Below are 53,162 nucleotides of genomic sequence, written 5' to 3' on the forward strand. Positions count from 1 at the left end.
CCGCAATGCCCCCCTCGCAGCGGCTGCCGAACGTGGCGGTGGACCGGCCAGACCCGTCATCTCAGTCAAAGGAAAACTGGTTGAAGGCGTTGCCGATACCGGTCCTGCTGCCTGACTTTTCTAAAGGAGAGAAGCATGTCTGAAGAAACCAAGAAAACGCAGCTCAGTCGAAGACAACTGCTCGGTACGTCGGCCTTTGTGGCTGCCGCCGGTGCAAGCGGTCTTGGTGGGGCGCTGTTTGCAGGCTCAACCGAGCCGGCATTGGCTGCTGCTGGCGGCACTGGTCACAGTGCGGAAGTGAAGCCTGGAGAACTGGACGAATATTACGTCTTCTTTTCCAGTGGGCAAACCGGTGAGGTCCGTATTGTCGGCCTGCCATCGATGCGCGAATTGATGCGCATTCCAGTGTTCAATCGCGATAGCGCGACCGGCTGGGGCCAGACAAATGAGAGCCTGAAGGTGCTGACTGAGGGCCTTTTGCCGCAAGATCAGGAGTTCCTCAAGGATCGTGGCGGCATATTCCTGAATGGTGACTTGCACCACCCGCATCTGTCGTTCACCGACGGAACTTATGACGGGCGTTATCTTTATGCCAATGACAAGGCCAACACGCGTGTCTGCCGCATCCGTCTTGATGTGATGAAATGCGACAAGATCATTCAGCTTCCGAACCAGCATACCGTGCATGGCTTGCGCGTGCAGAAATATCCGAAAACCGGCTATGTCTTCTGTAATGGTGAAGACCGCGTGCCGATCCCGAACGATGGCAGCAATCTGACCGACACCAAGCAATATCACGCGATCTTCACGGCCGTTGACGGCGAGACCATGAAGGTTGCCTGGCAGATCATGGTTGACGGCAATCTCGACAATGTCGACTGCGATTATCAGGGCAAGTACGCTTTTGCCACCTGCTACAATTCGGAGGAAGGTACGACGCTTGCCGAAATGATGTCGAGCGAGCAGGACTGGATCGTAATCTTCAATCTGAAGCGTATCGAAGAGGCGGTTGCCAAGGGCGATTTCAAGGAAATCAACGGCGTACCGGTCATCGATGGGCGTCACGGTTCCAAATATACCCGTTACATTCCCGTGCCGAACAGCCCGCATGGTATCAACACCGCGCCAGACGGTATCCATGTGGTTGCCAACGGCAAGTTGTCGCCGACCGTTACCGTGTTCGACGTTCGCAAGTTCGACGAACTTTTCGACGACAAAATCCAGCCCCGCGATGCAGTAGTTGCGGAACCGGAACTCGGACTTGGGCCATTGCATACCGCTTATGATGGCAAGGGCAACGCCTATACGACGCTCTTCATCGACAGCCAGATCTGCAAATGGAACATTGAGGACGCCAAGCGTGCCTTCAAGGGCGAGAAAGTCGATCCGATCCGGCAGAAGCTCGATGTGCATTATCAGCCGGGTCACAACCACACTTCCATGGGGCAAACCAAGGAAGCTGATGGTCAGTGGCTGATCTCACTCAACAAGTTCTCCAAGGATCGCTATCTCAATGTCGGGCCGCTCAAGCCCGAAAATGACCAGCTCATCGACATTTCCGGTGAGAAGATGGTGATTGTCCATGACGGACCAAGTTTTGCCGAGCCGCATGATGCGACCATTGTTCATCGCTCGAAGATCAATCCCGTCAACTTCTGGAGCCGTGAGGACCCATTCTTCGCCGATGCCGTCACTCAGGCGAAGGCTGATAATATCGACCTGATGGAAGACAATGAAGTGATCCGGGATGGCAATAAGGTACGCGTTTATATGACGTCTGCCGCGCCAGCCTTCGGTCTAACCGAGTTCACCGTCCAGCAGGGCGATGAGGTGACGGTTTATGTCACTAACATCGATGAAATCGAAGACCTCACCCACGGCTTTGCCATCATCAACTATGGTGTCAACATGGAGGTGGGTCCGCAGGCAACCGCGTCAGTTACCTTTACGGCCAACAAGCCGGGTGTGTGGTGGTATTATTGCTCGTGGTTCTGCCATGCCATGCACATGGAAATGAAGGGCCGGATGCTCGTGGAACCGAAGAAGGCCTGATTGCCATGAAGTTCCCCCGCCGGTTTCAGTCCTTCAGTGCCGCAATACTGCTGACCGCCGTTCTTTGCGACGGTTTGCAGGCACGGCAGATCGATGTCGTAGCAGGCGAAGGCGTACAGGCGGCTATCGACAAAGCGGAGCCGGGCGATGTCGTCCGGCTTCTGAAAGGCAAGCACAATGGCGCGGTTACGATCGACCGCGCCATTGAACTGACTGGCGAGCCAGGTGCCATTGTGGACGGACTTGGCTCGGGCAATGCCATAACGGTCAACGCACCGGACGCTATCGTGCGCGGGCTGGAAGTGCGCGGTTCGGGCGATAACATGCCCGACCTCAACTCCGGAATTCTCGTGGCCAAAACCGCCACGGGCGTACGCGTCGAGAACAATCGACTAATCGATAACCTCTACGGGATTTATTTGCATGGCGCCGCAAATTCCATCGCGAGCGGCAATGAGATCGTTGGCCGTCGAGGCGTGCGCATGGCCCAAACCGGTAGCGGCGTTTCCATCTGGAATGCGCCCGGCGCACAGGTTATCGGCAACGTCATTCGCTACGGGCGCGACGGCATCTATACCAATGCCAGCCGCAAGAATATCTTTCGCGACAATGTGATGGAGGATGTCAGGTTCGCCGTCCATTACATGTACACAGATGACAGCCAAGTCATCGGTAATGTTTCGCGCAACAATTCGGTCGGTTTCGCGATCATGTACACCAACCGTCTCAAGGTGCTGGACAACCTGTCCGACGGTGACCGGGATCATGGCTTGTTGCTCAATTATGCAAATAGCTCGGTCATTTCCGGCAATCGCGTGATCGGGCGCATGCAACCGATAGATCGCTGGCTCGATGCCGGTGTTCAGAAGGCTGAACACGGCCTTCCTGCGGACGACCAGACGGAAACCCAGACGGGCGAAACCTTGCGGCTCGGTCCGGAAAAATGCGTTTTCATTTACAACGCCAACAAGAACAAGTTCACCGAAAACAGTTTCGAGAACTGCAGCATAGGCATTCACTTTACTGCCGGTTCCGAGGGCAATGCCATGAGCGGCAACGCCTTCATCAACAACCGCAATCAGGTGAAATATGTCGGCACGCGCAACCTCGACTGGTCGGTCAATGGACGCGGCAATTACTGGAGCGATAATCCGGCCTTCGATCTCAATGGTGACGGTGTCGCAGATAGTCCTTACCGGCCCAATGATCTGATCGACAAGGTTTTGTGGACTGCGCCACAGGCAAAAATTCTCATCAATAGTCCGGCAATCGAGACAATCCGCTGGGCACAGACCCAGTTCCCGGCGCTTTTGCCGGGCGGTGTTGTCGATAGCTATCCCCTTATGAAGCCGCCGCATCCGGCCGATCCGGCGAAAGGAAAACCAAATGACTGAGACTGTCATTCTTGATCAGGTCACAAAGTCCTATGGCGGGTTCAATGCTATCAGCGATGCGAGTTTCCGCCTCCACGCTGGAGAAAGCATTGCGCTGGTCGGCCATAATGGTGCTGGAAAAACGACGATGATAAAGCTCATGCTCGGTCTGATCCGCCCGACCAAGGGCGCGGTTCGCGTGTTGGGCGAAGATCCGGCGACCGGTGCCTTTGCCGCCAGATTGCGGCTTGGCTATCTGCCTGAGCACGTCTCTTTCAATCTGGCGCTGACTGGAGCGGAAACGCTCGGCTTCTATGCGCGGCTCAAGAGAATGCCGGTTGCCCAAAATGTAGAACTGTTGGAGCGCGTCGGCCTTGCCCATGCCGCAAACAGGCGGGTCGGCACCTATTCGAAGGGGATGCGCCAGCGACTGGGGCTTGCTCAGGCATTGCTCGGGCAACCATCCGTTCTGTTGCTTGACGAGCCGACGACCGGTCTCGACCCCGCCTTGCGGCAGAGCTTCTATGAAGTTCTTGAAGAATTGCGGAGCAAAGGCGCGACAATCCTGATGTCATCCCATGCCTTGACCGAACTGGAAACCAAAGTCGGGCGCGTCATCATCGCGAACAAGGGCAAGATCATTGCCGATGGCTCCATCGATGCGTTGCGCCGGATTTCACAATTACCGCTTCGCATACGGGTGCAGACGCCAGACGTCTCCCGGTTGCCTTCGACAACCGCCAATGCTGCATTGCGCTGGCATCGTCTCGGCTCGGATATCTTCGAAACGGAAGCTCCGACGGAAGGCAAGATGGCTCTTGTCCGTGAAATCGTGGCCATGAACGACAATCTCACGGAACTCGATCTCGTTCCGCCGACGCTGGACGAACTTTACGCCCACTTCCTCAATGCCGGGGAAGCGGCCCTCGCGGAGGCAGCGGAATGAACAATATTCTCATAATCGCTTCCAAGGAAATTCAGGAAGGGTTGCGCAATCGCTGGGTTCTGGCGACAACGCTATTGCTTGCGGCATTAGCCTTGAGCATGACTTTTCTCGGCAGCGCACCCACTGGCAGTTCTGTTGCAGCAAGCAGGTTGGACGTTGTGATAGTCAGTCTCTCCAGCCTGACAATCTTCCTCATCCCTCTTATTGCCCTTCTCATTTCGCATGATGCAATCGTCGGTGAAATGGAACGCGGCACGATGCTGTTGCTTCTGAGCTATCCGATAAGCCGATTTCAGCTGGTTCTTGGAAAATTCGTTGGTCAGCTTGCTATTCTGTCCTTTGCGACATTGTTCGGGTACGGCGCGGCGGCTGTGGCGCTGATCGTGACCGGGTCCGGCGTGGATGCTGGAAGCTGGCTGTCGCTGTTCAAACTTATTATCTCGTCGGTCCTGCTGGGAGCCGTGTTCATCGCCATCGGTTTTCTTGCAAGCACCTTGGTGCGGGAGCGAAGCACGGCAGCAGGTATCGCCATCGGCGTCTGGCTGTTCTTCGTGCTGATCTATGACGCAGCACTTCTTGCTCTGCTGGTTTTCGATCAGGGCCGCATTGTTGGCGGTGGCATACTCAACGGTCTGCTTCTTCTCAATCCAGCCGACTCCTACCGGCTTCTCAACTTCGGTCTCGGACAGGCCGGATCTTTAACTGGCATGGGCGGAATAGCCGGTAACGCTACACTCTCGGCTCCAGCTCTGACGCTAGCGCTCGGCCTCTGGGTCATGCTGCCACTGTCCCTTTCCATGCTGGTTTTTTCGAGGAAAGAATTATGAAACGCGCTCTGTTTCTTGCCCCCCTGTTTCTGGTTCTGCTTGCAGGATGTTCTCCGGACGAAAAGAATGATGCCGTGATGGCTCCTTTCGCGCTGACGGAAAGCGCAATGGGCCGATATTGCGGAATGAATGTTCTGGAGCACCCCGGCCCCAAGGGGCAAATCATTCTCGAGCCGACAAACGAGGCAGTATGGTTCTCTTCCGCCCGCGACACACTCGCCTTTACGATGCTGCCTGAGGAGCCAAAAGGGATCGCGGCGATCTATGTTTCAGATATGGCGAAAGCGCCAAGCTGGGAAGAGCCGGGAGCGGAAAACTGGGTCGATGCGCGCAAAGCCTTTTTCGTGATTGAAAGCGCTGCTGTAGGTGGAATGGGGGCACAGGAGGCCGTGCCGTTTTCGACACGAGAAGCAGCAGAGAAGTTCGTTGCGGCAAAGGGCGGCCGTATTAGCACGTTCACCGAAATACCGGAGGATTACGTTCTCGGCGGTCAGTCGGTGCGGCCCTCCGATCTTGGAGCCGAAAGCCATGCGCATTGAAGGTGGACAGCGTGTCAGTCGTCGGCTTGTACTTGCGGGTGGTGCGGCTGGAGTAGTGTTCTGGGCCACTCCAAAACACGCAGTTTCACTCGACCTTCCTGAGCCCATCATCTGGCGTGGCCAGGCGATGGGGGCACCTGCCAAGATCATACTCTATCATCCGGATCGTTCGATTGCCGAAAGGTTGCTGCGCGAAGTTGTTCAAGAAGCGGAAAGGCTGGAGAACATCTTCAGCCTCTATCGTGAAGATTCAGAACTTGCCGAACTTAATCGCAATGGGGCGCTGGCATCGCCTTCGCCTGATCTGGTCGAGGTATTGCGTATCTGCCATGAATGCTGGCAGGCCAGCGACGGCCTTTTCGATCCGACGGTACAGCCCCTTTGGAACTGTCTGAAAAAGCATTTCTCGCAAGAACATCCTTCTCCCGACGGACCATCGCGACAGCTTTGGGATGAAGCGCTGGCGAAGGTAGGGTTCAGTCACGTTCTATTCGATGATAACCGTATTGCCTTCTCAAAACGGTCGATGTCTCTGACGCTAAACGGCATTGCGCAGGGCTATGTCACTGACCGGGTGACGGCATTGTTGCAAAGGGAAGGGGTCGAACATGCGTTGGTCGATATGGGAGAGTATCGCGCGCTTGGTTCGAGACCGGACGGTACGGCATGGCGCATCGGCATTGCCGATCTCGAAGCCGGAGCTAGAACCGAAGAACATGTTGATATCCGCGATCAGGCGCTCGCGACATCCAGCTTCACGGGCTTTCAGTTCGATGAGTCCGGACGGTTTAACCATTTGCTCAACCCAAAAACCGGATTTTCAGCAGCACTTTATGGTCGCGTGACGGTGACCGCCGCAAGCGCCGCAATGGCCGATGCTCTTGCCACGGCCTTCAATCTCATGGACTCAAAACAGATAGAGGATACGCTACAAAAACTGCGGGGAGTTTCCGCGCATGTCGTTACCCGCAACGGTACAAACCTTCGCTTTCCTGCTTGATTGATCCAATTCGGTTTGAGGTGATCAGTTTGTACTGCAAACACAGAAAGCGGCACCAAGGGATCAATGGAACATCTCGGTTCCAATAAAGTTAACAAACGGGAAATATGCATGAATATGTCAATCGCAATATGCCAAAGGAGAAATGAAATGAATTACCGTAAATACATTATTGGTTTCCTTCTAGCGACGACTATGAGTGGTTCGGCCTTCGCAGCGGATCATGAGGTCGATATGCTTAATAAGGGTGCAGATGGTCCCATGGTATTTGAACCGATGTTGAGTAAGATTGCGATCGGTGACACGATTACTTTTGTCCCAAAGGACAAGGGGCACAACGCAGAGACTATAAAAAAACTCATGCCAGAGGGGGCTGAGCCCTTCAAGAGCAAAATGAACGAGACGAAAACCTACGCATTCGAGAAACCCGGTGTCTATCTTATTAGATGTACCCCGCACTACAGCATGGGTATGGTTGCCCTCGTTATAGTCGGAGACGACACTTCGAACCTCCAATCCATCAAGGACGCCAAACTTCCAAAACCAGCCCGCGAGCGCGTCGATAAAGCACTGTCACAACTATAGGTAGACGGGCAGCTTTCTAAAGATGATCGGACATGTGGAATCGTCATGCCGATGAATGATAGGATATCTCCCCCTCCCCCGCGCGGATATTACGAACTGCGCGGGTTGCTTTTGATGCATAGATGTAACTGTCTTTCACAGATTGTGGAAGGGTTGTCTCAGTTGTCTCGCATATTGAGAGCCGACTCGAAAATTAAGTTGAGCGATTTCAGGAATTTATGATTCTCTGTGGTTTACTAACCTGGTTAATTCATAGCGGAATGGATATGGCGCGCATCGTGCAAATTACCGTGTGCCGAAGTAAGCGTTTTTCACAGGGGGACATTCGCCGGTTTTAAACGGTCGTTGTGTTATCTGGGTTTGGAAGTTGCGACGAACGGGTTGAGGTTTCGGGGCGTTTATGCCCTTTTTTTAAGTTGCCAGCTTTGAAATGCGTTCGAGCACGAGGCGCAGGATATTCTGGCCTGGGCAAGAGGTCGGCAGATGGAGACGGATCTGGGTCTTCATTTCGATCAGTCGCGCTGCGATCTTGATCAGGCGCAGCCGCAATGTGTCGAACTGAGCGACGGCGAAGCGTGAGCGTTTCGGCATCGCAGCGCGCAGGCCCCACATCACTCAATAGGCTGAGGTGCCCCGGCAAATGCGGGTATCTGCCTGGGCAGTGCACTGCGCTTGGGTTGGAGGGCAACTGATAAGCAGCGCACTTTTTGACAGTGACATGATTCTATAAAACGGAAAAGCCCCGGTAAGGGAAGGCCCACGGCAGGGAACTCAGGTTAATGAGATTTCGGGCTGTATTTGCATTGACGTGACGGTGTGATTCCTTAGGTGCTCTGATTCGGTTGGGAGCACTGCGATGGATGACTTGGTTGTTCGGTTTGTTGGCGAGGACGCCCCTCGTGCGCGGCTGGCGCTGTTGCTGGAGCATTTTTCCGATCTTTCGGACGATCGCGAACCGCAACGGATCATGTATCCGCTCAACGAAATGCTGCTGCTGGTGACCTGCGCCACCATCTGCTCGTGCGACGATTTCGACGATATCGTCGCCTGGGGCCAACATCATCTGACCTTTCTGCGCCGCTTCTCGGAGTTCCCTTTCGGCATTCCTGCGAGCGTTGGCTGCGTATCCTGGTCAACCGCATCGATCCGATCCTGTTCGGGCGCTGTTTCGAAAGCTGGATTGTGGCACTGTGGCCCGATCGCCACGACCTCATCGCCATCGACGGCAAGACGGCGCGACGCACCCTCGACAAACGCAAGGGGCTGAAGGCACTCCATACACTCTCGGCCTACGCCACCAAAGCGCGCCTGACCCTGGCGCAGCTCTCGGTCCCCGAAAAGACCAACGAGATCACCGCCATCCCAGATCTGCTCGATCAGCTTGCCGAGGCCAGGCAACTGGAAGGGGCGCTCGTCACCATCGACGCCATGGGCTGTCAGGTCGAGATCGCCGACAAGATCGTCGGCCATGGCGCCGACTATCTGCTGGCCCTCAAGGGCAATCACCCGACCCTGGAGGCCGACGTCGCTGCCTATTTCAGCGATGCGCCGACCGTCGAGCTGGTCACCAGAACCACGCTCGAAAAGGCTCATGGGCGCATTGAGACCCGCACCTATACAGCTTCCGACAATGTCTCCTGGATCTCCTCGCAGCGCAGCTATCCTGGGCAGCCGCGCTTTCGCAACATCAAGACCATCCTCAAGGTTCACACCCGCCTCGAATATGCCGACCGAAGCAGCAGTTCTCAGACACGCTATTTCATCTGCTCCGCTGTGCTCGATATCGAGCGCCTCGCCGCTGGCGTGCGCGGACATTGGGGCGTCGAGAGCATGCACTGGTTGCTCGACGTCGCCTTCAAGGACGACCTGTCCCGTTATCGCGCTGAACACGGTGCCAAGAACATGGCCGTAGTGCGCCGCTTCGCGCTCGGCCTCGTGCGCGCCAACAAAGCAAAGGGGAGCGTCAAGACAAAGCGCAAAACCGCCAGCTGGGATCCAAATTACTTGCTCGAAATCCTCCAGCAAAATTGACCGTTAACCTCGATTCCGTGCCGTGAGGGAAGGCCCAGGGCTATCGCATTTGGCCGATGATGGATCGAGCGAAGTCATTGGAGCATCCGGCCCGTTTTCTCTTGGCTCGGATCGAGACATCGGTTCTTGATTTTCTTAGGAAGTTGAGGGCGAGTTTTCGCAAGATTGCAAGGTTTTCCGGTGCGTTGTCCTTGCGGCTGCGGTCTTCTGGTCCTCGTCGAAGACCATGTCGAGGCCCCAATGGAGTACGTACTCGATCGACCAGCGCGAGCGGGCTGCGGCAAGATAGGTTTCAGGGAGAAGAGCGCGGGTTCGGTACTGGCGGTTTTGGTTCCGCAGACCCAACTGAGATCCTGACTGAAAAGGCGCGCCGCACTTCGAGGCGGCCATGATCTGCACCGCTCGTTTCGGCGCTCGGTAAAGTCTGGAGCACCTCGTCCACTGCAAAATAATCGGCAACCATCTTGTGCAAGGCGGGTCTGTTCACTTTCAATCGCAGCAAATAATCTCCGCCCTGATCGAGGATCAGTTGCGCGGTTTCTTCCTGGCAGTGAATGGCATCGGCCGTGACTAATACCAGCGCCTTATGACGCTGACTCATTTGTGACTTCCGTCAGGCCTGATTTCGTGATTCACCAATCAAAACGGGAGGATTTGAATGGGACGAGCAGTAGCATTGCGATCTGACTTCTGTGGCGATGATCTGCGGAGGCTTGCAAAACAGCATAAGGATGCGTCCTGTACGCGTCGCCTTCTGGCGCTGTCGCTGATCTATGACGGCCAAAGCCGCAGCGAGGCGGCCCGTTTTGGCGGTGTCGGCCTGCAGATTGTCCGGGACTGGGTATTACGTTTCAACGCCCACGGCTTGGATGGTTTGGTCAATGGCAAAGCGCCAGGCCGCGTACCCCTTCTCAATGATGAGCAGCGTCGGGCTCTGGCTGTTCTGGTTGATAGCGGCCCACAGTTTGAGGTGGATGGAACGGTACGCTGGCGTCTATGCGATTTGATACACTGGATTGCGGTTGAGTTTGGCATCACGGCCAGTCGTCAAACGGTAGCGCGTGAGCTGCGCATGATGGGCTATCGCAAATTGTCTGCCCGTCCCAAGCATCATGCGCAGGATAGCGAAGCCATCGCCGTTTTTAAAAAGACTTCCCTGCCACATTGGCACAAATCCGCAAAAGTCGGGCCAGAGGCAAAGAGATAGAAATCTGGTTTCAGGACGAAGCCCGTGTTGGACAGAAGACCAAGATTACCCGGCGATGGGCGAAGCGGGGAACAAGGCCATCAGCGCCGCAGGATCAAAGAACGCGATCCGTCTATATATTCGGCGCCATCTGCCCCAAATGGGGCAAAGGAGCAGCCCTTGTCATGCCGTGGTGCGATACGCATGCAATGAACGAGCACCTTGCAGAAATATCGCGGCATGTCGCGCGCAATGCCCACGCCGTTCTCATCCTCGATCAAGCAGGTTGGCATATGACCGACAAGCTGCTGCTGCCTGACAACATCACCCTGCTGCCCCTGCCGCCAAAGTCGCCCGAGCTCAATCCGATGGAAAACATCTGGCAGTTCATGCGTGATAATTGGCTGTCAAACCGCACCTTTGAAACCTTTGACGACATCATCGATCATTGCTGCAAAGCATGGTGCAAGCTGATCGCTGATCCTTGGACAATCATCTCAATTGGATTGCGAGATTGGGCGCATCGGTTCTAATCAATGGGCCTTGGTATAATTGCTGTAGGTATGCATTTATTGACTTGTATCAACGACATCCGGCTTTTGCGCCATATGCTGGCATTTCGAACCACTAAGGTATTCAGTCGTGCAACATATCAAGTTCACATTCTGGGGCATTTTTTTAGTTTTGACCGTCCTGTGGCTGATTGAAGAACCTCACGTGTATGAGACGACAACTTTCTTCGCGCTTCGTGGGACCATGGTCCAGTACAGCGGAATTATCGCCATGGCTTCTATGAGCGTAGCCATGGTTTTGGCACTTCGCCCCCGCTGGCCGGAGCGGTGGTTCGGCGGACTTGATAAGATGTACCGCCTACACAAATGGCTAGGCATTGCGGTTCTCATCGTCTCGTCTATTCACTGGCTGTGGGGCAAGGGACCGAAATGGGCTGTTGGCTGGGGCTTGATTGAGCGCCCGGTACGCGGGACGAGACCGCCGCTGGAAAACCCGGTCGAGCAGTTTTTATTGGGCTTGCGCGGATCTGCAGAAGATCTGGGTGAATGGGCATTTTATATAGCAGCTCTGCTGATCGTTCTGGCTCTGGTCAAGTATTTTCCCTACCGGCTTTTTTACAAGACACACCGGCTTTTGGCCGTCGTCTATCTGGTGCTCGTTTTCCATACCGTAGTGCTGATGACGTTCAGATATTGGCTTTCACCCATCGGCATCGTGATGGCATTGCTTTTGGCTTCAGGCACCTTTGCGGCAGTGAAAGTACTTCTGCGACGTGTGGCTGTGAAACAGCAGGTTCTGGGCGAGATATCATCAATTCACTACTATCCCGGCGTACGGACACTTGAGGTCGAAATCGACGTCCCACAAGGCTGGCCAGGTCACAAGTCGGGCCAGTTCGCATTCGCGACATCGGACAGTTCAGAAGGAGCACACCCTTACACGATAGCTTCCGCGTGGAATAAAGAAGATAAACATATCACCTTCATCACCAAGGAACTGGGCGATCACACCGACCGCCTGTACGAGAAGTTAAAGGTCGGGCAGGTTGTAAAACTCGAGGGCCCATATGGCTGTTTTGATTTTGACAACGGCCAACTACGCCAGATCTGGATCGGTGGCGGTATTGGCATCACGCCCTTCATTGCCGGCATGAAACATCTGGCGCAAGAGCGGATTACAAATCCAGATGCGCCACACAAGCTGATCGATCTATTTCACACCACGACCGATTACGACGAGAACGCTATCAATAAGCTGAAGGCCGATGCGCTGGCTGCCGGCATCCGGCTACATATCCTGGTAGACTCGCGCGACGGATTCTTGACCGGCGATCGCATTCGGGCTGCCGTACCAGATTGGCGTGAGGCCAGTATCTGGTTCTGCGGTCCGGCAGGTTTCGGAGAGTCATTACGCCGAGATTTTGAGGCGCAGGGCCTACCGGTCGCGAAACGGTTCCATCAAGAGTTGTTCGCAATGCGGTAGAAAACGATGTTCGCGCGAGCTGAAGCACAATCCGGGAAGCATTTTGATTAATCAATCGAACAAGGTCGGGATTAGTGATTTCGACATCGACCGTCTTCCGATTACATAGTGTGATCGCGCGTTTGTTTTGCTTCTCATTGGAAAGGTGGTTGCTTCCCGATAAGATGAAATACTGGCTTACGACTGGGCACCAGGCCCAGCATCAAACAGGAAGCAACCATGAAACAATTTATCGGCCTTGACATCTTATTAAAAGATACATTCTGTTTATACTTCAAACCCATTGGGAATCCTGAAAGGCAATAGCTTTTTCCAAGTTTTCAAACCAAACTATCTGATCAAGACAAATTCACACCTGCCACCTGATGTAGCGCAGATAGCGAGGGTATCTCTATGCAGCTATGATCCCGCGAGGTGATGAGGCCAAGATTGCGCAGTCTCGTGAAACTTCTACTCACGGTTTCAACAGTCAAACCTAAGAAGTCGGCGATATCCTGTCTTGGCATAGGAATATGAACGAAGCCTCTGTTGGGGGACCGTTGAGCGAGAAGAATGATAAAGCATGATAATTTTTCGACTGGTGCCAGCCGACCCAGTATGAGTTGAATAAAGTTCGCCTTCCTTAACGAATCCTTTGTCTCGGCGTGAGAATATTGCTTAATTCTTTCATCTCTAACGATACACTCCTGGAATTTAATTTTAGATAGGGAGGTAATATTGCTTGTTACGATGGTTTCAATTGTCAATGAATATTGTTCATCGTCGATAATCCCTATTAGTTCTCTTGGGAATATGAAGTGTGTTATCTGCCGCCGACCGTCGGGCAAGACTCTGAAAGCTCTTAATAAGCCCTCATTCACCATGTAAATCCGACCGATTTTGTCACCCTCTCGAGCTATGGTAACGTTCTGGGGAATGGTTTTATCAACACCATTGCATTGCGAGAATGCGATCGCTCCAGAGAGTTCATTGAATAGTGTTTTCCTGACCACAGTCGACGCGTCAAGGCTTATAACATTCGTTTTTTCAGAACTCATTTCGATGACCTGAAGAGTTAATATTGTGTCTTATTCTCAAAGTGGATGGCTCCATAAATCTAATCACTAACATCGTGCGAAATCCCACTATCCATTTGGGGTAGAGATGAGAAGATCAGACTGGTGAAGTATATCGGGTTTTGATGTGATGGAGTATAACTTTCGAGGCAGGCTCCGGTTTTTCGCTTCGGCGAACACCTCACACAAGACTTCGACAGCATCTGGAACCAGAACTATCCGAGTGATATTTTTCTATACTTGATGCTTCTTGATTGAAATCAATGCGGCTTATCTTGCAACCCATAAACTCAGGTCGGTTGCATTGAAAGAGAGCGGGATTAATGCATGAGTGACATCGCACAAGACGGCGATGGAAAACGATTTCGTTTTCCTACCGCATTCACCATTCTTTTTGGCCTCATTGTCATTGTCGCGGCGCTGACCTGGATCATTCCAGCTGGCCAGTACGAGCGAACCATGAATGCGGCTTTGAACAAGGAAGTTCCTATTGCTGGGACTTACAAGGTCGCTGAATCCAATCCGCAAGGTATTACAGATATATTCATGGCACCGATCGGAGGGCTTTATAATCCTTCGACCAATCAGGCCAACGCCATTGATGTGGCGGTGTTCGTTCTCATTATTGGTGGTTTTATTGGTGTCGTCACCTCCACTGGCGCGATTGATGCTGGCATTGGCAGCGCCATGGTTGCGCTCAAGGGGCGAGAGAAATGGCTAATCCCTGTGCTTATGGCACTGTTCGCCTTCGGCGGTACAACCTATGGCATGGCAGAGGAAACGCTTGCCTTCTATATGCTTTTGCTTCCAATCATGATAGCGGCGCGTTTCGATGCAGTAACTGCGGTCGCTGTCATTTTGCTTGGTGCAGGCGTCGGCGTTCTTGGTTCGACAGTCAATGCATTCGCTACGGTCATTGCCTCGGATGCTGCGGGCGTACCTTTCACTAACGGCCTCGTGTTGCGCTGCATCATATTGGGACTTTGCTGGCTGGCCTGTGTGATCTACGTGATGCGCTATGCCGAACGGGTGCGGCAAGATCCTACAAAATCGCTTGTCTATGACATGAAGGCGGCTAACGAAAAGCACTTTCTAAGTGCGCATGAAGGTGAAAAGGCTAACTTTACACTTTTGCACAAGATCGTACTCACGGTTTTTGGTGTCACCTTTGTCGTCATGATCTGGGGCGTGTTGAAAGGCGGCTGGTGGATGGGGGAAATGAGCGGGTTGTTCCTCGCTTCAGCCATCCTGATCGGCTTTATCACACGCCCTGGTGAGGCAAGTTTTGTCGACAGTTTCGTCAACGGTGCACGCGACCTGCTTGGCGTGGCGCTGATCATTGGCCTGGCGCGCGGCATCGTCGTGGTCATGGACGCTGGCAAGATCACAGATACCATCCTGCACTGGGCGGAGCTTTCCGTCTCCGGGTTGGGTAAGGTGGCCTTCATCAACGTGATGTACTGGCTTCAGGTACTTATGTCCTTCTTCGTGCCGTCTTCGTCCGGTCTGGCGGTCCTTTCCATGCCGATCATGGCACCTGTGGCAGATTTCGCCGGCGTTGGCCGCCAGTTTGTGGTCACCGCCTATCAGTCTGCAAACGGGCTCGTGAACCTGATCAATCCGACTTTTGCGGTCGTAATGGGTGCCTTGGCCATCGGTCGCGTTCCCTATGAACGCTGGTTGCGCTTCATGTGGCCGCTGCTTTTGATCCTGACCATTATCATCATGGCGTGCCTGAGCGCCGCTGTTCTGCTTGCCTGAAGGAGATTGCAATATGAGCTTAACTTATGGTGTTCATTCTGAAGTTGGCAAACTGCGCCGTGTCCTCGTCCATCGTCCGGGCTCGGCACTTGCTCGCCTGACGCCATCGAACTGTCATGAGCTGCTTTTCGATGACGTCATCTGGGTGAAGCAGGCCCGTGTCGAACATCTCACTTTTGTCGATGCCATGAGACATCGTGGCGTGGAGGTTGTCTTTCTGCGAGAGATGCTGGCAGAGACGATGCAGGATGCCGAGGCCCGGCGCTGGCTTCTGGAGCGCCGTGTCAACGAGAATACCGTAGGCGTTGGTTTGGCCGACGATTTGCGATCATACCTCATGGAGATTGACGCCGATGCCTTGTCGCTGATCCTGATGGGCGGTTTGAGTAAAACCGAACTGCCAATCGAGGGGCGGGGGCTTTTCGCGCCAACATTGCGTCCGGAGGATTTCGTCCTGCCGCCTCTGCCCAATCATCTGTTCACTCGCGATACAACCTGCTGGATCGGTGGTGGCGTCACGCTCAACCCGATGCGTTGGAATGCACGCAAGCTGGAAACAGTCAATATCACGGCCATCTATCGTTTCCATCCGGATTTCCGCGATGCGGGCTTCCCGGTCTGGTGGGGTGATCCCGATACGGATTATGGGCTTGCCACATTGGAGGGTGGAGATGTCATGCCACTTGGAAACGGCATTGTTCTTGTCGGTATGGGTGAGAGGAGCACGCCGCAGGCGGTGGGGCAACTGGCGCGCGCATTGTTTCAGAAGGGGGGGGCTGAGCATGTGATCGCCTGCAAGCTGCCTGTAGAGCGTTCATCCATGCACCTGGATACTGTGTTCAGCTTTTGCGATCGTGATCTCGTGACGCTCTTTGCCGATGTTGCAGAAAAGATCGAGCCCTATTCGATCCGTCCGGGCAAGACAAAAGATGAAATAGACGTCAGGGCGGAAGGACGCAAGCTTACCGAGGTTGTTGCTGAAGCGCTGGGACTGAAGAAGTTGCGCGTTGTTGAAACGGGTGGTGATGCTTACGTCGCCGAGCGCGAGCAGTGGGATGACGGCAACAATGTCGTTGCACTGGAGCCGGGTGTGGTCATTGCCTATGACCGCAATACCTACACCAATACACAATTGCGCAAGGCAGGCGTCGAGGTCATCACCGTGCCCGGTGCAGAACTCGGGCGCGGGCGAGGCGGCGGCCACTGCATGACCTGTCCATTAATACGCGATCCAGTTTGAGGAGACGAAAATGCCAGTCAATATCAAGGGCCGTAGCGTCCTGAAGTTGCTCGATTTCACGCCGGATGACATCCGGTTCCTGCTAAAGCTCTCGGCCTCATTGAAACAGGCCAAATATGGCGGTTATGAAGATCAAAGGCTGAAAGGCAAGAACATTGCGCTGATCTTTGAAAAAGACTCCACTCGCACGCGTACCGGGTTCGAGGTCGCCGCCTATGACCAGGGTGCACATGTTACCTATCTGGGGCCCACCGGTACCCAGATAGGTAAGAAGGAATCCATGAAAGACACAGCCCGCGTGCTTGGTCGTGTCTACGACGCTATCGAATATCGCGGCTTCGGGCAGGAACAGGCGGAGATTCTGGCGAAATGGTCGGGTGTGCCGGTTTATAATGGTCTGACAGATGAATTTCATCCGACCCAGATTCTGGCCGACTTTCTTACCATGCGCGAATATACCCGCAAACACCTGTCGCAAGTCACCTTCGCCTTCCTCGGCGATGCCGGCAACAATATGGGCAATTCACTCCTGACAGGGGCGGCACAGATCGGCATGGATGTGCGCCTTGCCGCACCGAAAGCCTGTTGGCCAGAACAGGAACTGATCGATCGCTGTCGGGAAATCGCGCTTCAGACCGGTGCGCGCATTACACTCACCGAAGACCCCGTAGCCGCCGTCAAGGGATGTGATTTTATCTATACGGATGTCTGGGTATCGATGGGCGAGCCGGATTCGGTGTGGGCAGAACGTATTGAACTGCTGACGCCCTACCGTGTGACGCCGGAGATCATGGCGGCGGCTGGCAATCCGCATGCGAAGTTCATGCATTGTCTTCCAGCCTTCCATAATCGCGAGACGGAGATCGGAGAGAAGATATTCGAGAAATTCGGCATCGACTGCATGGAGGTGAGCGAGGCGGTCTTTGAATCAAACGCTTCTATCGTTTTCGATCAGGCGGAAAACCGCATGCACACTATCAAGGCAATACTCGTAGCAACGTTGGGAAGTTGATATGCGGATCGTTGTGGCTCTGGGAGGTAATGCGCTTTTAAAACGCGGTGAGCCGATGACCGCCGAAGTTCAGCGCGCCAATGTACGGAAAGCCGCAAAGGCGCTGGCTAAGCTTGCGCGTAACCATGATATCGTGGTTGCACATGGCAACGGTCCGCAAGTCGGGCTTCTGGCACTCCAGGCTTCCGCTTATGCGGATGTCCCCGCTTATCCGCTCGATATTCTGGGGGCAGAAAGCGTCGGTATGATCGGCTATCTGGTGGAGCAGGAACTGACCAATGCCTTGCCCACGCAAATGCGGCTCGCCACGCTCTTGACCCAGATTGAGGTGAATAGTGACGACCCGGCCTTTTCCCATCCGGAAAAACCCATCGGTCCCGTCTACGACAAGGCAGATGCCGATCGTGTCCGGGCGGAACATGACTGGGTGCTCATCGAAGAGAGCGAGGGAAAATGGCGGCGCGTCGTGCCGTCGCCGCGTCCGCAACGGATCACTCAGATCGAAGTCATCCGACTGCTGGTTGAATCTGGCGTTGTCGTCATCTGCGCGGGCGGTGGCGGTATTCCGGTTATTCGTAACGAGCAGGAGGAAATCGAGGGCGTAGAAGCGGTGATTGATAAGGACCGGGCGGCAGGGCTTCTCGCAGAAGAACTCAATGCCGACGCTTTCCTGATGCTCACAGACGTGGACGCTGTCTATAGCGGTTGGGGAACGCCGGACCAGCTTCCGATCAGCAGGGCGACGCCGATTGAACTGTCGACGCAAAAGTTTGCTTCTGGTTCCATGGGCCCCAAAGTCGAAGCGGCTTGCGCCTTTGCTTCTCATCCCGGTCGCATAGCCGGGATAGGACGGCTGGAAGATGCGGCAGCGCTCCTTCTCGGTCGGGCTGGCACAGTGATAAAAATATAAGGTCGGGTAGCGTCCCGGCGCTTGGAGTACACCCTGGACTTAGGGTCAGGACCCATTGATTTGTCACGCTGATTGTGATTCAGACGGGCTCGAAGGAGCCTGAATGATGAGTGATCTCTTTTGGCTGACAGACGAGCAAATGGCACGTCTTCAGCCGTATTTCCCTAATAGCCACGGCCGTCCTCGCGTTGATGATCGGCGCGTTCTGAGCGGCATCATCTTCGTCAATCGCAATGGGCTCAGATGGCGCGATGCGCCGAAGGAATATGGCCCCTCCAAGACACTTTATAATCGCTGGAAACGCTGGGGCGACAAGGGCATCTTCCTGCGGATGATGGAAGGTCTGGCAGTGCCTCAAGCTCCAGAGCGCAAGACGATCATTGCGTATTTCAGAATTCGCGGACAGCGATTTCATTAAATCGCGGACACTTGTTTCGCTAATTCGCGGACAGTTCAGCCGCAGCGTTTTTCAGGTCTGTTGTTAATCAGCCTTCTGTTCTTTCGTCGTGCATATTGGGTATGGTGTCAATTCCGGATTTGGCTTTGCGCATACTATCTCCTTCCAAATTGATGCGATGAGCATTGTGCACGACGCGGTCCAATATTGCGTCGGCGACCGTGGCGTCTGCGATGAGGTCATGCCAGGCATTCACGGGGACCTGAGCCGTGATGAGCGTTGACCTGCGCTGGTATCGTTCTTCGATAATCTCGAAGAGATGGAAGCGCTGCTGTTCGCTGAGGACATGAGTGGCGAAGTCATCAAGGATCAGCAGTTGCACTTTCATCAGTCGGTTCATGAGCCTTGGATAGCGGCCATCCAACTTTGCCATGGCGAGATCCTCGAAGAGACGAGGCGCGCGGACATAGAGAACCGAATGGTCATGTCGTGCGGCCTGACGGCCCAGAGCACAGGCCAGCCATGACTTGCCCGTACCGGTTTTCCCGCACACGATCAAATTCTCATGGTTCTTAAGCCATTGCCCTTGCGCCAGCGCCATTGTCGCACGGCGGTCGAGGTTTCTGGCCGCGCGGAAATCAATGTCTTCGACACAGGCTTCCGGGAAGCGTAGCTTTGCGGCCGCCAGACGTGTCGTCAGCCGCTTGTCGGCGCGTACGGCGATCTCCCTGTCGAGCATAAGGCCCAACCACTCTTCTTTGTTCATCGCCCGGGCGTCTGGCTGTTCAGACAGTTCCCGCCAGGCCATTGCCATGCCCGACAGACCAAGCGTGTACATGTTTTCAAGCGTTGGATTGGTCAGCATTGTCATTCCTTCTTTCTTGGGGGGTGCCGATACTGATAGACTACGTTTAGTGCTGTCAGCTCGATCGATAGGCCTGAAGCCCCTGGGGCGCGAAGCTTCCCACATTGCGTAGCGCTTCAGGGCTTCAGGCAGGGCGCCAGCATTATTGCCAGCGATTTCAATGGTAATAGCCACGACCGCGAATGTTGGAATGAGTGGGCAGTGGCTTTCTGACTTCCTCGGCCGGGCTTGCCCGGTCGAGACCCGCCTGCAGAATGGAACGGACGGAGGTGTAGGTCAGCGCATTGATGACAAGCGCCCGCTCGCAGGCGGCGTCGAGGCGATCATGCTCGTAGCGCCGGGCAAGGGAAAGAATGCCGAGCGCCGCACGGTATCCCTGTTCGGGATGTGGTTTGTCGCGGATGACCCGTTCAACGAAGATACCTGTGTTGACGCTGATCTTGCTGGCATCCCGGATCAGGCTTGCCGCATTCATCCCGGCATGCCGCTGATGGGATTTGGGCATATGCTCCTTCACCGTGACGTGCCCGTTGCGCTCGGAACGACGGCGATGAGATGCGACCCGCTTGTGGTTAAAGAATATTTCGACCACTTGATGTGTGAGGCGCACGGTAACCTTTTTGCCGATCAGTTGGTGCGGTACCGAATAGAAGGTTTTGGCTACATCAATATGGTAATCGGGGTGAACCTTCGCCGATTTCCACTCCGCATATTCGAAGTCTGTCGCGGGCAGTGGAGCAAGAGCAGTGCGCTCAAGCTCCTCGAACAATTCGCGCCGGGATTTGCCGTAATGGCGCATGGGGCGGTTGTTGATATCTTCCAGAAGCTTGCCAATGGCGGCATTCAGGTCCTCCAGTGAGAAGAAAGTCTGATTGCGAAGCCGTGCCAGAATCCAGCGCTCGGTGATTAAAACCGATCCCTCGATTTTTGCCTTATCCCGGGCCCGTCTCACCCGTGTCGGTAATACGGTCGTGCCATAATGTTCGCTAAACGCTTCGAAGGTCGCGGTGATCGTTGGCTCGAACCATAGGGCAACTGCGACACCGGATTTGAGGTTATCGCAGACAATGGCCTTCGTCACACCGCCAAAATAGATCAGCGCCCGCTTTTGCCCTTCGATCCAGTCTGGAAGTTTCTGGCTCTCGCTGGCATAGGAGAAGGCCAGATTGGACGCGGGAAGAACCGCGACAAAGATCTGTGCCTGACGGATCTCTCCGGTTTTCGGATTGATGAGCGGCACCGTCTGGCCCGCATAATCCGTCTGCATGGTGGCTCCGACCTCATGCCGATTGCGATAGGTCGGGGACAGCCTCTGCTCAAAAGCTGCAAAATTCGTGCAGAACCACGTGTATCCATAACCATCAGGATGCGCCGTGCGATACTCCTGCCACAGAAGGGTCAGCGTCACGCCCTTACGCTTCAGTTCCCGCGAAACATACGCAAAATCCGGTTCCTGCGTATCCTGGGCTGGCCGGCCGGCCTGTTTGAACAACAGTCTCTCAAGCTGGATGTCATCATCATAGGCAGCAGGTATCGGCCACATGCAAATACCTGCCTGCCGAGCCCGGTGCAGATAGGTTGAAACCGCAGTCTTCCCAATGCGAAGTCGCTCTGAAACCTCGCGAACCGACAGCCCCTGTTCGAAGGGGTTTTGTCGCAAACTTTTCATATGTTGAGTTAAATGGGTCCGTTGTGTGTAGTTGAGCGAGGTGCGAGCGAATGGCTGTCGATTTCAAAGGGGCTCATTTTCCCAAAAGCGCCATCCTTTATGCCGTATTCTTCTACCTTCGTTACCCTTGCTCCTATCGTGACCTTCAGGAAATTATGGCCGAACGCGGCGTCGATGTTGATCATGCAACATTAAACCGTTGGGTCGTTCGATACGCGCCACAGATTGCAGATCAGGCGCAGAAGCGTAAGCGGCCAACGCTTGGCTCCTGGCGGGTCGACGAGACCTATATAAAGATCAAAGGGAAATGGACCTATCTGTATAGAGCCGTAGATCGTGACGGCCACACTCTTGACTTCATGCTCTCTGAGCGCCGAAATCTCAGCGCAGCAAGGCGTTTCTTTAAGAAAGCCATCGCAAGCAATGGTGTTCCGCACAAGATCGTCATTGATAAAAGCGGGGCCAATCTGGCTGGCGCACAGGCTGTAAACATGATCCTGAAAATCACCGGAGCGGGCAAGTTGATGGAAATCCTGCAGGTCAAATACCTGAACAATATTCTCGAGCAGGATCATCGGTTCATTAAGCGGATTACCAAGCACATGTTAGGCTTCAAAGCATTTCATTCAGCTGCAGCGACCATTGCCGGCATTGAAGTGGCGCACATGATCCGCAAAAACCAATTCGCAAATGACAATGGTTCGCCATTCAAAGTCTTTGCGGAACTCGCAGCATAATTGCGTCCACAGATAAGGCCGGTCTTAACCTGCTGAAATATTTGCGACAAAGCCCTCCCGGCCACCCGCAGACGCAAGGGAAAATCGAACGCTGGCACCAGACGCTGAAGAACCGCATCCTGCTTGAAAACTACTTCTTCAAGGAGGACCTCGAAGCCCAGATTGCAGCCTTCGTCGAGCATTACAATCATCGCCGTTACCATGAGAGCCTCGACAATCTCACTCCCGCCGACGTCTACTTCGGACGCGCACAGACCATCCTGCTCGAACGCGAAAGGATCAAACGAGACACCATCAGAAAACGCCGCTTGAACCACCAGGCCAAAGCCGCTTAAATCAAACCCCAAACCGAGCCGGAAACTCCAATCTTCAAAAACACAAATAGTCTCAAATCATTCGACGACGGACAGTCGAATTTATAAGAACAGGTTCCGGAATAGCCATCGCTATTCATTTTGGTTTCGGTGTTGTCGTTGGCGCCAGCCCAGTTTCGACCGGGATTTGTATGTGCGCCCCATGGCTGCGAATAGTCGAGAAGGCAATCAAGGGAATCGGTGATACCGACCTTGAGACCGATCCGCGGAACCCAATAAGCCTCAGATTCCTTAACACCGTCGGTTCGTCCCCCACCGACTGGTCCGTCCCACGGACTGCTATCTCTGACGTTATTTAGCTTCCTGTTTGGCATGACATAGATGGAGGTCGCCTCCGTGGCGAACCGATCCGGATTAAACAGAAGGTCTATGTTATAGCCGCCACGTTCCAGTCCGCCGGCAGAACCATGACTGGCCGTTCCCAATACAACGCAGCTCGTACAAAGCAGGGCCTTCAAAGGCAGTTTGACCATTAATTCCCCTCCGAGAATGGTGAAATTGATCCCCTTGATTACGGCCAGCCCTCTGCCCTTGATATGAATATTTACAAAGGTTAGGTCATGTCCGACGATCTGATTTGCCAGACTGCGACAAAAACCGTTTTAGATTAATTCCGGCGAAAATTATGTACGGCGGAATTGCCAGTGAATAGTGACCACAGTTTAATTGCAGAACACCCGGGTTTACGCCAGCATTATTCAGACTTTCCAACAGAGCAATTGACACTTCTGGCAATACAACCTTGTCTCTCTTTCCCAAGACGATCTGAATATCCAGATCAGGACGGGCGAGACTGTAAGCGTAGTTCCCCAGATCAAGCGGTGCCCAAGCCCTTTGCAGTTGAGTAAGGTCTATCGTGGGCTCAAAGCTCTCGCGTATGGCCCGCGTTGCTCGCCCGGTCCAGACCATTTCGGCCAGACTGCCGCCTGTGAGAAACAGCGAGGCTTTCCTAACGTTGGTATCATGAGCGGCGACCAGTCCTGCGACCCATGAACCGAGGCTCATTCCGAGTACGGAGATTTCTCGATATCCTTCGCTTTTCAGCCAACGAATGAGCTTCTGTCCATCCCACACGGCCTGCCGTAGTGACTGGATCGTTCGGCCAAGATTTGCGCTTAGCATATAATCAGCGTAGTCGGCCCCCGGACGGCTCCTTTCAAAATGATACGGCATAGCAATCTCAACGACTGTGATGCCCCTTTTGGACAAGTAACCCGCTATCTGTCTGTTGCGGGATCGTGCGTTCCAATGATGAAAGATTACCAGTGCCTTGTCGCGCGAGTCGCTATCGGTGATCTTCGACCAGACCAGGTTATTTTCCTCAATGTCTGTCGAAATATCAGATGGAAATTTGAGGAAGTCCCCTGCCCGCTCAAAATCGTTGTCGTTGCCGAGTGGCGCTCTGAAATACGATGGCGTGGCAGTTGCCTGCACCCCGAGCTTGCAGAATTCTTCGATGTTGGAAACATTCGCAGCGCCCGGAAACGCGCGTTCTGCATCAAGACTGACGATCGTTGCTTTTTTAGCATCTTCTCCGCGTCGTGCCCGTTTCTCATCCCATTGATCAAGCCAACTATGAAACACTTTGATTGCTAACCTCACTCGCACGCCCGCGCCCGAAGGCCGGATCAAATAAGCAGTAAATAGCGATTAGGAGCCCGGCAAACATCAGGACCGTAAAGCCGGAAAACGCGTCGATAGACAAATAGCTTGCGAAAAGCAGCGCCACAACTGCGGTCATTTTCCAGAGAGCGACTTTAAAATGACTTCCCGATCCAGCGCGGATCACACCATATAGAAAAACAAAACAGGTTGATATTGCGATGAGCAGGCTGCTGAAGTGTGTCGGCATCCGATAGCTAATGCGACTGTGCACGTCTGTACGATCGAATAGGATCGATGAAAGGTCGCCAATCACCCATGCAACGATGCTTGGGCCATTTGACGCCAGATAAGAGCTTTGCAGCTTCATGACGGTAGCGATCAGCATACCTAAGAGTGTGCAGCGGAAAACCCACAGCATAACCCAAAACCCGGTATCGCTTAGATCGCCCGCGTCCAAGAGGGTCCGTGATTTTGCCGCGCTGCGGATTTTCCAAAAGTCATTGATCACAGAATGAAGCAGAATAAGACCGGCGAAAAAAAGATAAAACGATAGGCACATATAGAGGTAGGCGAGCGCCGTGAAAAAGATCGCAACAGGTATCGTTACGATTTCAGGCCGGACTATCGCGACTGTGCCCCAATCGATCGCGTAATTACCTCCGCCTTTGATGAGAGGCATCAAACAGACGCCAATCCACTGGAAAACACCCGCAAATAATAAGCATATTAGGAACACTGCCCAGAATGAACCGGATGAAGCATCAATAATTCGCTTCCATGCGCTGTCGCTGTCCTCGATTGCGCCATCGACAAGCCCCCTTCGTTTTTCGTGCTTCCACGAATTCACCAGTTCAAAAACAAAGGCAAAGAAGAGCGGGAGGAATACCATGAACACTAATGTCCAGTTCGCCGCCCAAAGGAAGCCGACCTGCTTGATGACGCCATCGGATCGGGTGAACTTAACGTTGTGAATGCCTATGATGAACGAAAGGAATCCAAGGGCGGACATTCCGGCAAAAACAGAAGCAGACAGATTCAGGGGAGAACCTTCGCTGAAAAGCTTCTCAGACTGTCTGGCTAGGTTCCATCGCTTGCCATCGTCATCGCGTACGGAATCCGATCTTGCTATTCGAGCTGCACCCCGGTCTGGCTCCGATGGCCCAACACTTTCCGCCCTCTTCATCTCGCGTCTTTTCGCCACCAACCGGGACTGAGCCGCGCTAAGCTCCATAATCCATTCACTTCTGGCAGCCGAGTCACCGCAGCTTAGAACTCTCGCCAGCAAACCGATGTTGGTAGTGCTTATGCCTTTCTCATTTTCCTGAAACCAGAGCTGTACAGTCCGTAGATCAACGCCGACGCGCTTGGGATCGACAAGCGTTATGGCCTCAGCAAGTAGCTCCGGCGTCCAGGGACCAGTGCGAGCGCCGTCGCTGCCGAGCGGGCGACCTGCGCCCTCAGCGGCAATACGCTTGAACAATTCCTTGAAATCGCTCCCATCTTTCGGTGGAACGAAAAAAAACTTTCCGTTTTTTATCAATCTCTTAACGGCTCAAATTTCGTTGCGTTTCGCTTCGTTTCGTATCCTAGCGTGCAAGATACCTTAATCAACGTTTTTATCATCATGAGTATGCTTCTTGCTGCTATCAACTATGCGTCAGTTTTGAGAATTGCACTTATGAGCTTAACCCATCTTCTGAAAATGACTTTCGGAGGCCACTATGGATGCAATTGGGAATGCGATAAGTTGGGACAACGAAAGCGGCGGCGTTCCAGAATGTAACGCTGGCCCGACGAAACGACTGCTGGAACTATCGTCTTTGGCTGACGACCCGCGCCGGATCGTTGATTATGAGCCGCAAGATGTAGATGACGCAATCGGCAAACTGGTCTATCTCGCAGCCTCAATTATCTCAGGACGGCTAACCCTCGCGAAAAACGAAGTGGCCACAGTTTTGAAGAGTGTCGAAAATATCTAACTGAGATGGAAGCCCGCTCGCGGGCTTCATTATTTGCGGTCTGTCGCAATCCATTCGCCAGATGATTGATCCTTGGCAAATCCAACCGTCCTCGCAATAGATTGCGCTGACGGATTTTTTTTGACGTTGGTAACGCATTCGACCATGCCGTTGGCACCGTCAACAGGCCAACAATTCGCTAGTGAAACCGAAAGCTTTTCAAGTTCACTCCTATCCCACAAAAGCGGATTTTTCTCTTCCAGTTTTCTCACGGCAATCAGTGCTTCAGCTTGAGTTGGTACATCGAGTTTAGCGCTCGACACTGGCTCATCTGGAACGGGACAAAGTGTCGGGTCGGCGTTGATGGCCGCAACTATGTCGGCCTTAGCCAGTGCTTTTGCGTTGCTCGTAGAGTTGGAGACTGCGAACCAAGTACCGCCCGCACCGACTGCGATGCCGGCACTAGCAGCCAGTGCGAGAAGTGCGTTCTGATTCATTAGAGCTCCTTAAAGTTTCAGGTTGAACCAATAGCGCCCCTTAAGACCTTGATAATCGGGAATGTCAAAAAAGTAAGGGTCTTTTCGCATAGGCCGAGCAATGGAGACGACCTTTCGACAACTATTGCCGCGATCCGAGTTGCCAATGTCTCGATATTGAACATCCTTGTATTGCTGAAGTTCTTTGTTCTGTTCCCTGATCTTGTTGGTGCAGGTGTTAATTGTCTTTTCGCAGCGGTTCGACAGCATTGCGCCGCGATCACTCATATTGCTGGCTTCCTTGAAACCAGATGGACAATCCTCGTAAGGCTGATATCCGGGTTTGCCAGACTTTGCCTCGTGGCAAATGGGCCATGAGAAGCCCGGTTTTGCCATGGCCTTGATCAGTTTGGTCATTGGCGGGACACAATAAGGGACGCCATGCCACGAAGGGTTTGAGGATGCTGCGCACAAAAGAACCTGGCAACCCCAAGATGGCGTGCCTCCCGTGTCTTGCGCAATTGCGGCGGATGGCGTCCCGGCGATAGTGCCAAGGCCAGCGAGTGCAAACAGAAGCTGCTTCATTTCAGGTCATCCTCATATTGTAGCGGTTGAAACCAACCCGGTAGGCAACATGTCTCGGGCGTGAAAAGGGGACCGTGTGATGAGATCTCCGGCCGCGTAGCTGCATAGGGCGATAAGTGTGAACGCAGAAAACCAGTAAATTCCAACTCGATAGACCAAGAGCTGATTTGGTATGTCGCGGCATACCGCTGGATAGGCAAAGACGCCGATCAAGAACGTATCGAACGACATTTGCCGTTGTTCGTGGAAAAACAGCGATATGGCGAGGAAAAGGGCCGCGATTATGCCGTGGACCCACCAGATTTTCGACGAAGGAATGATAAGCAAAAACGATAGCAAGATGGCCAGCAACAAGCAGGCCATAGGATCGCGCGCGAAATTGAGCGCAATATGAGCGATCTCCGCCAACTATCGGTCTGTCCTTCTTGGTTTTCTGCGCGCGTCGGCAAACGGGGGAGAGATCTCGCTTTTGCGCTCTACGAGCAGGTTGAAATCCGCGATTGGCTGACGATCGAGCGTTTTGTCGACGGCCTTGCGCCGCCACTCATTCATATCCAGAACATAGGTCGCCCACATGCCATATCGCGCCGACATGGCAGCACGCTGATAGCCTAGATATTGAGGTTGGCTGAGGTAGGGTGAATCCACCCTCGCCCAACCCACGCGAAGCATTTCGAGAGCTAGGTCGCGTCCCCGTGATGTGCATCTTGCTCGTGCCATGCCTTCAGCATCATAGCCGACGACACCGCAGGAGACGGCGGACGCCCCGATCGTTCTTTTGAGCCAAGCTTTGGCAAAGGGGCCACAGGGTACAGGCGGCGGTGCTTTCGTGACGTCCCTGTTCGTCCATTTCGGATCAAGCGCCCATTGAGGCAATTCGCACGCGTCAATATCCGCGAGCCGAACTCGTTGGGCATAAGTGGGAAACCAGAGGGTCCGACCATCAATAACCGCGACTCGACCCTTGAAGACTGGAAGCGGTGCCGGCTGGCTAGGCTGAACCGGTACGCTGGCAGCTGGCGCGCGTTTAATAGCATCAGCTGCGAATGCTGGTGTCGATGCGAGGGCAAATGACATTGCTACGATCAGATATTTCATTGTTGGGCATTCCTCGTCCGTTCGTTTGCCGATTTGCTCAACAGGATGGCAGGATGCTGAACGTCTTCGAATTGCCAGAGGCCTGCCCGCTTCTCACGAGCTTCCTGTTCGGCCACTGCGTATGCTGGATAGTAGGGAAGCCCGTCAGCCTTCAGCGCGGCAAAGGCATAGCCGCTCGTAATCAACACCGTCGCTAAATCGAGGCGATTTCCGCCGATTGTGGCGTAGCAAATGACATAAGAAGTATCGGCAGTTTGCGCTACGGGAGCGCACACCGGCTTGGTGTCTTTGATATAAGCGGCGAAAACGGCAAGCGATGCCTCACCGCAGTCCTTCTTGTTTCCGGTCGTATCAGTGAAAGCAGTTCCTCGAAGGCATGACTGAACACCATAGAGGCGATAGCGCTGGCCTTCTGAGACCCACGTATCGCCAGTTTCCAAAGTAACGCCCGGCTGGAGGTCGAAATATCCCTCCGGGGCTGCAAAAGCCGTCGTCGATAAAAGGACCATGCAGAGCGATAATAGGGCTGGCTTCATTGGGCCTTCACCCGCGGATCGGCCCACATACCATAGGAACCGTCTTCTCCAATCTTCTGCGCGTTCTCCAGATCGGGACGCTCTAGCTTCCCGTCTTTCGATTTCGCAATGCGGAGCGCGCCAAGAGAGAGCAATTGCTCTTCTAGCATATCAACCGTGTCCAGGCTCCCGGGGTAATTGTAATAGCCGTAGCACGTCACATTTTGTTTGGGTGCGCTCTCTTCACTTACAAATGCCCGACAAAAGAGAACCTTCGGCGACTGCAACATGATCTGCAGCTGCTGCTTGGCGTAGTCAGTGCAAGAACCAGCAAAATCATCCTTGCGATTGACCATTTCGCCTTTGCAGGCTTCTAGCCCGTACAGATTCAGAAGGGTCTTATCATCAACCCGAAATTCGGTCGGTGAAGTTGCCTTATAGCCCGACGCGGATGCAAACCCCTTCCGAGCCGTAACTTTTCCGTCGCCGTCATAATACTCAATGACAAGCACGGTCTTCCCCGGCGATGCCAGCGACTTGATGTAGTCCTTGTTGATTGCAGGCGCGGCGATTGCGGCTGTTGCCAACATACAACTGCTCATTGCGATTGCGATGGTTCTCTTCATTTTCTAGCCCTTACCGTCTTGCTTATTCGTTTTCCCTGTTCATAGGGGGTTTATGATTTGCGAAAAAGCATGTATCACTTAGCCAAATCGGTATCATGCTATTATGAACTTAATCGGTTTTCGCTGCAACCTCAACAGCGCATGTGAGGTCTGCGACAGGAGCTAAAGGGCTAGAATGGAGAGGCTTTCAATTAAAGCGCTATTGCTAAGCGCCACATTGTTCATCCCGTTCGGGATTGCCGCCACTTGCGCAGAAGAAAGAGGCGCAATTGCGCCTTTCGCGCAAGATGGCGACGCCGAGGCCACAACTCACAACGCATCCGGATCACGCTCGGATTTGACCGTATTCAACCGCCGCTGGACAAGCGAAAGCAAAGAATTTGTCGTGGGTTCTGATGGCATCGTTTCTGCGGAAGATAAAAGCGAGAACGGCACTAATACGAATAACCATATTGGTAATATATCCAGCGCCGTTATAGCCACTGGCTCTATCGCTGATATTACCAATCCGGCTATCTCACTTCAGGATGAGTCTGCCCGTTTAGGTGATTTGCGTTCTACTAAGCAGGCCGCTGTATCCACTCCTGAATGCGGCCCCTCCCCGCTAACACCAGAGGAAATCAAAACTCTGGTCGAACAGGCTGCTCGCCGGCATCAAGTCGATGCTCTGTTTGCTACCGCCATTACCTGGGCAGAAAGCCAGTTCGATCGTTCCCGCAATTCAGACAAAGGCGCACGCGGGCCGATGCAGCTCATGCCGGGAACCGCTGAGCGCTTCGGCGTCCGCGACGTCTGTGATCCGGCGTCAAATATTGAAGGCGGCGTTAAGTATCTCAGGGTGCTTTTGGACGAGTTCCAAAACCCCCTGCTTGTTGCCGCTGCCTATAACGCAGGCGAAGGCCGCGTCTATGAGTACGGCGGCGTTCCACCGTTCAAGGAAACCGTCGGATACGTCGCAAAGGTCGTCAATTACCAGCTTGGCGTAACCATGCCAGCGCCGAAAAAGAAGCTCGTTGCGAGCGGTCGTAGATCCTCGCCGGCCATGGCAAGCGAAACTCAATCCGGGGTCATTGCAGTCAAGAAAACCGGCACCTTCGTTGGTGGCGTGATGCATTTTTAAAGGAGAGAAGGATGATCAACGAACAGAATAAGGTTTGGCATATCAGCGCTTCAAAGCTGGCAGTCTGCCTTGGTTTGCTGGCTGCTGCGCAAATTTTCGGGGCAGATTTGGCGTTTGCACAGTCAGGTGGCGTTAATGGTGCCTTCGCGCCGGTTCAGACAGTATTTCAAGCTATCGTTGATTTCATTAGCGGCCCTATTGGTCGTCTGTTTGCAATCATCGCTGTTATGGCGCTCGGTTTCCTCGCATTTGCTGGCCGACTGTCTTGGTTTCTTGCGGGCGGTGTGATCCTCGGAATCGGTCTTGTTTTCGGTGCTCCATCAATCGTCGACGAGCTGATTAGCACGGTTGGAAACTAGCGATGGCTGAGTACGAGGATGTAAAGCCGCAGCTGACACCGTTGGTAATCGGTTTAACCCGATCTCCCACCATGTGGGGTGTCCCGTATATGGCAGTCGTCGTCGTTATCGGCATCACAATCATAGCATGGCTGGTCAGCAAGTCGTTCTGGACCCTGCTCCTGGCCCCGATCAGCTATGCGGTTCTGTTCTCCCTTTGCGCTTGGGACAACAAAATTCTCGATGTGCTTGAAGTCACCGCGCGCAAAACGCCTCGCACACGCAACAAGTCCTTCTGGGGAACAAATTCGTACGGACCTTAGCCAATGTTGAAAGTCGTCAGAGAAGAACTCGGATTTGGCAAGGTCGCTCATAATGAGCGGCCTATGGCTTCGCATATCCCTTATCTGAGGCATATGTCGGATACAGTGATCGGCTTGGAAAACGGCGCACTCTTGTCGGTCATCAAACTCGACGGCCTCTTTTTCCAAACCGAAGATCAAGCCGAACTCAATATGCGCTCGAATGTTCAGAATACGATCATTCGAGCGCTTGGATCGAGCCGCTTTTCTGTCTGGTCGACAGTAATACGCAGACAGGTTGACTCGGAAATTGGCGGCGCATTCGATGATGCGTTCTGCGAACAGCTGAATAACCGGTATATGAGCCAGTTACGCCATAAGCGCATGTTCGCCAATGAAATTTATCTCTCGATCGTGCGGACTAACATGCGTGGCGCTCTCGGCCTCAGCGACATAGTAAGTCGTGCATTTACCCGTTCTGGAGGCGCTGAGGTTCGAGATCAGCAAACGCGTGAAACAGTGACCGAACTCGAAGAGCTCGTTTCCAACATGACGCGCGAGCTGCAGAAATATGGCGCGCGCGAGCTCGGTATAACTTATCGCGATGGAGAGCCATATTCCGAACCGTGCGAGTTCATAAACACCATTCTGACCTGCGGCGTGCCGCGCAAAATGCGCCTTCCCCGGATGGGAATTCGAAATTACGTCGGAACGTCACGCCTACATTTCGGTAAGCGAGCGATGCAAACGCAAGCCGCCACCGATGAGGACAATCGTTATGGCGCGATGCTCTCTATCAAGGAATATCCGCCATACACCGGTCCCGGAATGCTGGATGGACTGTTGCAGGTGAATCATGAGTTCATCCTGACGCAAAGCTTCACAATTTCCGACAAACCCATTGCGCAGGAGCGTATCACCCGGCTTCAGCGCCAGATTGCCGCGTCGGATGAGTCCGGAAGTGCAGTCGAAAGCGATATCGACTTCGCGCTTAACAGTCTCATGAATCAGGAGGCTGTTTTTGGCATTCACCATTTCTCTTTGCTTTGCCTGTCTCGCGACCTTGAAGGTTTGAGCAAAGCAGTTTCCGAGCTTGGTAGCTGCCTGACCGACATGAACATCAACTGGCTGCGCGAGGATGTGAACCTTGAAGCGTCCTTCTGGGCTCAATTGCCCGGCAACCATAGCTATCGTGCGCGAAAGGCCATGCTGTCTTCGGCAAATTTCTCCGGCCTGTCATCGATGCACAATTTCGCGACCGGTCAATCGGACAATCTTCATTGGGGTCTACCGATCACGATACTAGAGACCACCTCGCAAACCCCATACTGGTTCAACTTTCATCGTCGCGATATTGGTCACTTCCTTGTCACTGGCCCGACTGGCTCCGGTAAGACCGTCGCCCTGACATTCTTGCTGGCGCAGGCGATGCGCATCAGTCCTACCCCTAAAGCCGTCTTTTTTGACAAGGATAGAGGTGCCGAGATTTTCGTGCGTGCCATGGGGGGAGCTTACGAAGTTCTCTCACCGGGAACACCGACTGGTTTCAATCCGCTTCAGCTGGAAAACTCCGGCCCTAATCGTGATTTTCTGCTTCGCCTTTTGAAATCAATGTTGCGATCTAGCGATCAACGCGACTTCAGCCAGGAGGACGCTGACACGCTGGAACGGGCAATTGCGCGTATCATGGAAGAGCCGGCAGCTCAGCGCAACTTACCAAACCTTTCGGGCCTCTTGGTAGGCAGATCGCGGGCAGATGCGAACGACCTGGCGTCAAGGTTGCGTCCTTGGATCGACGGCGAAAAAGCATGGCTGTTCAATGCGCAGCACGATGTGCTTTCATTCTCCGGGCGTAGCGTCTTCGGTTTCGATATGACCATCATCCTCGGCAACGAGGATATCCGAACCCCCGCACTGATGTACCTTTATCACCGTCTCGACGAGCTTCTGAACGGCGATCCTGTCATGTTCTTCATGGACGAAGGCTGGCAGCTGCTTATGGATGAAACGTTTAGTCATTTCATCATCGATAAGATGAAAACCATCCGTAAGCTCAACGGCATTGTAGGCTTCGGAACACAATCAGCAGCGGATATTGCCAAAGCTAAGGCGTCTCACACCCTAATTGAGCAATCGGCCACGAATATTCATTTCCCGAACCCGCGCGCTGACGAAGAGAGCTACATCAAACGCTTTGGCCTGACGGTTAAAGAATTCAATTTCATCAAAAACACCCCGCCTGAAAAGCGCACGTTTCTCGTCAAGCACGGGAATGACTCAGTCATTGCCCGTCTCGATCTCTCGAAAATGCCTGATCTCGTCAAAGTGCTGTCGGGTCGAAAAGAGACCGTCGAAGAATGTGCTGCGCTGCGGGAACGATATGGCGATGAGCCTGAAAACTGGTTGGCTGAATTCTGCGGATGGGAGAGGAATGATGCATAAGAAAACTGCTCTATGCATATTTTTGGCGTCAGCGACCATGCCTTTGTCAGCATTGGCTGGTGGCGTTCCTGTCATTGACGGGTCGAATTTGTCCGAAAGAACGGTTCGTGATCAAAAAACGTCCGAGATCGAGAAGACGGATAAAGACCGGTTTTCCCTCAACAAGAGCGTAACATGTGCCGTCTACCGACCGGGGCGCAAGGACGATCCCGTTGCAGCCGCCAAAGCCAATCCGGAAATTTCCGGGTTGGTCAAACGAGTGGCGCGCGAAGAGGGTGTAGACGAGAATCTGTTTCTAGGTCTCGTGTATCAGGAAAGCCGCTTTAATCCATGCGCGAAATCGGGCGTGGGAGCTATCGGTTTGGCTCAGTTGATGCCTGATACCGCTAAGGAGTTGGGCGTAGATCCCCATAACATTGAACAGAACCTGCGCGGTGGTGCTCGTTATCTTAAACAGCAGCTCAAGCGTTTCAACGGCAACGCCAACCTCGCCCTTGCAGCGTACAATGCTGGCGCTGGCAACGTTAAAAAATACGGCGGCATTCCCCCGTTCAAGGAAACGCAGGGGTACGTCCGGAATATCACGCAGAAATGGACACCGGCGTTCGGCGGATCAAAGGACCTGCCCATGAACTACGGCGGCGGCGATACAGCATATTCCGGTATGCGGGATTCGACCATCAATTCGATGGCAACGACGCAGGCAACACAGGAAAGCACCGCCAACGTCGCCTCATGGCTTCAGCAGCTCGGCGGTATGCAGTCCGGCACAATTCAAGACAGTTGGGATCACAACGCCGGCGCTCGAAATGCGAACCTCGAAATGGTCAACCAGGTGATTGTCCTCGGCAATTCAATGGCCGACCTGCTCAACAGCCGCAATGCAGTTTCAGCCAGTGGAATTTCGGGCGCATCTCAATCGGCTTCGTTCAAAAAGAAAGACGACAAGCCACGAGAAACGACCGGCGTCTGCGATCCCCGCACCGGCCTCGAATGGAATCCGGAAGAAAAGGCTTGCGTTCAACAGCGTGAACGCGAGGCGAACATCAAACTGAACCTCGATCCTCAATAAGGGAGATAATCATGAAACGACTGATCATTTCGGCGTCAGCGATTGCCGTAGCTTCGGCATCGTTCGCTCCCATGGCGACATATGCAGGCGGTGTCCCAGTTATCGACGCTGCCAATTATGAAGTGGCAAAACAAACCTCCGTCACGACTGACAAAATCCTCGGGACAAACAAGGAAATCCTGACAACGGTCGAGGAGACATTGAAGGCCGTTACAGGTGATCGCGGCGGCGATGCGAACCAGATGCAAAACCTGGCCGTCGGAAATGGCTTCAGCGTATCGTCAATGCCCTCTTTTGACAGCCTTATGTCCGGCGGCGTGCCAAATTTTGGTAGCATGGGCGGTGACATCGCCAAGGTTGCATCCACTTTCATCAACGGGCTTCAGCTCGTTAAGAACTTGTCGGGACAAGCAAATAGCAGCTTCAGCGGAGACAAGTCCTATGAACAGATGGTCAACACTGTGCTTGGTGTCGCCGCACTCGTAAATGGTTCGCAACAGGCGGTAACGACGCGCCGAAGCGCTTTTGAACAGGCCGGGCAGAGTATCGGTCAGGCAAAGGACATTAAAGGTTCCATCGACCAGAACACGCAGCTGCAAGTCCAAGCAGGGCTGACCATCAATGAACTGATCGGCGTCATGAACGGTGCCGTGTCGTCGTTACAGGCCGATAATCAGCGCCGCCTCACCGACATTTCCAATTCCAAGAAGGTGTTGACGTACAGTGCAAACTAACATCGCTAACATCTTCCTGAAGTTTTTTATCTTCACCGCCATTGCAGCCGGCGTTGCCGGCTGCGGAACGGTCAAGGAAAAGACTGCTCCTTGCAAACGTCCCGCAAACCTCACGTCATTTGCCGAAGACATTCGGCAAGATTGTGGACCTATGGCCTTTGTTAATGGCGATCCAGCGACCGCCATTGCTGCGATCAATTCGATAGCGACGGAATAATCGGGGGCCGCTATGCATGATTTCTTGAGCGATCTTTTGGAGAGAATTGATAATTCCGGCGAGAATTTTTCATCGCAGGCTTACAATATTATTGGCTCTGAAATCACGCCGCTGCTCAAGGTGATGTTCATCGCCTATGTTGGATATTACGGTATCCAGGTAATAATGGGGACTTCGCGGATTAGTGTGGCCGAAATTGTCACTCGCGTATTCCGCATGGTCTTCATTGTGGCATTGATCAGCAACTGGGGATACTTCAACGATTTTTTCTACAAGTGGCTGAACAATACTCCTGAAGATGTAGGTCGCGCCATCCTGACCGCCACCGGAACGGGAATTACCGAACCGACAAATGGTCTTTCCATGATCTGGAAGACTGCAAACGAGGCGGCTTCCGCGTTTGCAGAGCAGTCGGGCTATTTTTCAGTTTTACCCTCGATGGTCGGCTTTCTCATTATGGCCTGTGTGGCAATCTTTATCGCTGTTGCTCTCGCAATACTTGTTCTTGCCAAGGTGATGTTATGGGTACTGATCGGAACCGCTCCTATCTTCATCGCCTGCATGTTGTTTGAACAATCGCGCAGTCTTGGGCAGGCGTGGTTCCAACAAGTTCTTCTATATGCACTGATCCCGTTATTCGTATTTGTCGTCGCCGCCTTCCTTATCGCTGCAATGGACCCTGAACTGACGAAGGTATCCGCTGCCGCCACGGAGCGACGCCTTACGCTCAGTGATATTTCAGCCTTCCTTCTGCTTTGTTTTGCCGGGGCATTTGTCCTTTTGAACATCCAGGTCCTTGCTCAGGGCATTGCAGGAGGGTTGGCCGTTGGTATCGGCGCCGCCGCAACACGGATTGCTCGCATGACCGGTGTCACCGCTCCAATGCAAATTGCGCGAGCTGGCTTCAAGGGGATCGGTGCGAGCTATCGCGGCGGAAGGTCGCTTTACAATCGTTTTGGCGGCGGCGGCGGCGGGGGTTCGATTTCCCCGACAAGCCAGGGCGCAAAAGAAGCAATGCAAAACCGAATAAGCAGCAACAGCCTGCCTCGCTGATGCTGCAGGTTCATAAGAGGTAAAGGGCTAGATCATGACTGATTCCAAAGAAGCTGCATTGAGAAGTTATTTTCAGGACGGTGATCGTTGGGAGAACGAAATCGTCCGGAAAGCAAAACGTTCAAAGGCCGTGGCATGGTTCGTAACCATCATATTCGGGCTCGTCGCGCTTTTCGCGTTGCTCGCGCTCGTTATGCTGGTTCCGTTAAAGTCGTTCGAGCCTGTGATTGTCGTCGTAGACAAGGCTACGGGCTACATCGAAACCAAAAGCGGGCTGACAAAGGCGCAAAATCTGACGGATTCACGCGCAATTACCCAAGCCAACGTCGTTCGGTATATTAGGACACGTGAAGGCTATGATCCTTACGCGATTGATACAAACTTCGGCACGGCAGCACTGTTATCGACAGGTGATGCCGCTCGCGAATTGCAGGAACAATACAGCGCTGCCAACCCGAAGAACCCGGCCAAGGTCTACGGGAAAAACAAGCGTGTGCTTGTCGATGTGAAGTCTGTCACGTTCCCTAACGATTCCACCGCTCTTGTCCGTTTTTCAACGACTGAAAAGTCCGATACCGATGCGATCACCAGACACTATATTGCAGTCGTGCGCTATCGCTATACGGACGAACCAGCCACGAACGAATGGCGGTTTGAAAATCCTCTCGGCTTCCAGGTTTACAATTACAGGCGGGATCAGGAAACCGTCACGGAAGGGAGCAAGGGATGAGAAACCACTTCCTTCTTGCGGCGGCGTTCTCGACCGTCCTCATTTCGCATGCCCACGCTGCCCAGACGCCTAGGGCTGGCTCGCTGGATTCACGTGTGACCAGTGTCGTCTATCAGCCCAACAATGTCGTCAAAATCTCTGCGACGTACGGCATATCGACAATGATCATCTTCGATGAGGATGAAAAATTTGAGACCATTTCGCTTGGCGACACTGAGAGCTGGCAGGTTGCTCCAACCGAAAAAGGAAACATCCTCTTCGTTAAGCCGACGGCTAAGAATGTCGTCACCAACATGAACGTTGTCACGACCAAGCGCATCTATTTTCTGGAGCTGCACGACTACGCGCCAGATGCTGGCAAGAAGGTCTTTGGCGTGCGCTTCATCTATCCTGAAAAAGATCTGAATGCAGCGATGCGCAAAGAGGCCGAATATCGTGCTGCCAACCCGAATATCTCCAAGATCGATAAGGCTAACGTCAACATCGACTATTCCTTTACCGGAGATACGAAACTGAAGCCGTCGATGGTCTTCGATGACGGCAAGAAGACCTTTTTCAAATTCACCGGCCGGACACCCGCGATTTTTGCAGTAAACAGTAATTTTTCCGAGACACTGCGAAACTTCCGCAAGGAAGGCGAATATCTGGTCGTGGATGGAACGGCTACACAATACACCCTCCGCGATGGTGATCAGTGGATCTGCATCTTCAACCTTAGAAAGCCGGATTTCGGCGCACCCGATCCTAACATCATGGGTCCCGCACCTGATCATGCTGCAACCAAGAGAAGAAGGAGCGGCAACTGATGAAACAGTCTCCCGAATTGGAAGCACTGGCGGCGGCTGATGACTCCGGTGTCAGCAACAAGAATGCAAAGCGGAATCAAACGGCTGCGATGGCCGTATTTCTGCTGGCCGGTGTAGCTATGGCTTATTTTGTTCTCAAACAGCCCTCGGAGAAGCCGCGCGATCTCGTGCGCGGTGACGAGGCGTTTAGCACGACGTCGTTCAGACCGCCGTCATTCGTGCGCGATCAGGATCAGCCCTCTGCCGGGCCCGAGCCAGATATCATCAACATTCCACCACCTCCACCGCCACCGGAGCCGGAGCAAGTCGACACCACGACATTTAATGTTCCTCCCCCTCCTCCCCCGACGGTCGCTGTGAACGAACCCGCTCAGGCATCCGCGCCGGAGATTGTTGAAGAATTTCCAGACCGGTTCAAATCGAAGCTGATTCAGATGGATCAAGCGCGATCAGGCGGAGCGAATGGCGGTCTTGGTGGCGATAGTGGCGAGGGAACACCGACTGTTGCTGGTGAAGACAGAAACAGCAAGTTTCTGGCGACGGCCTCAGCAATGGCGGACCGGAATGCCAAGGCTACGAAAATCAAGCGTATCGACGCGGTTGTGCCGGAAGGAACGATGATACCCGGTATTCTCGAAACCTCGATTGTAAGCGATCTGCCAGGCCAGGTTCGCGCCATCACGTCAGAGGACGTCTACAGTTTTGATGGTCGTCGCATTTTGATTCCGACCGGCACTCGACTCATAGGTGAATATCAAAGCGACGTAATGACAGGCCAGACCCGCGTTTTCGTTGTCTGGACCCGCTTACTGCGTGATGATGGTGTAAGCGTGCGCCTGAACTCCGTTGGAACTGACAGCTTGGGTCGTTCGGGTCTCACTGGCATCGTCGATAAAAAATGGCGTGAACGGTTCGGAGCTTCCATCATGTTGTCCGTGGTCGGCGCTGGCGCAAGCTATCTGACAGGTTTCGGCAGCGGTGAAGCCTTCGGTCGCAACAATGACGATGCAAAGCGCGGAGAAGAACTAGCCCGCGAGACGATCGCCGACACTTTCTCTCAAATGGCAAATACCGCTCTGAGCGAGAACTTGCGCATCAAGCCGACTATTAGCGTCCATCAAGGCGAACGCATTTTCATATTTGTGCGTCAGGACCTCGATTTTTCGGCGATGTACGACGATCCCGTAACAGAGGCGATGAAGGAAATTCAACGTGAACGCAGGGGCAAATAGTGCGGCAACAGCCACACAAAGCAGATATTACTTTCTTGATCGGGCACTTGAGCCTCTGCGGCCATTTCTCAACGATCCAAAGGTCGTTGAAATCTCGGTCAATAAACCAGGTCACGTCTATGTTGAGCGACTTGGTGCTGATCACATGGAATTCCACGAGGTTCATGCGCTTTCAGCAGCAGAGATTCAGGATATCGGTGAACGGGTCGCAGGCGCGACCGATCAGTTCGTCAGTAAATCCGCGCCCATCCTGAGCGCTGCGTTACCGACTGGCGAGCGGATTCAGGTCGTTCTTCCACCCGCTGCACCGGACGGCGGATCGATATCGATCCGCAAGCAGGTCGTTAGCAATTTTAGCTTGGAGGAATACAGGGATAGCGGTTCACTGGACAAGGTTTCTGTTGCTGTAGGAGGACTGAGCGACATTGACCGTTTGCTGATCGAACATCTGAAGCAAAACAGAATTTTCGATTTCATCAACACAGCAATCACGCAACGAGTGTCGATCCTGATCAGCGGCGGCACGTCATCGGGAAAGACAACCTTTCTGAATGCCTGCCTGAAATCGGTTCATCCGAAGGAGCGGATTATCACGCTGGAAGACACCCGCGAACTGTTTCCACCCCAGGAAAACCGCGTTCATCTGGTAGCTTCGAAAGGTGGGCAGGGCACCGCTGACGTCACAATGCAGCACTTGCTTGAATCATCCCTTCGTATGCGGCCTGATCGTCTATTCGTTGGCGAGATCCGCGGCGCTGAAGCGTTTTCTTTTCTTCGCGCCATTAACACGGGTCATCCGGGTTCTATGTCGACGGTTCATGCCGATACGCCGCAAGGTGCCTATGAACAGCTCGCCATGATGATGCAACAAGCGGGGCTATCTGGCGGATACTCGAAGCATGATCTCATGTCGTATATCCGGATGGTCATCCCCATCGTCATCCAGTTGCGTCGCGACGGCGGAAAACGTGGCGTATCGGAGATATTTTTTGCACGAAATGAGGAGCCATGAGTAAGGGTTACAAAGCGGTCTATCTGATATTTTGTGCCGGCATAGCCTTCCTTGTCTGGACCTTGGCTTATGGGGTCGCACTCAGGGTAGTCTATAAAGACAGCCGAATTTTGAATATCACCATCACCGAAAATCCTTTTGCTCCGCTTCAGCAAGTCTGGGCCTACGCGTCCAACTCAACTCTGCAACGAGTTGCCATCGGTGCCTTGTTACCTGCCATCGCCGCCGCCGTTTTTGCGGGCTATCTCGGTCTTAGACGCTACGAAAACCCCTTGGGGGATGCGGCTTTTCAGGACGTCATGGGCCTTCGTCGCGGCAAGTGGTTCCGAAAGACAGGGCACATATTCGGGCGGTTCGGCCGCAATGTGCTGCGAGCGGCAGACAGTCGCCATCATCTGATTATCGGTCCTACACGATCGGGTAAGGGAGCGGGCTATGTCATTCCAAACGCCCTCATGCATGAAGGTTCAATGATCGTATCCGACTTGAAGGGCGAAATTTTCAAGGCGACAGCCGGATATCGCAAGAAGAATGGCAGTCAGGTCTTCCTCTTTGCTCCCGGCTCGGAGAGGACAAATCGTTATAATCCTCTGGATTTTGTGCGACCCGAGCGCGGCAATCGCACAACGGATATTCAGAATATCGCCAGCATTCTGGTTCCCGAAAATGTTGGCTCTGAAAACTCAGTTTGGCAGGGCTTGGCTCAACAGGTCGTAGCCGGAATCATCAGCTATGTTCTGGAGAGCCCCTATTATCACGGACGGCGCAACCTCGGCGAAGTCGTTTCCTTCGTGAACAGTGGCGTTGATCTTCAGGCGCAGATCAAGTTCATCAAGGAAAAAGAGCCGAACCTTTCAAAATATACGGTCGAAAGCTTTAACGCATTTCTTGCATTGTCAGAGCGGGCGGCGGCATCCGCGCTGCTGGATATCCAGAACGCGCTCAGACCCTTTAGAAATGAACGCATAGTAGCCGCGACAGAAGTAACCGACATGGATATCGCCGCCATGAAACGGCGGCCTATCTCTATTTATCTGGCACCCAATATTACCGATATCACGATCTTGCGCCCACTTCTCACATTGTTCGTGCAACAGGTCATGAACATTCTGACACTGGAACACGATCCCAACTCGCTTCCCGTCTATTTTTTGCTGGATGAATTTCGGCAGCTTAAGAAGATGGATGAGATTATGACGAAGCTTCCATATGTGGCTGGTTATAATATCAAGCTAGCGATCATCATTCAGGATCTCAAGAATCTCGACGAGATTTACGGTGAGACTTCGCGTCATTCCCTGCTTGGTAATTGTGGCTACCAGCTGGTCCTAGGTGCCAACGACCAGGCGACAGCGGAATATGCATCCCGGGCACTCGGAAAAAGAACCATCCGCTACAAGTCTGAATCCCGTACCATCGAAATTCTCGGTTTACCTCGGCGTACAAAAGTTGAGCAAATCCGTGAGCGCGATTTGATGATGCCGCAAGAAGTGCGGCAAATGCCAGAAAACAAGATGATCTTGCTCGTTGAAGGACAACGGCCGATCTATGGTGACAAGCTGCGATTTTTCAACACTCAACCCTTCAAATCTGCTGAAGCTTATTCGCAATCGCACGTTCCTGATGTGCCGACGATTGAATATTTGCCCCATAGGCCGGTTCCAGCACTCACGAGCGAATACGCGCAAGACGGGCAACGGGCCGCTGAGCAGACAATTAGCCCCCTGCCCTACAGTCCTCAGCCAGATGAGAATCATCGACCGAAAGCCAGCATGACCGCCTCCCCGTCGATTCCTGAATCTGGTGACAGGAACCAAGAAAATACCAGGACGGTCAATCTGAACGTCAAATTGCCATCAACAGGCATAGACAGGAAATCAGCGATCCCACCGGGTAATATCGATGATCGGATAGAAGAAGTCGAAGCGAAACTTAAACCGAGCGCGGAACGATTATTGAAGGCTGTCAACGAGAAAGTTGATGCTTCTGGCACATCCCCTCGAAAGCGGAAAAGTTATCTCGACATATTCAACGCTACAGTGCCAGACCCGGAGGACATTGGACTAAAGGGCGATGTCTCGTTGTAAAAAACAACAGCGGTGCGCTGGCCCGGCTAATGTCTGTAAACCGCAGGAGTGCTATCGATGGTGACGTCACTTTTTGTACCAGTGAAGCATGCAATGGATATTTGCCCCGCAGCGACTTCTGATTGCAGGGTGGGTTTGAATATATATGAAATTACTCAGCTCTATTGAGTAAATTATGGTGCACTCAAACTTGATAATGGTTTAAGACTCATTTAGTATACTCAGTATGGCTGAGCAAAGCACCTCACTGTTAAACCGGCTCGAAAGAGACCTGCCAGAAGGGTTGGTTGTGGATGCTGCCTGGCTGCAACAGCGCGGCATCGCCAGTAACCTACGCGCTTACTACGTTAAGAACGGCTGGCTGGAACAGCCGGTACGTAGCGTCTATAAAAAACCGCGCGGCACGTTGAGTTGGCAGCAAGTCATCATATCGCTCCAGACCCTGCTTTCACGAGCGCCGCTCTATGTCGGCGGACGCACGGCGTTAGAATTGCAGGGCTTTGCGCATTACCTCGCTCACGAGACAAGGATTGTTCATCTCTACGGACCGGAAAAGCCGCCTGCATGGCTGAACAAACTGCATCTGCCCCAGCGTTTTGTCTATCACAACAACGCTACCTTGTTCCGCAATGAACCCATCGCGCAAGGGCTTGGTAACCTCGCATGGGGGCAGTGGGACTGGCCTATGACGCTTTCGCAACCTGAGCGAGCTTATCTCGAAATGCTCGATGAACTGCCGCGCCATGAGAGTTTCCATCAGGCCGATATGATTATGCAGAGTGCCGCAAATTTCAGCCCGAGGCGGCTGCAAAGACTGCTTCTGGATTGCGACAGCGTGAAGGTCAAGCGTCTGTTCTTTTATTTCGCGGATCGTCATGGCCATGCGTGGGTCAAGCGACTGGACAAAACTGCAATCGATCTCGGGAAGGGTAAGCGCATGCTTGTGCCCGGTGGCAAGCTTGATCCGGTCTATCACATCACCGTACCGAGGGACTTCGATGCCATTTCGTGATCAGTACCAGGGCCAGGTCAGGCTGCTTATGCGCCTGATTCCTATTGTAGCGCGCGAAACCTGTTTTTCGCTCAAGGGTGGAACTGCGATTAACCTATTTATACGCAACCTGCCGCGCCTCTCCGTTGACATCGACCTGATGTATTTGCCCGTCAACGACAGGCCGAAGGCACTGGCCGAAATTGATGCAGCCATGAAGCGGATCAAAGTGGCAGCATTAGCAGAAGTACCCGGCGCTCGCGTCGCCGAAAATATCCACGACGGCGCGATCTTGCGGCTTCTTGTCATGGCCGAGGGAACACAGGTGAAGATTGAAGTCTCCCCTGTCTTGCGCGGCGTAGTGCACGAGCCTTCTGTTATCCCTGTCACCGAGGCGGTCGAAGACGCCTTCGGTTTTGCCGAAATCAGCGTTGTTTCCTTTGAAGACCTGTTTGCTGGAAAGCTGGTTGCAGCGCTTGATCGCCAGCATCCGCGTGATCTTTTCGATGTGCAGGGTTTGTTCGCACATGAAGGGCTGAGCGACGAGTTGCGCGAAGTTTTTCTTGTTTATCTCCTCAGCCACAATCGCCCCATGGGCGAGGTGCTTTCGGGCCGGGTCAAAGACCTCACGAACGAATACCGCAATGGTTTTGAAGGCATGACCGAGGAGCTGGTTCACATTGAGGAACTGATCGAAGCGCAGCAAAAGATGATTGAGGAACTGATCGGCGGAATGCCGGATGAGCACCGCGAATTTCTAATCAGGTTCGAGCGTGGTGAACCGGATTGGTCCTTGCTGAAGATCGGTCATGTCGCAGATCTTCCGGCAATTCGCTGGCGGCAGCGCAATCTCGACAAACTCAAACGTGATCAGCGCTCCTCTCTGGTCGACTTGCTGCGATCTTCCCTTGAGCGGCGCGCACAAAAATAGCTGCTTCACAGCATAAACCTCAAATATAGCCGGACTGCAAAAGCGCCTGCCATTTTTTAGCGATCCCGTCAAAACGGCAAAAAGCTGAAAACGTAAGCGAACATATCCGTTATCAACGCGACCGCCGCGTTAAACCAACCTTGAACGACAGTAGCAACATACACGATTGCAACCAGTCCAAGGACGAGCCAGAACAGAACCGCAAAGAATTTTGCAAAAGCGTCGTCAGCCTTCGGATCGGGAGGTGAATTATAAATATAATCGTGTCGCATCGTCCTTTAACGCTCGTGTTCGTCGCGTTCCTTCTTTTGCTGCTGCTCTTGTTCTAGTTCCTGCAATCGCGGAACTTGTTGCTGAGGTGGATCTGTGCGCATGGTTTCTCCACCGCGAGCAACGCCCTTCACTTCCATATTAACCTGATTGTCGAGCTGTTTGGCACCTTCAACTTTTCCATCTGTCCGATCCCGCTCTTCAAGCACGTTCGCTTCCCATGCCCGGCGATCGACCATTTGCTCGACACGCTGCTTCTGACCGTCGACTTCCTGAATGACGGTTTTCAAAACGCGTTCCGTCCCAGTGGACCGCAAATGAACTTCATCGCCGATTTCAGCGCCGGCGCGATGCAACGCATCCGGTAATCCGACACCCCATACCGTGCGATTGCCATTGGCCGTTTCAATAACGACAAATGGCGAAGGCTCATTTTTTTCATTATCCTGATAAGGCTTTTCGCCTGTCTCAACGAGGATGCCCTGCACACCCTCCTTATAGTCGACGGTCTTCGAGTGGGACGTTCCAGAATTATCTGCATTCTGTGGCTCTCTATCGACCTTGCTCGACTGATCCGATCCTGCAGATTGCTCCTGATCCCGGTGAGCCGCATCCAGCGCCCTACCCTCGATCGGAACAATTTCATTGCGCAAGTAGGACTGCTCGCGACGCGCCAGATCTTGCCAATCCAGTTCCGTCGGCTGATAGCCCTTGACCGAAATACCGTGCGCCTGGCCCTCCAGCCAAGTTTCACGGCGGAACTCCTTGCTCCCCGTTATTTCGATGCTCGTCCAGCCGCGATGCGCTGCTGTTTCGATCATCAACCGAACGCCCTGAGCATCGAACGATTTAGCGCGCAGCTTCTCTCCATTGTCCTGGAACACTTCGCGCTCACCCTTTGAATCGGCAAAGACTCGCTGCGTCCCCCCGTGATCCTCACGAATATAATATCGCCTCGTGATCTCATCCGGGAATGAACGATCCATTTCGGCCTGATAGGATGCTGCAGCTGCCTTCTCCTCGTCATCCATGCTTGAACGAGGTTCGTTGGCATTATCTGCCGATGGCTGACCCTGCTCTGCTTCCACGATAACATGCGCTGGCTTGGCAATTTCGGAATCGGCTTCGCGAGCGATCTGCATTGACGAGCTATCTTGCTCGCTTTCACGAGATGGGGTTTCAACGGTCAATCCACGCTGTTCAGTCAGTTCCATATGCTCGCGCATTAGATTGACATGCTCGCGCGTATACTGCGCTACCTGATCCAGATCGGCTTTCTCTTCAGGTCCGAGATTGCGGCCAAGCCGGAACAAAGCTGTTTCAACTTCTTTCTCATATGCCTCAAAATCGCTTTTCGACATTTCGCGCACTTTTTCACCCTCCAAAATGATGTTTTGCAACTTTACCAAATTGGTGCGATAATGTGACCCGAATTCTGCATGAACGGTGTTAGAAGTTTTGGCTTCCGATTGATGCGAACTGGTTGATACAACTATATCTCTTTGCTGGATGGCGTATGAGGCAATCTGATGATTGCCGCTTGCCATTGCGATTTTCTCCCAACTCTGAGTTACCTTTACGGTATATTCACGGCTGCGCACGCTTCGCGCCAGGCTCCGCCGACCTGACCGCTTGGCATCATAACGCGACTGAGCCGCCGCACTCGTCCCCTCATGTTCCGTTCGTCCCTCGCGATTAACCGGCCGCACCTGATTGCGCGTGTAGGCTGGAGCATTTGCAAACTCGCGCCTGTCCGTCATTTCCATAGCGATTCCGTGCTGACGCGCCTTTTCAGCCATAAGTTCGCGCCATTGGCGAAAAATCTGTGGCGAGGTTTCTACCCGATCACCGGCATCCGAACGCATAGCGATAATGGCATGGGCATGGATATGCGGTCGCTTTCCGCCCTGCCCCATCTCCTTCGGATCGCTGAACGGATCATGCATCGCAAATATGTAGCGGTGTCCTTCGAACTGAGCGGCCAGAAAATCCCGAACAGCGCCTTCGAAAGCCTGAACATTGGTGCCAGCTTTGGCAGACATGATGACATGCATCACATCCCTGCCCTTGCGGCTATGCAACTCCCGACGCCACTGCTTTTGCACCAGATCGCCGGCGGAACGCGCATCGGAGATATCGCGCCCCTTATCATCGCGAACTTCTCCCTTATGATCCTCGACCAGATTTCGCAGCTTGGCAGCGCCATATTCCACGCCATTACCATACCCGGTAAAACGGAACCGCGCCCTCGCCAGCTCGGACACCGCGCTTTCGTTGTAACGTCTCTGAATAATGTCAGCCGCCTTCGGGTCGCCGGTCAACCGCTCCCCTTCCGCGCTGCGCAAGACCACCAGACCGTCAACTTTCAAAACTCCGTGTGATGGCTGCGAAACTGCATAAGCGAAGCTGCGATTACCTAATCCGCTCGCCAGGCTGTCGCGTACGAGCTGGTGCAAAGCTTCTTCTGTTTCGAAACCAGTTGCTTCGATCGACACATGGAAAGTTCCAATATCCCTGCTCTCGGCACGATTTTGAAACAATGGCTCCCAATCTCCCCGCAACCGGGCTAGATCCTCGCGACCATGAAGGCGCTCACCATTTTCCTTTTCGACGTGTATTTCCCCGCTGCGTGATACGTAATTGACCATCGCGCCGAACCGCGCACCGCCACCGTACGATGCCATTTTTACCACGGACGGTTGACTGCCTGCTGCGACCGCGGCCAAACGCGCTTCCATCGGCCTCGCTGCCGCAATTGGCTTGCTTGCCGTGCTTCCAAAGAACTGGAAACTCTGTGCCCTTGAGGATCCCGTGCGCATTTTCGACACTGAAGCACCACCTGCTGCGGTGGCACCTCCCGCGATTTGCAGTTCGCGCAGCCTTCGGCGCATTTCTTCTTCCGCGCCGCTCGCAGCACTCGAACCCAAAGAAAGCTCATGCAACAGCGCCGCGCGATGCTGCTCCCATTCACTCTCAAAGGCTCCGAGAAAAAACTCCATCGACTGCTATTCCTTGCTGCGATGCCTGTATCCGGATCGCTTGGTAACGCGCCGCAGCTCGCTGAGGACGCCGACCTGCATCTTCTGCACATCCCCGACCACCATGCGGATTTCGCTATCAGATACAGATTTTCCACTATTCAGAGCTCGGGCTACCTGATTGAGATTGACGCCAATCATACGCATGTCCTCCAGCATGAGAGACAAAAGCGCCCGGTCTTCATCATTAAAGACTGGTTTCACTCCTGCCCCTTGCAGGAATACAGCTTTAAAAAATGCACTCATCGTCATGTCAGCCGCCTTTGCGGCTGCATCGATTGCATCATATTCGTCCGCCGAAACGCGGCTATGAATGGTTTGCGGCTTGGCTTTAACTGCCGCCCCACCATCGGTAATTCCCTCATCCATAAGCTTCAACAGCTCCAGCACAGAGTAGCAATAATCAATCGCGGGCGTGTTTCGCGATTCACTGGATAAAATGTAGCACATTTTTCCGTATCCTGCCTAACATAATACATAGGAAATCAATAAAGATCGTCCAAATTGGTCTCGCTTCGCTCACCTTTACGCCGAGGCTGCGCCCCGGCGTTTCAAAAGGAACTACGCTCACCAGGGTTCACCTCCAGGCCGCTTTATTCGCCTTTGTGTACTCCTCGTACTCGCCAGCAAGGGACGCTTCGCTCTTCGCCCTTGCCGGACTGCGTGCGAGCGGCACAGACGGCTCTTGCGCGGCTCCGGGGTTCATCATCAGCTAGAAAGGAACTGGGGAGATCAACCACACGACGATGTCATGTGGTTATGCGATGTGAACACACCGTGTGATCCATTGGATATAGTGTGTTGTCACATCGTGTGAAAATATCGTAGTCTGTTCCTCAGTCCATATAACTAACGATCACCACTCGATCCAAATGCTCGTTAGTCTGATATGGCCTGAACCGGACGTGGGTAAACGTTCATGCTCTCTTCGTTTGAAGGAGAATTCATGACAGCTCGATTTTCAGCAGTTAGTGGTAAAGGCGGCGCGGGGAAAACGACCACAGTCATTTTGACGGCAGGTGAATTCGCACTCCAAGGTCGACGGGTCCTTCTCATCGATGCAGATCCCCGCCAGAACCTGGCCGAGTGGTGGAAGCGCTGCGAAGCGAAGGGCAACTTACCTGAATCAATTTCTCTGACGACCGCACTTCGCCAGAACTCAATCGAACAGATTATGTCTTCACAGGCAGAAAAGTACGACGCCGTACTTATCGATGCTCCCGGCGTCGATAGCGTGGTCATGGATACGATAATAGATCATTCTGATATCGTGATTACGCCCATTCAGCCTGCACAGGATGAAATAAAGGCAGCAGGCGAAGCCGCGGAAACCATTGCCACGCGAACAGATCACAACCAACGCGTCATTCCTCAGGCGGTTGTGCGGACACGCATCAACATCGTTAATCGCCACCTTGAGGAATATCGCATCATTCGTCCATTCGTGGAGAATTTAAGCCATCATGGTTATAATACGACGTTGCTCGAAACTGAGCTAATCGAGCGCAACTGTTACCGCGAGATCCGCAGCGGCTTGGGAACATTGCAAATGTTGGAATTAACGGATGCTATCTATAAGGCCAGAACCGAAGTCAACGCGTTTGTTTCTGAGCTCGACTATTTAAGGGACCAGAACGTAATGGAGACCGTGAATGGCTAAAGGCAAGGTCACACTGTCGGACTTCCCTGTCGCATCCCGCAGACGCCCAACAGCAGAAGAGGAGAATAACCGTAATGCTGCTGCGCTCCCAGCGGCGGAAAACGCACAAAAGCAAACTACAGGGCCGTCAACAGAACTGGAAACGCGAAGGGCTCGTCCTAAATCACAATTCGTCACGCCAGATGAAAGAAGGGCGAACGATACCCAACAGGCAAACCAGCGGGAAGATTCCCGAAATCGCTTACGTGAACTTCGTAGAAACCGTGAACGAGAAAGTAAGCATTTTGTAAATGTCTCACTTGATTACGACACCAAAAGGCGACTTGAAAAGGCAGCCCACGACAACGGACTTAAGATGTCGGTTATCCTTAGAGACGCCATCGACCAGTATCTAACAGAAAACGGATACTGACCGTGCTTGGTCGCAGTTTTCTTCTAGGTTTGGCCGTAGGGATCGGAGTCGGTCTATATTTGGCGCCATATCTAGCTGCTAACGGCTTTGGCCACACGATTGAGCCAATCAACTCATCCACTAACAGTCAAGCTAGCACGCCCGCCGTTTCAGTCGAATGGCCAACCAACCAGATTGCCAAAGAAGAACTGTTTCGCTTTTCCAACTGGAATTATGCCGCCTACGGCAAAGATTCCATCACTAATGTTATCCGCTGCATTCATATCAAACAGCAAACTATTGCTTGCGAACTGTCAGCTACACTCAGTTGGCTGAAGGACACAGCGTTGATCGAAGCAGTCTTTGAGGGAAAACCAGGAAACTGGCGAATGGCGGCGGCGAAAACACGTTAGTCAACATATTCTAGTTCATTTTTTTCCGTAAGAGGTCGCTTTCTGCATCCGTGGGGCAGAAAAGTTTGGTGATGAATTCCGTTTCATCAAACTCTACAGTGCCAAACCAACGAGAATAATTCATAATATTCAATTAGGCGGCATGGAGTTTAAGGGGTTTAAACGGTGAATAACGAATCTACTGATTTCGCAAAAGAACATTCATTGGAGAAAACCAATGATCCGGAAATCGATAAGCCCATCTACAGACGTCGCGGCTTTGATGGTATCAGCACGTTTGAAGAAATAGACCAACGACTTGCAAAATATTTAAGAGAAGCTCGTGAACAGGCTGGTCTCAAACAGGCTGATTTTGCGCCACTCATGGGCCTGTCTACACCGGTATATGGTCGTTACGAACGTGCATTCTCAAAACTGCACGTTACGCGCATGATACACATCTGCGAAGTATTGGGTTTCATGCCAATCGATATGCTCTTCGCAGCAGCACCTCATCTCTGGGGTGAAAACGAGCAAGAAGCCAAAGATCGTGTCGAGCTAGCAAAACTTGTCAGCGATCTCCCACATAGTACGACACGCGATCTGCTGTCGTTGGTAAAAAAAATGGCGGAACTTCAGAACCAAGTTGATGCAAGCTCGAAGAGCTCGAGCCTGGCTGAGAAATAGGTGGCCGCTCAAACGGCCTCAAGTGATCACCCGCTTGCAATCTCATGCAGATAATCGGCAACCGCCTGTGCTTTGGCTGCTGCGGTGATAATGGCGCGTTTGTCGACCTTCAGGACGGCCAGCCAATTTTCGATGTAAGCGGCTGTGTTTTCGCGAGGATCATGGGCCACGCCCAGGTCAGCGCAAAGGAAAGCTGCGGACAGTTCGGCCACGAGTTCTTCGAGTGCGTAAGCGTTTGTTCCGAAGCGGCCAGACAGATCGCGATCAAGGCGATGCTTTGCGCCTGACCAATGACCAATTTCGTGCAGAAGCGACGAGTACAGGTGGACATCGCTTAAAAAACGCTCCCGGTCGGGCATGAGAATGTCGTCAGGTCCAGGACGATAGCAAGCCTTCGTGCCGCCGTAGTGAATGACGGCTCCGATCTGGCGAACAAAGGTGTCGACGGTTTCATTGTGAGGCACGCGCGCCATCGGCATCGGTTCGGCTGGGCTGTAATAGTCGGCAGGCAGGTTCTCAATCTGCTCTACGTTGAATACCGTGTAGCCCTTGAGATAAGGGATCGAACGGTCGTCATCGGCTTCCTGATCCTTGCGCGTAAAGGTGCCGAATTTGACGACAAGCGATCCACGTTCGCCCTTCCGGACTTGACCGCCGAGATCCTTCGCCTGACGATAGGTGATCCAGGTGGTCTGTTCGTAGCCGTTCATCTGCGACGCGATCCAGAGCATGAGAACATTGATGCCGCGATAGGCTTCGCCGCTGGATCGGCGGGGGATGACGGAGCCCGGGCGGGTATTTCCGTGCCACGGGCGAACCCAAGGCTTGGTGCCGGCTTCCAGCTGCTCGATGATGAGGTCGGTAATGCGCTGATAGGTGTCGATGACGTTGTTCATGGCCGTCTCTCTTCGTTGGTTGACGGCAAAAAACGGAGATAGCCGAGACGAGCCCATGCACCTATTGGCCGCAACGGAAGTGGAGGACCGCGAAGCGGTTGCATTGGGGAGGGGCTATCGCAGCTTGTCCGTCAATCAGCCAACGGGTGGGGCGGCCCAAATGTCACCCACCGAAGCAAACGGACCAGATCTCTGCGCGGAAGATGTACCGCTTATCGTTCGCGGTCGTCGGAATCTCGCTCGGACTGCTTTTGGGACGACAGCTCTGTAAGCCGGGATGACGCGGTGCTTCTCTGCTCTGGTGACATTCGCTCGACGGCGGGATCATCCGCATTTCTGACCTGATCCGGACGCGACAGGCGGGAGAAGTCAGAACGAGCCGTGAATGTGATTTCGCTATTGTCATCGGGCAACCGCTCTGGAAGGTCGGCGCGATCGACTGCGACAATCCCGTGGTCGGTAACAACGCTGGCAACGCGGATATCGTGACCGAGAACCTGACCTGAAACCTGTTCGCCCGGCCTGGCGCTGCGCACGTTGTGCTCGAAAGAATTCTCACCGCGCATTTCAAGATCGACGAAAGCAGCTCTTATGGCTTCCTGCCGGTTTGGATCGATCGCGTCTTCAAAGACATGTTTCATAGCTGGACTGGAGGGGTCGTTGGTCGTCGCGATCGACGCTTCGATCATGCGCGGCTTGGTGATGACGGTGAAGTCAACATCATGACCATATTCGCGTCCGATGGATGCTAGCAGTGCCTCCTGCGCCCGTCCGTTTCCTTCTCGGAAGGGGTGCACATAATTCAACTCTGCCAAAACTTTACCAGCGATTTCGGCGAACTGCTCGACCGACGATCCACGCAATATTTCCGGATTCCTGATCGGTCTAAAGGCTTCGTCCAAGCCCATCTCGATGCGCGAACCGTGAAGAAATGAGCTCCCACCTTTCGACAAATTGCCAATCGGCTCCACCCTCTGGCCATCTACAACAGGGCTTTCATTGCGCGTATGACCGGCCCATTCATAAACATCTTGGAAAATATGACCATGAATGGCCTTCAGATGTTGGGCGTCGAACGCGCCTTTCGGGCCGTCTCCTTCGGCAATTTCAGTCATCCGGAATGCTGTCGCGCGATATTCTTCGACGCGCAGTTCCTTATGAGACCGGATTCCAAGTTTATTACGCAGCACGTCCCTGCGGTCGGGATCGTCAGATGTGTTTGGATAGATATAGGCGCCTTTGGGTTCCGTTTCAGCCATAGCGAAGAATCGGGTAGGAGGGCATTTTAGGCCCTCCTCCCACACCACCGTACGTACGGTTCCGTATACGGCGGTTCATGAAGCG

50 protein-coding genes and 6 pseudogenes are annotated in these 53,162 nt (G+C 53.4%); 37 read left to right on the forward strand and 19 right to left on the reverse strand.

Annotation, left to right across the window (positions count from 1 at the left end; all coding sequences use genetic code 11):
- Positions 1-135 precede the first annotated feature (135 nt).
- From nosZ to HWX93_RS18795, 7 genes are all read left to right on the forward strand, one after another.
- Positions 136-2,052 carry a TAT-dependent nitrous-oxide reductase gene (nosZ, locus tag HWX93_RS18765; RefSeq protein ID WP_100650323.1) on the forward strand — a complete coding sequence of 639 codons (1,917 nt, stop codon included), beginning with the start codon at positions 136-138 and terminating at the stop codon, positions 2,050-2,052.
- A gap of 5 nt (positions 2,053-2,057) precedes the next feature.
- Complete coding sequence (locus HWX93_RS18770; protein ID WP_176038304.1) at positions 2,058-3,446, forward strand: nitrous oxide reductase family maturation protein NosD; 1,389 nt, start codon at positions 2,058-2,060, stop codon at positions 3,444-3,446.
- Positions 3,439-4,371: an ABC transporter ATP-binding protein gene (locus HWX93_RS18775; protein WP_176038305.1), complete on the forward strand. Its 933-nt coding sequence runs from the start codon at positions 3,439-3,441 to the stop codon at positions 4,369-4,371. Before HWX93_RS18770 ends, HWX93_RS18775 begins: the two co-directional genes overlap by 8 nt.
- Positions 4,368-5,198, forward strand: a complete 831-nt coding sequence (locus HWX93_RS18780; protein WP_176038306.1) for an ABC transporter permease subunit — start codon at positions 4,368-4,370, stop codon at positions 5,196-5,198. The genes HWX93_RS18775 and HWX93_RS18780 overlap by 4 nt, the downstream gene beginning before the upstream one ends.
- Positions 5,195-5,737 (forward strand): nitrous oxide reductase accessory protein NosL, encoded by a 543-nt coding sequence (locus HWX93_RS18785; protein WP_176038307.1) that lies wholly within the window; start codon positions 5,195-5,197, stop codon positions 5,735-5,737. Before HWX93_RS18780 ends, HWX93_RS18785 begins: the two co-directional genes overlap by 4 nt.
- Positions 5,727-6,737, forward strand: a complete 1,011-nt coding sequence (locus HWX93_RS18790) for an FAD:protein FMN transferase (protein ID WP_176038308.1) — start codon at positions 5,727-5,729, stop codon at positions 6,735-6,737. The genes HWX93_RS18785 and HWX93_RS18790 overlap by 11 nt, the downstream gene beginning before the upstream one ends.
- 150 nt (positions 6,738-6,887) lie before the next feature.
- Positions 6,888-7,322, forward strand: coding sequence for a pseudoazurin (locus HWX93_RS18795; RefSeq protein ID WP_094513215.1), 435 nt, complete (start codon positions 6,888-6,890; stop codon positions 7,320-7,322).
- 411 nt (positions 7,323-7,733) lie between these two features.
- Here the strand turns inward: HWX93_RS18795 and HWX93_RS18800 are convergent.
- Positions 7,734-7,937 (reverse strand): annotated as a pseudogene (locus tag HWX93_RS18800) (transposase); the annotation flags it as partial.
- A 241-nt stretch (positions 7,938-8,178) separates the two neighbouring features.
- Between HWX93_RS18800 and HWX93_RS18805 the strand changes: the two are divergent.
- Positions 8,179-9,353 (forward strand): annotated as a pseudogene (locus tag HWX93_RS18805) (ISAs1 family transposase).
- Between the two features lie 40 nt (positions 9,354-9,393).
- Here the strand turns inward: HWX93_RS18805 and HWX93_RS23275 are convergent.
- Positions 9,394-9,641 (reverse strand): annotated as a pseudogene (locus HWX93_RS23275) (ISAs1 family transposase); the annotation flags it as partial.
- A gap of 3 nt (positions 9,642-9,644) precedes the next feature.
- Positions 9,645-9,927 (reverse strand): annotated as a pseudogene (locus tag HWX93_RS23280) (ISAs1 family transposase); the annotation flags it as partial.
- Positions 9,928-10,011: 84 nt separating this feature from the next.
- On the opposite strand from HWX93_RS23280, the gene HWX93_RS18815 reads away from it, so the two are divergent.
- Together HWX93_RS18815 and HWX93_RS18820 are read left to right on the forward strand one after the other, a co-directional pair.
- Positions 10,012-11,072 (forward strand): IS630 family transposase gene (locus HWX93_RS18815; protein ID WP_176038310.1). Its coding sequence is split into 2 segments (ribosomal slippage): positions 10,012-10,504 and positions 10,504-11,072, totalling 1,062 coding nucleotides; the frame shifts between segments, so codons are not numbered across the junction.
- A gap of 109 nt (positions 11,073-11,181) precedes the next feature.
- Positions 11,182-12,534, forward strand: coding sequence for a ferric reductase-like transmembrane domain-containing protein (locus tag HWX93_RS18820; RefSeq protein WP_176038311.1), 1,353 nt, complete (start codon positions 11,182-11,184; stop codon positions 12,532-12,534).
- Between the two features lie 338 nt (positions 12,535-12,872).
- Here HWX93_RS18820 and HWX93_RS18825 read toward each other — a convergent pair whose 3' ends face one another.
- The gene (locus HWX93_RS18825; RefSeq protein ID WP_176038312.1) at positions 12,873-13,571 is read right to left on the reverse strand and encodes a Crp/Fnr family transcriptional regulator; all 699 of its coding nucleotides are present in this window, start codon (positions 13,569-13,571) and stop codon (positions 12,873-12,875) included.
- Between the two features lie 345 nt (positions 13,572-13,916).
- Here HWX93_RS18825 and HWX93_RS18830 point away from each other — a divergent pair, with 345 nt between their 5' ends.
- The 5 genes and pseudogenes from HWX93_RS18830 to HWX93_RS18850 all read left to right on the forward strand — a co-directional run.
- Complete coding sequence (locus HWX93_RS18830; RefSeq protein WP_011983031.1) at positions 13,917-15,350, forward strand: YfcC family protein; 1,434 nt, start codon at positions 13,917-13,919, stop codon at positions 15,348-15,350.
- Between the two features lie 13 nt (positions 15,351-15,363).
- Positions 15,364-16,590 carry an arginine deiminase gene (arcA, locus tag HWX93_RS18835; protein ID WP_011983032.1) on the forward strand — a complete coding sequence of 409 codons (1,227 nt, stop codon included), beginning with the start codon at positions 15,364-15,366 and terminating at the stop codon, positions 16,588-16,590.
- Between the two features lie 10 nt (positions 16,591-16,600).
- Positions 16,601-17,602 carry an ornithine carbamoyltransferase gene (gene argF, locus HWX93_RS18840; protein ID WP_011983033.1) on the forward strand — a complete coding sequence of 334 codons (1,002 nt, stop codon included), beginning with the start codon at positions 16,601-16,603 and terminating at the stop codon, positions 17,600-17,602.
- A 1-nt stretch (position 17,603) separates the two neighbouring features.
- Positions 17,604-18,512: a carbamate kinase gene (gene arcC / locus HWX93_RS18845; protein WP_176038313.1), complete on the forward strand. Its 909-nt coding sequence runs from the start codon at positions 17,604-17,606 to the stop codon at positions 18,510-18,512.
- A 106-nt stretch (positions 18,513-18,618) separates the two neighbouring features.
- Positions 18,619-18,894 (forward strand): annotated as a pseudogene (locus HWX93_RS18850) (transposase); the annotation flags it as partial.
- 103 nt (positions 18,895-18,997) lie between these two features.
- Here HWX93_RS18850 and istB read toward each other — a convergent pair.
- Positions 18,998-19,774: an IS21-like element helper ATPase IstB gene (gene istB / locus HWX93_RS18855; RefSeq protein WP_012090960.1), complete on the reverse strand. Its 777-nt coding sequence runs from the start codon at positions 19,772-19,774 to the stop codon at positions 18,998-19,000.
- A gap of 157 nt (positions 19,775-19,931) precedes the next feature.
- The gene (gene istA, locus HWX93_RS18860) at positions 19,932-21,443 is read right to left on the reverse strand and encodes an IS21 family transposase (RefSeq protein WP_176038314.1); all 1,512 of its coding nucleotides are present in this window, start codon (positions 21,441-21,443) and stop codon (positions 19,932-19,934) included.
- Between the two features lie 50 nt (positions 21,444-21,493).
- Here istA and HWX93_RS18865 point away from each other — a divergent pair, with 50 nt between their 5' ends.
- Entirely contained in the window at positions 21,494-22,180 is a 687-nt protein-coding gene (locus tag HWX93_RS18865) for an IS6 family transposase (protein ID WP_100650321.1), read from the forward strand.
- Positions 22,181-22,233: 53 nt separating this feature from the next.
- Positions 22,234-22,515, forward strand: a pseudogene (locus HWX93_RS18870) (integrase core domain-containing protein); the annotation flags it as partial.
- Here the strand turns inward: HWX93_RS18870 and HWX93_RS18875 are convergent.
- The 3 genes from HWX93_RS18875 to HWX93_RS18885 form a co-directional block, all read right to left on the reverse strand.
- Positions 22,512-23,027, reverse strand: a complete 516-nt coding sequence (locus HWX93_RS18875; RefSeq protein ID WP_176038315.1) for a hypothetical protein — start codon at positions 23,025-23,027, stop codon at positions 22,512-22,514. The pseudogene HWX93_RS18870 and the gene HWX93_RS18875 overlap by 4 nt on opposite strands.
- Positions 23,028-23,112: 85 nt before the next feature.
- On the reverse strand, positions 23,113-24,138 hold the full coding sequence (locus tag HWX93_RS18880) for an RcgR family putative quorum lactone hydrolase (protein WP_176038339.1): 1,026 nt from the start codon (positions 24,136-24,138) through the stop codon (positions 23,113-23,115).
- A complete protein-coding gene (locus HWX93_RS18885; protein WP_176038316.1) occupies positions 24,128-25,699 on the reverse strand; it encodes an RcgA family putative transporter in 1,572 nt (523 codons plus the stop codon). Before HWX93_RS18885 ends, HWX93_RS18880 begins: the two co-directional genes overlap by 11 nt.
- A 181-nt stretch (positions 25,700-25,880) precedes the next feature.
- Between HWX93_RS18885 and HWX93_RS18890 the strand changes: the two genes are divergently transcribed.
- On the forward strand, positions 25,881-26,138 hold the full coding sequence (locus tag HWX93_RS18890; RefSeq protein WP_176038317.1) for a hypothetical protein: 258 nt from the start codon (positions 25,881-25,883) through the stop codon (positions 26,136-26,138).
- Positions 26,139-26,167: 29 nt separating this feature from the next.
- Here the strand turns inward: HWX93_RS18890 and HWX93_RS18895 are convergent, their stop codons facing one another.
- From HWX93_RS18895 to HWX93_RS18920, 6 genes are all read right to left on the reverse strand, one after another.
- Positions 26,168-26,614, reverse strand: a complete 447-nt coding sequence (locus tag HWX93_RS18895; RefSeq protein WP_176038318.1) for a hypothetical protein — start codon at positions 26,612-26,614, stop codon at positions 26,168-26,170.
- Between the two features lie 9 nt (positions 26,615-26,623).
- A complete protein-coding gene (locus HWX93_RS18900; RefSeq protein WP_235969145.1) occupies positions 26,624-26,989 on the reverse strand; it encodes a hypothetical protein in 366 nt (121 codons plus the stop codon).
- Between the two features lie 201 nt (positions 26,990-27,190).
- Positions 27,191-27,586 (reverse strand): hypothetical protein, encoded by a 396-nt coding sequence (locus tag HWX93_RS18905; RefSeq protein ID WP_176038319.1) that lies wholly within the window; start codon positions 27,584-27,586, stop codon positions 27,191-27,193.
- A complete protein-coding gene (locus tag HWX93_RS18910) occupies positions 27,587-28,276 on the reverse strand; it encodes a thermonuclease family protein (protein WP_176038320.1) in 690 nt (229 codons plus the stop codon). It abuts the gene before it with no gap.
- Positions 28,273-28,812, reverse strand: a complete 540-nt coding sequence (locus HWX93_RS18915) for a thermonuclease family protein (protein ID WP_151610604.1) — start codon at positions 28,810-28,812, stop codon at positions 28,273-28,275. The genes HWX93_RS18910 and HWX93_RS18915 overlap by 4 nt, the downstream gene beginning before the upstream one ends.
- Positions 28,809-29,417: a hypothetical protein gene (locus tag HWX93_RS18920; protein WP_105529524.1), complete on the reverse strand. Its 609-nt coding sequence runs from the start codon at positions 29,415-29,417 to the stop codon at positions 28,809-28,811. The genes HWX93_RS18915 and HWX93_RS18920 overlap by 4 nt, the downstream gene beginning before the upstream one ends.
- Before the next feature lie 175 nt (positions 29,418-29,592).
- Between HWX93_RS18920 and HWX93_RS18925 the strand changes: the two genes are divergently transcribed.
- From HWX93_RS18925 to HWX93_RS18995, 15 genes are all read left to right on the forward strand, one after another.
- Complete coding sequence (locus HWX93_RS18925) at positions 29,593-30,537, forward strand: lytic transglycosylase domain-containing protein (protein WP_176038321.1); 945 nt, start codon at positions 29,593-29,595, stop codon at positions 30,535-30,537.
- Between the two features lie 11 nt (positions 30,538-30,548).
- Positions 30,549-30,896, forward strand: coding sequence for a TrbC/VirB2 family protein (locus HWX93_RS18930; RefSeq protein WP_176038322.1), 348 nt, complete (start codon positions 30,549-30,551; stop codon positions 30,894-30,896).
- Positions 30,897-30,898: 2 nt separating this feature from the next.
- Positions 30,899-31,198, forward strand: a complete 300-nt coding sequence (locus HWX93_RS18935; protein ID WP_094544258.1) for a type IV secretion system protein VirB3 — start codon at positions 30,899-30,901, stop codon at positions 31,196-31,198.
- Between the two features lie 3 nt (positions 31,199-31,201).
- Positions 31,202-33,619: a VirB4 family type IV secretion/conjugal transfer ATPase gene (locus HWX93_RS18940; protein ID WP_176038323.1), complete on the forward strand. Its 2,418-nt coding sequence runs from the start codon at positions 31,202-31,204 to the stop codon at positions 33,617-33,619.
- Positions 33,612-34,691 (forward strand): transglycosylase SLT domain-containing protein, encoded by a 1,080-nt coding sequence (locus HWX93_RS18945; RefSeq protein ID WP_419191090.1) that lies wholly within the window; start codon positions 33,612-33,614, stop codon positions 34,689-34,691. The genes HWX93_RS18940 and HWX93_RS18945 overlap by 8 nt, the downstream gene beginning before the upstream one ends.
- A gap of 11 nt (positions 34,692-34,702) precedes the next feature.
- Complete coding sequence (locus HWX93_RS18950; RefSeq protein WP_176038324.1) at positions 34,703-35,425, forward strand: type IV secretion system protein; 723 nt, start codon at positions 34,703-34,705, stop codon at positions 35,423-35,425.
- Positions 35,415-35,642, forward strand: a complete 228-nt coding sequence (locus HWX93_RS18955) for a hypothetical protein (protein ID WP_235969146.1) — start codon at positions 35,415-35,417, stop codon at positions 35,640-35,642. Before HWX93_RS18950 ends, HWX93_RS18955 begins: the two co-directional genes overlap by 11 nt.
- A 12-nt stretch (positions 35,643-35,654) precedes the next feature.
- On the forward strand, positions 35,655-36,695 hold the full coding sequence (locus tag HWX93_RS18960) for a type IV secretion system protein (RefSeq protein ID WP_176038325.1): 1,041 nt from the start codon (positions 35,655-35,657) through the stop codon (positions 36,693-36,695).
- A gap of 34 nt (positions 36,696-36,729) precedes the next feature.
- On the forward strand, positions 36,730-37,425 hold the full coding sequence (locus HWX93_RS18965; protein ID WP_151610598.1) for a virB8 family protein: 696 nt from the start codon (positions 36,730-36,732) through the stop codon (positions 37,423-37,425).
- Positions 37,422-38,231, forward strand: coding sequence for a TrbG/VirB9 family P-type conjugative transfer protein (locus tag HWX93_RS18970; RefSeq protein WP_176038326.1), 810 nt, complete (start codon positions 37,422-37,424; stop codon positions 38,229-38,231). Before HWX93_RS18965 ends, HWX93_RS18970 begins: the two co-directional genes overlap by 4 nt.
- Positions 38,231-39,463 (forward strand): type IV secretion system protein VirB10, encoded by a 1,233-nt coding sequence (gene virB10 / locus HWX93_RS18975; RefSeq protein ID WP_176038327.1) that lies wholly within the window; start codon positions 38,231-38,233, stop codon positions 39,461-39,463. The genes HWX93_RS18970 and virB10 overlap by 1 nt, the downstream gene beginning before the upstream one ends.
- Entirely contained in the window at positions 39,444-40,475 is a 1,032-nt protein-coding gene (gene virB11, locus HWX93_RS18980) for a P-type DNA transfer ATPase VirB11 (protein ID WP_109989425.1), read from the forward strand. Before virB10 ends, virB11 begins: the two co-directional genes overlap by 20 nt.
- Complete coding sequence (locus tag HWX93_RS18985; protein WP_176038328.1) at positions 40,472-42,562, forward strand: type IV secretory system conjugative DNA transfer family protein; 2,091 nt, start codon at positions 40,472-40,474, stop codon at positions 42,560-42,562. The genes virB11 and HWX93_RS18985 overlap by 4 nt, the downstream gene beginning before the upstream one ends.
- A 226-nt stretch (positions 42,563-42,788) precedes the next feature.
- The gene (locus HWX93_RS18990; RefSeq protein WP_176038329.1) at positions 42,789-43,574 is read left to right on the forward strand and encodes a type IV toxin-antitoxin system AbiEi family antitoxin domain-containing protein; all 786 of its coding nucleotides are present in this window, start codon (positions 42,789-42,791) and stop codon (positions 43,572-43,574) included.
- Positions 43,561-44,484, forward strand: coding sequence for a nucleotidyl transferase AbiEii/AbiGii toxin family protein (locus HWX93_RS18995; protein WP_176038330.1), 924 nt, complete (start codon positions 43,561-43,563; stop codon positions 44,482-44,484). The genes HWX93_RS18990 and HWX93_RS18995 overlap by 14 nt, the downstream gene beginning before the upstream one ends.
- A gap of 278 nt (positions 44,485-44,762) precedes the next feature.
- Here HWX93_RS18995 and HWX93_RS19000 read toward each other — a convergent pair whose 3' ends face one another.
- Positions 44,763-47,753, reverse strand: a complete 2,991-nt coding sequence (locus tag HWX93_RS19000) for an LPD7 domain-containing protein (RefSeq protein WP_176038331.1) — start codon at positions 47,751-47,753, stop codon at positions 44,763-44,765.
- A gap of 6 nt (positions 47,754-47,759) precedes the next feature.
- On the reverse strand, positions 47,760-48,242 hold the full coding sequence (locus HWX93_RS19005) for a MobC family plasmid mobilization relaxosome protein (protein ID WP_176038332.1): 483 nt from the start codon (positions 48,240-48,242) through the stop codon (positions 47,760-47,762).
- Between the two features lie 496 nt (positions 48,243-48,738).
- Between HWX93_RS19005 and HWX93_RS19010 the strand changes: the two genes are divergently transcribed.
- The 4 genes from HWX93_RS19010 (at position 48,739) to HWX93_RS19025 (ending at position 50,922) form a co-directional block, all read left to right on the forward strand.
- Positions 48,739-49,452 carry a ParA family protein gene (locus HWX93_RS19010; protein ID WP_176038333.1) on the forward strand — a complete coding sequence of 238 codons (714 nt, stop codon included), beginning with the start codon at positions 48,739-48,741 and terminating at the stop codon, positions 49,450-49,452.
- On the forward strand, positions 49,445-49,864 hold the full coding sequence (locus tag HWX93_RS19015; protein WP_176038334.1) for a ribbon-helix-helix protein, CopG family: 420 nt from the start codon (positions 49,445-49,447) through the stop codon (positions 49,862-49,864). The genes HWX93_RS19010 and HWX93_RS19015 overlap by 8 nt, the downstream gene beginning before the upstream one ends.
- Positions 49,865-49,866: 2 nt before the next feature.
- Complete coding sequence (locus HWX93_RS19020; RefSeq protein WP_176038335.1) at positions 49,867-50,256, forward strand: hypothetical protein; 390 nt, start codon at positions 49,867-49,869, stop codon at positions 50,254-50,256.
- A 165-nt stretch (positions 50,257-50,421) separates the two neighbouring features.
- Positions 50,422-50,922, forward strand: a complete 501-nt coding sequence (locus HWX93_RS19025; protein WP_176038336.1) for a helix-turn-helix domain-containing protein — start codon at positions 50,422-50,424, stop codon at positions 50,920-50,922.
- A gap of 26 nt (positions 50,923-50,948) precedes the next feature.
- Here HWX93_RS19025 and HWX93_RS19030 read toward each other — a convergent pair whose 3' ends face one another.
- On the reverse strand, positions 50,949-51,818 hold the full coding sequence (locus HWX93_RS19030; RefSeq protein ID WP_176038337.1) for an ArdC family protein: 870 nt from the start codon (positions 51,816-51,818) through the stop codon (positions 50,949-50,951).
- Positions 51,819-52,030: 212 nt separating this feature from the next.
- Positions 52,031-53,077: a Fic/DOC family protein gene (locus HWX93_RS19035; protein WP_176038338.1), complete on the reverse strand. Its 1,047-nt coding sequence runs from the start codon at positions 53,075-53,077 to the stop codon at positions 52,031-52,033.
- Positions 53,078-53,162 lie beyond the last annotated feature (85 nt).

It is taken from the genome of Brucella tritici, assembly GCF_902825325.1.
Lineage (GTDB): Bacteria > Pseudomonadota > Alphaproteobacteria > Rhizobiales > Rhizobiaceae > Brucella.

Excerpts from the sequence above, each read along its gene's own strand:
- nosZ (WP_100650323.1), top strand. The coding sequence starts at position 136 with ATGTCTGAAGAAACCAAGAAAACGCAGCTCAGTCGAAGACAACTGCTC.
- HWX93_RS18785 (WP_176038307.1), top strand. The coding sequence starts at position 5,195 with ATGAAACGCGCTCTGTTTCTTGCCCCCCTGTTTCTGGTTCTGCTTGCA.
- HWX93_RS19005 (WP_176038332.1), bottom strand. The coding sequence starts at position 48,242 with ATGTGCTACATTTTATCCAGTGAATCGCGAAACACGCCCGCGATTGAT.
- HWX93_RS18895 (WP_176038318.1), bottom strand. The coding sequence starts at position 26,614 with ATGAATCAGAACGCACTTCTCGCACTGGCTGCTAGTGCCGGCATCGCA.
- HWX93_RS18890 (WP_176038317.1), top strand. The coding sequence starts at position 25,881 with ATGGATGCAATTGGGAATGCGATAAGTTGGGACAACGAAAGCGGCGGC.
- HWX93_RS18920 (WP_105529524.1), bottom strand. The coding sequence starts at position 29,417 with ATGAAGAGAACCATCGCAATCGCAATGAGCAGTTGTATGTTGGCAACA.
- HWX93_RS18795 (WP_094513215.1), top strand. The coding sequence starts at position 6,888 with ATGAATTACCGTAAATACATTATTGGTTTCCTTCTAGCGACGACTATG.
- HWX93_RS18940 (WP_176038323.1), top strand. The coding sequence starts at position 31,202 with ATGTTGAAAGTCGTCAGAGAAGAACTCGGATTTGGCAAGGTCGCTCAT.
- HWX93_RS18965 (WP_151610598.1), top strand. The coding sequence starts at position 36,730 with ATGACTGATTCCAAAGAAGCTGCATTGAGAAGTTATTTTCAGGACGGT.
- HWX93_RS18900 (WP_235969145.1), bottom strand. The coding sequence starts at position 26,989 with ATGGCAAAACCGGGCTTCTCATGGCCCATTTGCCACGAGGCAAAGTCT.
- istB (WP_012090960.1), bottom strand. The coding sequence starts at position 19,774 with ATGCTGACCAATCCAACGCTTGAAAACATGTACACGCTTGGTCTGTCG.
- HWX93_RS18960 (WP_176038325.1), top strand. The coding sequence starts at position 35,655 with ATGCATGATTTCTTGAGCGATCTTTTGGAGAGAATTGATAATTCCGGC.
- HWX93_RS18990 (WP_176038329.1), top strand. The coding sequence starts at position 42,789 with ATGGCTGAGCAAAGCACCTCACTGTTAAACCGGCTCGAAAGAGACCTG.
- istA (WP_176038314.1), bottom strand. The coding sequence starts at position 21,443 with ATGAAAAGTTTGCGACAAAACCCCTTCGAACAGGGGCTGTCGGTTCGC.
- HWX93_RS19015 (WP_176038334.1), top strand. The coding sequence starts at position 49,445 with ATGGCTAAAGGCAAGGTCACACTGTCGGACTTCCCTGTCGCATCCCGC.
- HWX93_RS18865 (WP_100650321.1), top strand. The coding sequence starts at position 21,494 with ATGGCTGTCGATTTCAAAGGGGCTCATTTTCCCAAAAGCGCCATCCTT.
- HWX93_RS18875 (WP_176038315.1), bottom strand. The coding sequence starts at position 23,027 with ATGGTCAAACTGCCTTTGAAGGCCCTGCTTTGTACGAGCTGCGTTGTA.
- HWX93_RS18985 (WP_176038328.1), top strand. The coding sequence starts at position 40,472 with ATGAGTAAGGGTTACAAAGCGGTCTATCTGATATTTTGTGCCGGCATA.
- HWX93_RS18995 (WP_176038330.1), top strand. The coding sequence starts at position 43,561 with ATGCCATTTCGTGATCAGTACCAGGGCCAGGTCAGGCTGCTTATGCGC.
- HWX93_RS18910 (WP_176038320.1), bottom strand. The coding sequence starts at position 28,276 with ATGAAATATCTGATCGTAGCAATGTCATTTGCCCTCGCATCGACACCA.
- HWX93_RS18780 (WP_176038306.1), top strand. The coding sequence starts at position 4,368 with ATGAACAATATTCTCATAATCGCTTCCAAGGAAATTCAGGAAGGGTTG.
- arcA (WP_011983032.1), top strand. The coding sequence starts at position 15,364 with ATGAGCTTAACTTATGGTGTTCATTCTGAAGTTGGCAAACTGCGCCGT.
- HWX93_RS19035 (WP_176038338.1), bottom strand. The coding sequence starts at position 53,077 with ATGGCTGAAACGGAACCCAAAGGCGCCTATATCTATCCAAACACATCT.
- HWX93_RS18825 (WP_176038312.1), bottom strand. The coding sequence starts at position 13,571 with ATGAGTTCTGAAAAAACGAATGTTATAAGCCTTGACGCGTCGACTGTG.
- HWX93_RS18945 (WP_419191090.1), top strand. The coding sequence starts at position 33,612 with ATGCATAAGAAAACTGCTCTATGCATATTTTTGGCGTCAGCGACCATG.
- HWX93_RS19010 (WP_176038333.1), top strand. The coding sequence starts at position 48,739 with ATGACAGCTCGATTTTCAGCAGTTAGTGGTAAAGGCGGCGCGGGGAAA.
- HWX93_RS18950 (WP_176038324.1), top strand. The coding sequence starts at position 34,703 with ATGAAACGACTGATCATTTCGGCGTCAGCGATTGCCGTAGCTTCGGCA.
- HWX93_RS18925 (WP_176038321.1), top strand. The coding sequence starts at position 29,593 with ATGGAGAGGCTTTCAATTAAAGCGCTATTGCTAAGCGCCACATTGTTC.
- HWX93_RS18970 (WP_176038326.1), top strand. The coding sequence starts at position 37,422 with ATGAGAAACCACTTCCTTCTTGCGGCGGCGTTCTCGACCGTCCTCATT.
- HWX93_RS18935 (WP_094544258.1), top strand. The coding sequence starts at position 30,899 with ATGGCTGAGTACGAGGATGTAAAGCCGCAGCTGACACCGTTGGTAATC.
- HWX93_RS19000 (WP_176038331.1), bottom strand. The coding sequence starts at position 47,753 with ATGGAGTTTTTTCTCGGAGCCTTTGAGAGTGAATGGGAGCAGCATCGC.
- argF (WP_011983033.1), top strand. The coding sequence starts at position 16,601 with ATGCCAGTCAATATCAAGGGCCGTAGCGTCCTGAAGTTGCTCGATTTC.
- HWX93_RS18930 (WP_176038322.1), top strand. The coding sequence starts at position 30,549 with ATGATCAACGAACAGAATAAGGTTTGGCATATCAGCGCTTCAAAGCTG.
- virB10 (WP_176038327.1), top strand. The coding sequence starts at position 38,231 with ATGAAACAGTCTCCCGAATTGGAAGCACTGGCGGCGGCTGATGACTCC.
- HWX93_RS19030 (WP_176038337.1), bottom strand. The coding sequence starts at position 51,818 with ATGAACAACGTCATCGACACCTATCAGCGCATTACCGACCTCATCATC.
- arcC (WP_176038313.1), top strand. The coding sequence starts at position 17,604 with ATGCGGATCGTTGTGGCTCTGGGAGGTAATGCGCTTTTAAAACGCGGT.
- HWX93_RS18770 (WP_176038304.1), top strand. The coding sequence starts at position 2,058 with ATGAAGTTCCCCCGCCGGTTTCAGTCCTTCAGTGCCGCAATACTGCTG.
- HWX93_RS18775 (WP_176038305.1), top strand. The coding sequence starts at position 3,439 with ATGACTGAGACTGTCATTCTTGATCAGGTCACAAAGTCCTATGGCGGG.
- HWX93_RS18790 (WP_176038308.1), top strand. The coding sequence starts at position 5,727 with ATGCGCATTGAAGGTGGACAGCGTGTCAGTCGTCGGCTTGTACTTGCG.
- HWX93_RS18915 (WP_151610604.1), bottom strand. The coding sequence starts at position 28,812 with ATGAAGCCAGCCCTATTATCGCTCTGCATGGTCCTTTTATCGACGACG.
- HWX93_RS18830 (WP_011983031.1), top strand. The coding sequence starts at position 13,917 with ATGAGTGACATCGCACAAGACGGCGATGGAAAACGATTTCGTTTTCCT.